This is a genomic window from Flavobacterium sp. U410 (genome assembly GCF_053570605.1).
In genome coordinates, this window is sequence record NZ_JBSEFI010000021.1 from 1 (window position 1) to 57,671 (window position 57,671).

Genomic DNA, 57,671 nt, shown 5'->3' on the forward strand with positions numbered 1-57,671 from the left:
GCTACCGATACGTGTTCGTCTGTGACTTGGTCTAATGATTATTCGGCTTTATCCGATGATTGCGGGGCAAGCGGTTCGGTTTTAGTGACGTTCACTGCAACTGATGATTGTGGTAACAGCTCAACTTCTTCGGCTACTTTCACCATTCAGGATACTACAGCACCAACAATCGATACTTTGGCATCCGATGTAACCGTAGAATGTGACGGTAACGGAAATACTGCCGATTTACAAAATTGGTTGGCTTCTAACGGTGGCGCTTCGTCAACAGATGCTTGTTCATCTGTGACTTGGTCTAATGATTATTCTTCATTATCTGATGATTGCGGGGCAAGTGGTTCGGTTTTGGTAACCTTTACTGCGACTGATGATTGTGGTAATGCAACGATGACTTCGGCTACTTTCACCATTCAGGATACAACTGCTCCGACTATTGACATTTCGGCTTCCGATGTAAACGTGGAATGTGACGGTAACGGAAATACTACCGACTTGCAAAGTTGGTTGGCTTCTAACGGTGGCGCTTCGTCAACAGATGCTTGTTCGTCTGTGACTTGGTCTAATGATTATTCGGCTTTATCCGATGATTGCGGGGCAAGTGGTTCGGTTTTAGTGACCTTTACTGCGACTGATGATTGTGGTAACAGCTCAACTTCTTCGGCTACTTTCACCATTCAGGATACTACAGCGCCGACATTTAGCTCTAGTTTGCCAGCAGACATGTCTGTTGAATGTGATGAAATTCCAATTGCAGCTACTGTTTTAGCAACAGATACTTGTTCGTCTTCTACAACTGTAACTTTAAATGAAGAAATTATTTCTGAAGGAGAAAGCTGTGCTGGTGAATATACATTGATAAGAACTTGGACTGCAACAGATAGTTGTGGTAACGAAACTTCTTATAGTCAAACAATAAGTATATATGACATCACCCCTCCTGTTTTGGTTACACCAATAGATACAGAATTGACTGTTGCATGCTCTGAAATTCCGGAAATACCTCAATTAGAGCTAAGTGACAATTGTTCTAATGTGGCTGATATAGTTTACAATGAAACTACAACAACCATTTCAATTTATGAATATATTATCATAAGAGAATGGACATTTTATGATGATTGTGGAAATAATGATACGATAACTCAAACAATAAATGTAACTGTCAGTCAGCCATTTGATGCAATTCCTTACAATATTTGTACAGAGGAAAAACCTATTGATTTATTTAGTATATTGGGAGAGTCAATACCGACTAATGGTGAATGGATTGAAGTTACTAATTCCGGTGGACTATCCGGTTCTTATTTTGATCCAACAAATGTAACAGTAGGTTATTACACCTTACAATACATTGTTGATCTGGAAGACAATGATTGTCCGATAGTTTATGAAATTTACATGCACGTTCACGATGATTGTGTAATATTGCCGGCATGCTCTGTTAAAGTATATAATGCGGTTTCTCCTAACAATGATGGGTATAATGATGTATTCTTCATTGATGGATTGACTTGTTATCCTGATAATTCCGTTCAAATTTATAACCGTTGGGGAATCTTAGTTTATGATGCTAGTGGTTATGATAATCAAATGATTGCCTTTAAAGGCTATTCTGAAGGAAGAGGAACATTTAATAAAAATGAACTTCTACCGGATGGAACTTATTTCTATATCATAAAATATAGAGATGAGCAAAACCAAACCATTGATTTGTCTGGATATTTATATTTAACTCGTTAATCTGAACATCGCTAATAACAAAAAAGAAATTATCATGAAAACACTATATATCATTATATTATCTGTATTGTTACCTATGATGTGTTTTGGCCAACAAGATTCGCAATATACACAGTACATGTACAATACCTTGAATGTAAATCCCGCTTATGCAGGTTCTAGGGAATCATTAACTATGTTTCTTTTACACCGTACGCAATGGGTTGGATTAGATGGAGCACCTGTAACTAATAATGTATCGGCGCATACTCCATTAGGTGATTCTAATTTTGGTTTGGGATTATCTTTTACTAATGATCGAATTGGTCCTACCGATGACAGTTCTATTTCAGCAAGTTTGGCTTATTTTATCCAAATTTCAAAAAATTATAAACTCTCTGTTGGTTTAAGCGGAACCGCTGATTTTTTTAATCTCGACGTAAATAAACTCGATATTTACCATCAAAGCGATCCTCAGTTTCAAAATTTTGACAATTCGGTTTCACCGAATTTAGGTGCAGGTTTGTACTTATTTTCAGACCAAACTTATGTCGGATTGTCTATTCCTAATTTCTTTGAAACCAATAGGTACAACGATAATGATGTCACTGTAAACAAAGAAAAAATGCACTTTTATGCTATTGCAGGTCATGTTTTTGAGTTTAATCCTAATTTAAAATTTAAGCCTGCTGCTTTAGCAAAAATAGTTGAAGGAGCACCTATTCAAGTGGATGTTACAGCTAACTTCTTATTGTATGAAAAGTTAACACTTGGAGTAGCTTATCGTTGGGATTCTGCCTTAAGTGGACTTGTAGGTTTTCAAATTACCAATTCAATTTTTGCCGGTTACGGATATGATAGAGAGACAACTAAATTGTCTAACTATAATTCTGGTTCACATGAAATTTTTCTACGATTTGAAATCTTTAAAAATAACCGAATCACGTCGCCAAGATTCTTCTAAATTGATTGATTATGAAAACTTTATATATCACTTTATTTATGATTTGTTCTTGTCTGTTGGGACAAGCGCAACTATCTAAATTAACTACAGCCGATAAAAAATATAAAAACTACTCTTATATTGATGCTATTGATATTTATCAAAAGGTAGTAGATAAAGGTTATAAATCGCCTGAGTTATTTAAAAAATTGGGGAATTCTTATTATTTCAATGGAGAATTAGATCAGGCTGCTAAATGGTATGGCGAATTATTTGCTCTGGGAGAAAATGATTTAGAACCCGAATATTATTTTAGATATTCTCAAGCTTTAAAAGCTAACGGCGATTATAAAAAGGCAAATAAATATTTAGAACTTTTCAATGAAAAAACAGATGATTCAAGAGGGAAGCGTTATGCTAAAAACAAAGATTATCTCAATGAAATTGATCACAATTCAGGAAAATATACTATTGATACCACAAGTATAAACTCTGAGTTTTCCGATTATGGTTTAGCTCCCTTTGGCAAACAATTTGTTTTTTCTTCAGCAAGAAAAGAAGGTGCACTCTATCACAAAATTCATGATTGGACCGACCAAAATTTTACTGATCTTTATTCTGTTACCAGAAATAATGACGGTACTTTTACATCTCCTGAAAATTTTTCGAAAGAGATCAATACTAAATTCAACGAATCCACTCCTACCTTTACCAAAGATGGAAAAACAATGTATTTTACACGAAATAATTTCAATAATGGTAAAAAAGGAAAAGATGATGATAAAAGTACCTTAGTTAAAATTTACAAAGCTTCTTTGATTGAAGGTGAATGGAAAAACATTGAAGAATTACCTTTTAATAGCAATAATTATAGCACAGCACATCCGGTTTTAAGTAAAGATGAAAAAACGTTATATTTTGCATCAGATATGCCCGGAGGTTTTGGAAACTCTGATATTTACAAAGTAAGTATTAACGGAAATTCCTTTGGGAAACCCGAAAATTTAGGTAAAACCATCAATACCGAAGGACGTGAAAGTTTCCCTTTTGTAGATGGAGATAATAATCTTTATTTTGCCTCAGATGGACAGTTAGGTCTAGGCGGATTGGATATTTTTAAATCGGAATGGAAAAATGATTCTTACCAAGATCCTGTCAATTTAGCCAAGCCGATAAATAGCTCAATGGATGATTTTGGTTTTATTATAGATGCTGATAAAAAAGGGTATTTTACTTCTAACAGAGAAGGTGGTAAAGGATATGATGATATTTATTCCTTTAAAATTTGCCAACAAACCATTTTTGGAATTATAACAGACATTGATACAGATGAAATTCTTCCCGGTGCTGCAATTACCTTATATGATTCGGAAATGAACAAGTTAGCAACTACCACTTCAAATGACAAAGGTTATTATGAATTTCTTTCTTTAGATTGTCAAACCCAATATAATGTAAGAGTATCAAAAGAAGAATATGAAACAACTGAAAGAGGTGTTACTACAGCTGAAAAAGAGGGAAAAACTGAAGCTAATTTTGCTCTAAAAAGAAATGTTTTCCCTGTTGAAGAAGGAACTGATCTGGCTAAAATTTTTGATATCAGTATAATATATTTTGATTTAGATAAATGGAATATTAGATCTGATGCTGCAAAAGATCTACAAAAAATTGTAGAGGTTATGAAACAATACCCTAATATGGAAGTTTCAATTCGCTCCCACACTGACAGTAGACAAACTCACCGCTACAATGAAATTTTAAGTGACAGAAGAGCGAAATCTACTTTGGAATTCATGGTTAAAAATGGAATTCAGAGAAGTAGACTAACCGCTAAAGGTTATGGAGAAACAGAATTAGTAAATAACTGCTCTGATGGTGTTCCTTGCAGTGAAGCAGAACACCAAAAAAACAGAAGAAGTGAATTTATTGTTACCAAGATGAATTAGTTATTTTTAACCTCTACACTCTAATTCATTGGATAACCCCTATTTGCAGTAGGGGTTATTTTTTGATGAACATATTAGTATAATATCTTCTACCGTTAGTATCTTTAGTAATTGAGATACCAAAATGAGAAAAATTTCCTAATATGTTTTCTTTGTGAGCAGAACTCGCTATCCAAGCATCAACCACAGATTCAGGTGTTGAGTAACCATAAGCTACATTCTCACCTACTCTGTAGGCACCTAATACTTGAACTAAATTATTTTTTCTTTCCTCAAAACCATCATGATTTACTTGGTCGACTTCAACCATATAAACATTGTGTTCATTTGATTTATAGGAAATGTGTTCAATAATACTTAATGGAGTTAGACCTTGCTCAACTCTGTAAGTATTAATTAAGTCTAGTACTTCCAACTCTTCCGTTGAATGACTATAACTTTTTTGAATCTCAGTAGTTGCTGTTACGTTATCCTCTACACTCTCAGCGCTACATGAGGAGGTTAAAATGGTAATTGAAAATAGGAGGGCAAAAAGGTTAATCGCGTTTTTCTTCATTAGCAAATAGCTTTAGTAATTTTATCTTTTAAAAACACATCATTTAATCGACAAACGACTAATTTTCAAGACAAAATTACAAAGCAATCGATAACACGCAAATAAAATCGATGAAATACTTAAATTTTTAACATTTTTTAAACATTTGAGAATCAAGAAGATAATCTATCTATCTGCCAGTAAAAATTTTCTGATAATTTATAACGAATTCTATCATGTAGGCGACTAGGTCTTCCTTGCCAAAATTCCACTTCTACAGGACGAACCAAAAATCCTCCCCAATGTTGCGGACGAGGAATCTCTTTTCCTTCAAATTCTTTTTCTAACTCTTTAAGCTTATTTTCTAAAAACTCTCGATTGGGAATTACTTCACTTTGTGGTGAAACAATAGCTCCCAATTTACTTCCATCAGGTCTGGAAGCAAAATAATTATCAGAATCTATAACTGAAGTTTTTTCAGCAACACCTTTAATAATTACCTGACGCTCCATGTTGTGCCAAAAGAATGACAGGCAAATGTTAGGGTTGTTTTGAATGGCTTTCCCTTTCTCCGAATTATAATTAGTATAGAAAATGAAACCTTCTTCATTAAACTTTTTCAAAAGCACTACTCTACTCTTTGGAAATCCGTCTAAACCAATAGTAGAAACCGTCATTGCATTTACTTCTCCAATTCCGCCAAAATCTTCTACTTCATAAAACCAACGATGAAATAAATTGATTGGATCTTCAGGAATATTAGTTTCCAGTAATTCGCTTTTTTCATACGACTTACGATAATCACTTAAATCAGACATGAGATTGCTATTTTATTCGTTATCCAAATTAATCATTAAACCAAATAAACTGGTATTAGCTGCTAAAGTATAGCGAGAGTAAGAATAATCAAATTTTATTTTTCCAAATCGAATTCCGACACCCATAGAGATACCTGAAAAATTGCGTTGATCTACGATTCGCAACTCTTCTCCTCTTCTGAAATTGTACCCCAAGCGAAGATTAAACCCTTTTTCAGGAAAAAGTTCGGCTCCTAAAATTAAGTGGCGTAATGCATTATTAAAAAAAGAAACTTTTTCTTCCGTTGTTTCTCCATCTAAAGTAGCTTGAGCTCTATTGGGATTTGAAAAGGCAATATTCCATTGTTGCAGATTTTCCATAGTGACATGCCAACGAATAGGAACATGTTCCATTAATTGGGAAATACCGGCATCAATAGCTAATGGTAATTTTTCACGAGTATCAGCATACGGTTTAATTTGAAAACCTAAGTTTCTAACCGCTATTCCATAATTGATGTCATTTTTTTCATCGATGTACAAAAAGCCTAAATCGGTAGCGGCACCCCAAGAATTATAGCTTTCTAAAGTTGAGGAAATCAGTTTTGCATTGGCTCCAATATACATATCTGTCCAAGGAATATTGTAAGCATAACCAAAAGAAAGAGCAGCTTCACTTCCTGTAAAATCCCCCGTTAAATTTCCCATCTCATCACGTCCTTCAAAAGTTCCGTAATTAATATAAGTTGCACTGGCATGAAACGTTTGAACATGTCGATCCCAAGTGTAAGCGTAGGCAGCTGTCCCATAAGAAACCTCTCCATAATAGCTTCCGTAATTCACCGATAAATGATTATGCATATCTGCATTAATAGTTGCCGGATTATAAACCGCTTGGTTTACGTCATAATCTACTACTGTAACCGTTTTACCACCTAAAGCTGCTTGTCTGGGAGATTGCGCCAAATTAAGAAATTGGTATACGTATTTCCCTCCTATTTGACTATATGTAGAAAATGAAATGAATAATAATAAGTAGAATTTTTTATACATCTTGCAAAGCTATAAGGGCATAACGCAAATGCGAAGATAAAATTATATCAAGATATAAAAAACAAAATCCGATTAAAAAGCTAATCGGATTTCATTTTTAGATAATTATTGAATTAAAGTGATTTTGCATTTTTTGCTTTTTGATCGGTTATTGCCAAATCAACCACCTCTTTCATGGTATCTACGTAGTGAAAAGTTAAACCTTTTAAATAATCAGGATTAATTTCGTCGATATCACGTTTATTTTCTTTACAAAGAATAATTTCTTTGATATTCGCTCTTTTAGCTGCTAAGATCTTTTCTTTAATTCCGCCAACCGGTAGCACTTTACCTCTTAAGGTAATTTCTCCGGTCATAGCCAAACTCTTTTTAACGCGTTTTTGTGTAAAACTGGAAACCATTGACGTTAACATCGCAATACCTGCACTTGGTCCGTCTTTAGGTGTAGCGCCTTCGGGAACGTGAATGTGAATATTATATTTCTCTAAAACTTCTGGACTAATTCCTAAATTTTCGGCATTTGACTTGATGTATTCCATAGCAATGGTAACCGATTCTTTCATTACCGTACCTAAATTTCCGGTCATCGTCATGCTTCCTTTTCCTTTAGAAATCGTCGATTCAATGAATAAAATATCACCACCAACCGAAGTCCAAGCTAATCCCGTTACAACACCGGCAGTTTCATTATTTTCATATTTATCGCGCTCTAAACGAGGTGATTTTAATACTTCAATAATATCTTCGTCAGTAACTTTTATGTTGTATGATTCTTCCATGGCAATCGATTTTGCGGCATGGCGAACCATTTTTGCTATTTTCTTTTCTAAACCACGGACTCCTGATTCACGTGTATAACCCACAATGATTTTTTCCAATTGTTTTTTACCTATTTGAAGGTCTTTTTCGGTTAATCCATGTTCTTTTAATTGTTTCGGTAATAAATGCGTTTTAGCTATCTCAACCTTCTCTTCTATCGTATAACCCGACATTTCGATAATCTCCATACGATCGCGAAGCGCAGGTTGAATAGTTGATAAACTATTAGAAGTAGCAATGAACATCACTTTTGATAAATCGTAACCAATTTCTAAGAAATTATCATGGAATTCTGAATTTTGTTCAGGATCCAAAACTTCAAGCAAAGCTGAAGACGGATCACCATTATGACTTGATGATAATTTATCAATTTCGTCTAAAACGAATACCGGATTTGATGTTTTTGCCTTTTTGATGGATTGAATAATTCTTCCCGGCATGGCACCGATATAGGTTTTTCTATGACCGCGAATTTCAGCTTCATCTCTTAAACCACCAAGCGACATTCTAACATATTCTCTTCCCAAAGCTTCAGCAATTGACTTACCAATTGACGTTTTACCAACTCCCGGAGGTCCGTATAAACATAAAATAGGCGATTTCATGTCATTTCGTAGTTTTAAAACTGCTAAATGTTCAATAATACGCTGTTTAACTTCTTCTAAACCATAATGATCGCGATCCAATATTCTTTGAGCGCGTTTTAAATCGAAATTATCCTTAGTAAACTCACTCCAAGGTAACTCCAACATTACTTCCAAGTAATTTCTTTGAATTCCGAAATCAGGCGAATTCGGATTAGTGCGTTGTAATTTGGAAAGTTCTTTTTCAAAATGAGTTGCTGCCTTTTCATCCCATTTTTTTGTTCTTGCCTTTTCGCGCATTTCTTCTATTTCAGCCTCATGAGAAACACCACCCAATTCTTCTTGGATGGTTTTCATTTGCTGTTGCAAGAAATACTCTCGTTGTTGTTGATCTAAATCAAAACGAACTTTAGACTGAATATCGTTCTTCAATTCCAGCTTTTGCAACTCTAAATTCATGAATCGCAACGTTTCTAAAGCTCTGTCTTTTAGATTTTTAACCGATAGTAAATTTTGTTTATCTACTACCGACAAATTCATGTTAGAAGATACAAAATTGATTAGAAACGGACTACTTTCGATATTTTTAATCGCAAAAGTAGCCTCAGTTGGAATATTTGGACTCTCCTTAATAATTTCAATGGCAAGTTCTTTGATAGAATCAACAATAGTTGTAAATTCTTGATCATCTTTTTCCGGACGAACTTCAGGAACTTCTTTAATAGTTGCTTTTAAATACGGTTCTTCTTGCGTGAATTCATCTATTTCGAAACGCTTTTTTCCTTGCAAAATAACAGTGGTATTACCATCTGGCATTTTTAAGACTCTGATAATACGGGCTACTGTACCAATATGGAAAATATCGTTAGGAGAAGGCTCTTCTACCGTTTCGTCTTTTTGAGATACTACCCCAATGACTTTACCGCCAGCATTTGCATCATTAATCAATTTAATAGATTTATCTCTTCCTGCTGTAATTGGAATGACAACTCCCGGAAATAAAACAGTATTGCGTAATGGCAATATAGGCAAGTCATTAGGAAGTAATTCATTATTCATTTCCTCCTCGTCTTCCGGAGTCAATAATGGAATTAATTCAGCATCGGCTTGCATGTCTTGAAGTGACAAATTGTCTAGTGTTACAATTTTTGTATTTGGCATAATAATTATTGAGTCATTTTGTCAGTTAAAAATAGATTCTTTATAATTTATTTTTATTCAAATCATTTGTTTATCAATAATTTAAAAGAATCCATTCTCTTATTTTTTAACTATATGTCAAGATTTATGCCAATAAAAAACCCGAAGTTTCAACTTCGGGTTAAAGTACATTTTTTTAAGTCTTTTACTTAGTTTACTGCATAACTAACCAAAATAGTTTCTGTTCCAGGAGTTCCTGAGAAACCACTTGTAAAAGTTCTAACAGGTCCAATATCTTTAGCAAACCAATATTCAGAAGTAATATTTGTTACCATACCCGATAAATTGATAGCTTGTGTAATTTCAAGTTTAATGATATCTTCAAAAGTCTCTCCATCAACTGTTTCAGTAGCTCCTACAGCTAAAATAGTACCAGTATAGTTAACCGTTTGAGTAATTGGCGGTACACCATTATAGGTCGTTGTTTGAGAATAACTTCCACTCCATGATTCATTAACACTTAAATTATCTTTCAAAACCACAAACTCATAACCTGTTTGAGTTCCGGATAATCCATTAAAATCTATAACAATATCATCAATTTTTATGGTATAAACTCCTTCATTTTTATTCAACCAAAACGTTGCTGTTCCAAAAACAGATGTTCCTGAACCACTTTGAGAATTAAATCTATAATAAGTTGCTCCATTAAACACATCGGTGCCTACTATTTCAGAAGGATCTGCCGTAGTTCCATTTTGGTCAAATTGCCACCAGTTTCCTATTGTAGTTGGCCAATAATCTCCTGTTGAAGTCCCCCCTCCTGTTGAACCACCAGTATTACCTGAGTTACCTGTTCCTCCAGTATTGCCATTATCTCCGTCATTTGTAGGAGATTCATTTCCTGCTTCTTCTTCAATAGATTGTAAAACAGCCGGATCAATAGGTTCTGTATCACAAGAATAGAATAGAGTTAATGTAAAAATTCCAATTAAAAGAGTTAAAAAGTTAATTTTCTTCATTTTTATTTAAGTTATTATTAACATTTCAAATGTAAATTATTTTTTCTATTTTCTTGGTATCCTTGTCAATAAAATTAACCCCAAAATAAAGAACAAGATTAAAAACAAGATAGCATTTTGTGCTTTTCCAGTAATATCTGTTACATAACCATAGATTGACATTCCTATGACAATTCCTATTTTTTCGGCTACATCATAAAAACTAAAGAAAGATGTTGTATCTACTGTGTCTTCCGGAATCAATTTGGAATATGTGGAACGAGAAAGCGATTGAATACCTCCCATAACCAAACCTACTGATGCCGCTGCAATGTAAAATTCTCCTGGTGTAACCACAAAATAAGCATATGCACAAATGAGTATCCAAAGAAAATTAATTCCTATTAAAGCGATAATATTTCCGTAAGCTTTTGACGCTTTAGATGTTAACCAAGCTCCTAATACAGCAATCAATTGAATCAATAAAATACTAACTATTAAACCTTGTGTTCGTTCTCCGTCATCACCCCAAGCTACTTCTTTTTCTCCAAAATACGCAGCAATAATCATTACGGTTTGAACAGCCATACTATATACAAAGAAAGCCCCAAGATAACGCTTCAAAGGAAGAACCGTTTTCAATTGGTGCCAAACTTTTATCAACTCTTTAAAGCCGTTAAAAAAGACATCTTTATGGAGTTTGTTATTGTTTTTTCCGTTAGGTAAAAAACGATATGTATACTGACTAAAACCAATCCACCACAAGCCCACCAAAACAAAGGAATAACGCATCATTTGTGGTTTACTTTCATCGGAGACACTCATCACCATACCTAAATTTATCAGTAACAACACAACGCTTCCTATATATCCCATTCCAAAGCCTTTGGCACTAATTCTATCTTGTTGGTCAGGATAAGCAATATCAGGCAAATATGAATTGTAAAAGACTAAACTTCCCCAAAAACCTATTAAAGCTAACATATAAATAAACAACCCTAAAACTATGTTTTCCAGTGAGAAAAAATAAAGCAGCATACAAGAAATAGAGCCAATATAACAGAAAAGTTTCAAAAAGAACTTTTTGTTTCCGAGATAATCAGCCACCCCAGAAAGCAGAGGCGAAATGATTGCAATGATAATAAATCCGATAGCAGTTGTATAGCTAATTAAAGATTCACTTCTAACCATTTTGCCAAAAACGGAGATTTCTTCAATTCCTTTAATGCGAAATAAGGCTCCATAATACAACGGAAAAATTGAAGATGAAATAACAAGTGCATAAACTGAATTGGCCCAATCGTAAAAAGCCCATGCATTAAGTAGCTTTTGGCTTCCTTTTTCAAGTGTTTTCATAATAGTGTATAAAAAATCCCGACTAATATCGGGATTTAATTCAATTTATGAAATTATTATTTAAAAGTCACTCCAAAAGCTTCTGCTTCTTTTTTGGCTTGTGGAATTAAACTTTTAATATTATCAATACGCGTTTGATTACTTGGGTGAGTACTCATGAATTCAGGTGTTGAAGATCCTCCTGATTGAGCTGCCATTCTTTCCCAAAAAGTAACCGCAGTATCCGGATTATATCCTGCAATAGCCATTAAAGTCAAACCTATCATATCGGCTTCACTTTCATGCGAACGACTAAATGGCAACATCGCTCCATATTGACTTCCTGCTCCATAAGCAGTCATCCATAATTGTTGCTCTTCAGCGCTCTTCCCTCCTGTTGCAATAGCTACTCCGGCAGCGCCGGCTTGCTGCAAAACTCCTGCGCTCATTCTTTGCTGCCCATGATTCGCCAAAGCATGCGCTACTTCATGCCCTAAAACAGTTGCTAACCCTGCGTCGTCTTTACAAACCGGTAAAATACCGTTATATACCACAATTTTTCCTCCTGGCATACACCAAGCATTTACTTCTTTACTATCCACTAATTTATAATCCCACTCATACCCTTCTAAATAATTAGTATAACCATGAGCATTTAACCATCTTTCTGCTGCCGTTTTAATTTTTCTTCCTACATTCTCAACCCGTTTAGCATCTGTTGTTCCTGCAATTACCTTATTTTCAGATAAAAAAGTATTATACTGTTGAAATGACATAGGCAAAATTTGACTATTAGGTACTAATGCTAATGAACTTTTCCCTGTGAAAGGATTCTTAGAGCAAGCAATTATTAATCCCAATAATGCCATTAAAATTAATTTTGTTTTCAGATTCATAGAATTTATTTTTAGCGTGTTTTTTATTAATCTTTTTACGATACAAATTTACATAAGCTTTTATAATCCTACAATGGCAGTTCTTAAAAAAAGCTTAACTTCATCTTAAGAAATTAATTTAATTGTACTTTTGTCATACTCAATTATCCAAAATGAAAAAGAACAAAAAAAACGCCAGTACATCAATTCCTAAAATTATTTTATTAACCGCTAGTGTTTTACAAAAGCTTTCTTCTGAATTAACGGTAAAATTTGCTCAAAAATTGTTTTCAACTCCTATTAAACATAAACTACCCAAAAGAGAGTTTGATATGGAAGAAAACACCAAACAAAAATTATTAGATGTACCTTCTATTCAAAATAAAGTCATGGTTTATGAATATGGAACTGGCGACAAAAAAGTTCTTTTAGTTCATGGCTGGTCAGGCAGAGGCACACAATTGGTAAAAATTGCAGATGAATTAGTTAATTTGGGATATCAAACTATTAGTTTTGATGCTCCGGCACATGGAAAGTCAACAGGAAAAATGGCTTTAATGACCGATTTTATTGCTTCTGTCATGGAAATTGAAAAACATTACGGTCCGTTTGAATTTGCCATTGGTCACTCTTTAGGAGGAATGACCGTTTTGAATGCTATTAAACAAGGATTACAAGTCAAAAAAGCAGTAATCATTGGTAGCGGTGATAGCGTCACTGATATTGTTAATGATTTTGTTCGTAAACTGAAATTAAAAAGTATATACGGAGAAAAAATGAAAGCAGCTTTTGAAAAACAATTAAAAGGCGATATGGAATCATATTCTGCTTATATAGCTGCAGAAAGTGTTGATATACCGGTTTTAGCCATACACGATAAAGATGATGATGATGTTCCTTATACTGCTTCTGAAAACATTGTAAAGCGCCTAAAAAGAGGAAATCTTTATATGACAGAAAGCTTAGGGCATCGTAAAATTTTAGGCGATAAAAGAGTTATTGAAACAATAATTCAATTTTTAACCAATTGATGCTCTAAGTCCTAATTCAATAACTTCTAATTTTTCAATTTTTTTACCGTTAATTTCAAAACGCAACATAGTTCTTACATGGTGAAAACCATGTTTTCCGGCTGCTCCGGGATTCATGTGCAAGAGATTTAATTTGTGATCGTATTGTACTTTTAAAATATGCGAATGTCCACAAATAAACACATTGGGTGGATTCTTTCTGATCTCTTCGCGAATAGCTACATTGTATTTATCCGGATAACCGCCAATATGCGTGATCCAAACATCTACTTCTTCGCACATAAATCGGTTGTTGAGCGGAAATTCTAAACGTGCTTGTGTATCATCTATATTACCGTAAACCGCACGTAAAGGTTTTATTTTTTGGATGGTATCAGTGACTGCTAAGTCTCCGATGTCTCCGGCATGCCAAACTTCATCTGCTTGGTTCACATATTTCAAAATAGCATCATCAATATAACTGTGAGTATCGGATAACAATAATATCTTTTTCATGCCTCAAAGGTACAATTTGTTTGGATTTATATGTTTTTTGAAAAATGAAATCCTTAATTTTTACTTTTATTAAACAAAACTAAAAAAAGATATTCAAACCATATTTTCTTTTTAAATTTGCTTTTTATAAATTTTTGAAAACTAATTACCGGAGACTGACTACTATATTTTGAGATACTTCATCAAATTTGCTTATAACGGAAAAAATTATTTTGGCTACCAAATACAACCCAATGCAGTTTCAGTACAAGAAACACTAGAAAAAGCGTTGAGTCTAATCTTGAAGCAGCCTATTGAAATTGTGGGTGCCGGTCGCACCGATAGCGGAGTTCATGCTAAAGAAATGTATGCTCATTTTGATTATGAAAGCGAACTAGATGTTCCTGTTTTAATTAAAAAATTGAATTCATTTTTACCGCAAGATATTGTTATATATAACTTTATTCCGGTTCATGATGAAGCTCATGCTCGATTTGATGCTACCCAAAGAACCTATAAATATTACCTTCATACGTTTAAAGATGCATTCATAAATGAAGGAAGCTGGTATTTTTTTCGTCAGTTAGACATAGACAAAATGAATGCTGCTTGTCAAATTTTATTTGAATACATTGATTTTGAATGTTTTTCAAAAGTAAATACCGATGTACATACTTTTAATTGTAAAATTTATAAAGCGCATTGGCAACAAAAAGGTAATCAAATGATTTTTACCATTTCAGCGGATCGTTTTCTAAGAAACATGGTTCGTGCTATTGTAGGAACCATGGTTGATGTAGGCTTAGGCAAGATTTCTTTAGATGATTTCAGGAATATTATAGAAAGTAAAAACCGTAGCAAAGCTGGGTTTTCTGTTCCTGCTCACGGTTTATATTTAGTTAAAGTGGAATACCCTTATATTTGATAATGAATAAAATAAAGATTATAATAATCCTTTTCTCAAGCTTACTTTTTAGTTGTCAAAATGCAACGAAAGAAGTTCCTTCTGAAAAAACCTACGCTGATGTTAAAGTTGTTAGTGCAATGAAAAATGTCATGTGGAAAGGAGAACTAGAAAGCAAAATAAATTTAGATACTATAACTAACAAAAAAGGTCTTTACGGTATTGGACCCGAAAGCTTTTTGAAAGGCGAATTATTAATTAACAATGGTGTAAGTTATATTTCAAAAGTAACTTCTGATTCTACTATGGTTGTTGAAAAGAAATTTGATGTTTCAGCTCCGTTTTTTGTTTATGGAAATGTTAATCAATGGAATGAAATAGCATTACCTGAAACAGTAAAGAACATTAATGATTTAGAAAAATTTATAGATCAAAGAACGATCAAAAATAAACGTCCTTTTGCTTTCAAGTTAATTGGTTCTGTTTCAAAAGCGATAATTCACATTCAAAATTTACCTGAAGGGACTAAAGTCTCTTCTCCGGATGATGTACACAAAGGGCGAGTAAAGTATAATCTAGCCAATGTAGATTGTGAAATAATTGGCTTTTTCTCTACTGAACATAAAGGTATTTTTACACATCATGACTCTTTTTTACACATGCATTTAATAACCAAAGATGAAAGTAAAATGGGGCATTTAGACGAAGTAGAAATTGATCAAATGGCATTATATTTACCAAAGAACTAAAACAAAACGAAATTAAAATCCAGAAACAGCAATTACATGAATCCTATTCGTTCCAAATCTTTAAAAAAAGTAATGCAATATGCCAAACCTTATCAAAAAAGGTTTAATTGGGTTATTGTTTGGGCTATTTTGCTTTCGATTTTTGCTGCAGCAAGACCCTATTTACTCAAACAAACCGTAGATAAATATTTGAATACTCATGATCGATCAGGGTTATTGATTTATGTAATTATCATGGCTGTTGTGCTTCTTTTTGAAGTGAGTTCTCAATTTTATTTTACTTATTGGGCCAACTGGTTGGGACAAGATATTATCAAAGACATTCGCGATAAACTATTCAAACACATCACTTCTTTCCGATTGCAGTATTTTGACAAAGAACCTGTTGGAAAATTAGTTACCCGAACTGTTTCCGATATCGAATCTATTGCCAGCATCTTTAGTCAAGGGTTGTTTATGATCGTAAGTGATGTTTTGAAAATGATCGTCATCATCGGAATCATGTTTTATATGAATTGGCAGCTGACTTTGATTGTACTTTTGGCTATGCCCATTTTGGTTTATGCTACTCATATTTTCCAACAAAAAATGAAGGTTGCTTTTAACGAAGTTCGTAATCAAATCGCCAATTTGAATACGTTTGTTCAAGAGCGTTTAACCGGAATGAAAATTGTTCAGTTGTTTAATCGTGAGCAAATTGAGTACGAAAAATTCAAAGTCATCAATGCCAAACACAACAAAGCTTGGTTAAAAAATATTCTGTATAATTCCATCTTCTTCCCCATTGCCGATATCGTTTCATCTTTTACTTTAGCAGTTATCATTTGGTATGGAGGAAAAGAAATTTTACAAGGAGATGCCACCACTTCTTTCGGTGATCTATTTGCCTACACCATGCTAATTACAATGTTGTTTAACCCTTTGCGCCAAATTGCAGATAAATTCAACGTCATGCAAATGGGGATCATTGCTGCCGAAAGAGTTTTTGAAATATTAGAAACCGAAAGCCACATTCAAAATATCGGAACGGTTGAAGCCAGTCATCTTAAAGGTGATATTCGTTTTCAAAATGTTCGTTTCAGTTACATTCCGGGTGAAGAAATATTAAAAGGTGTGAATCTGGAAGTAAAACCCGGCGAAACCATTGCCATTGTAGGAAGTACCGGAGCCGGAAAATCAACCATTATTAATTTATTAAATCGTTTTTATGAAATTGATTCGGGCGAAATCAGTATTGACTCTACTCCTATTCAAGACTACACCATTGCCAGCTTAAGAAAACAAATTAGCGTAGTTTTACAGGATGTATTCTTATTTGCCGATACTATTTTGAACAACATTACGCTGTATAGCCATTCTATCACTAAAGAAGATGTTATTACTGCAGCACAAAAAATAGGTGTTCATGATTTTATTATGAGTTTACCAAACAATTATGATTATAACGTAAAAGAACGCGGCGTGATGCTTTCTTCCGGTCAACGCCAATTGATTGCTTTTTTAAGAGCTTATGTTTCTAATCCAAGTATTTTAATTTTAGACGAAGCTACTTCTTCTATTGACACCTATTCGGAAGAATTAATACAGCAAGCCACAGAAAAAATCACGAAAGACAGAACGTCAATTGTTATTGCCCACCGTTTAGCTACTATTATTAATGCCGACAGAATTATTGTAATGGATAAAGGTCAGATTGTAGAACAAGGTAAACATCAGGAATTACTACAAATCACCAATGGAATGTACAAAGGATTGTATGAAGCCCAATTTGCTTTAAATCAATAAATAGCATTAAAATGAATTTGTAATAACTTGGAATCGATTACGAATTAAAAATAATTGCTTAAATTCGCAAACAATAATAAACAAACCAAAAATGTTTTGAAGAGAAAGTACATTACAAGTTTCTCTTTCAAAATTTAAAAAACAAATAACTGAATTACAATGAAATACGACATCATCGTTTTAGGAAGTGGTCCGGGTGGTTATGTTACTGCCATTAGAGCCTCACAATTAGGTTTTAAAGTAGCCGTTATAGAAAAAGAAAATTTGGGAGGAATTTGCTTGAATTGGGGATGTATCCCAACCAAAGCTTTATTAAAATCAGCTCAGGTTTTTGATTATTTAAAACACGCTGGAGATTACGGTCTAAAGGTTGAAAATTTCGATAAAGACTTTAATGCTGTAGTAGCACGTTCTCGTTCAGTTGCTGACGGAATGAGCAAAGGTGTTCAGTTCTTGATGAAAAAGAATAAAATTGACGTTATCGATGGTTTTGGTAAAATTAAACCGGGCAAAAAAGTTGACGTTACTGCTGCTGACGGAAAAGTAACAGAATATAGTGCTGATCATATTATTATTGCTACAGGAGCTCGTTCTCGTGAATTACCAAACTTACCACAAGATGGTAAAAAAGTAATTGGTTATCGACAAGCAATGACATTACCGGAACAACCAAAGAAAATGATTGTTGTAGGTTCGGGAGCTATTGGTGTTGAGTTTGCTCATTTTTACAATTCCATGGGAACTGAAGTGACTATTGTTGAGTTTATGCCAAATATTGTTCCGGTGGAAGATGAAGACGTATCAAAACAATTTGAGCGTTCGTTGAAAAAAGCAGGGATCAACATTATGACTAATTCTTCTGTAGAAAGAATTGATACTTCCGGAAACGGTGTAAAAGCTTTCGTTAAAACCGCTAAAGGAGAAGAAGTTTTAGAAGCCGATATTTTATTATCAGCTGTTGGTATCAAATCTAACATTGAAAACATCGGATTAGAAGAAGTAGGAATTGCTACGGATAGAGATAAAATTTTAGTAAATGCTTATTACCAAACTAATGTTCCGGGATATTATGCTATTGGTGACGTAGTTCCAGGACAAGCTTTAGCACACGTGGCTTCTGCTGAAGGTATTTTATGTGTCGAAAAAATCAAAGGAATGCACGTTGAACCATTAGATTACGGAAATATTCCGGGTTGTACGTATGCTACTCCTGAAATTGCATCTGTTGGTTTAACAGAGAAAAAAGCAAAAGAAGCAGGTTACGATATTAAAGTGGGTAAATTCCCATTCTCTGCTTCAGGAAAAGCAAAAGCTGCTGGAACACCTGACGGATTTGTAAAAGTAATTTTTGATGCTAAATACGGTGAATGGTTAGGTTGTCACATGATTGGTGCTGGTGTTACTGATATGATTGCTGAAGCTGTTGTCGCTCGTAAATTAGAAACTACTGGTCATGAAATCTTAAAAGCGGTTCACCCTCACCCTACTATGAGTGAAGCGGTTATGGAAGCTGTAGCTGATGCTTACGGAGAAGTGATTCATTTGTAATTTTTTCTCTCTAAAAGAAAGAGAAGAGATTATAGAAAATAGAGAAAAAATCCGCTTTAATAAGCGGATTTTTTTTATTCCATCCAAAATAAATAGTACTTTAGGGCGTTAATCAGGAATCGTGAAGTTACAGTTGCACTACATACTTTTATTTTTGTTCTTTTTCATTGGGTGTTCCCAATTGAAAGCACAGGTTACAGTTCAAGATCGAGATTCCACTACTATCTATCATGATATTTACAACTATTCTAAAAGAGGGAAGTTTTCAAAATTTATGTATCGTTTGTTTTTCAGACCGTCTCATCTTACAACAACAACAATTATAAACAAAGAAAAGGAAGAGGAAAGTCAAAAAAAACAGGAAAAATTGCATCAAGCCCATAGTATCTCCAGTGGCAAAGTGATTCGAAATATCTATATCAAAACATTAGATCCTTTTGGCTATTCTATTACAGATACGACACAGGTTCCTAATAGCAGCTTTGAACATTTTGGAAATGCAGTTCATGCCAAAACCAAAGAATTTACCGTTAAAAATTTATTACTCTTTAAAAAGAATGATCCCTGCGATACTTTAAAACTACAAGAATCGGAGCGTTTGATTCGTAGCCAAAGATATGTCCGCAGAGTAACTATTCTCCCCCAACCTACAGAAAGTCAAGATTCTGTAGACGTTTATGTTACCTTATTGGATTCTTGGAGTTTAATTCCAACAGGAAATTTAACGTCGAGTGATTGGGAAGCAAAATTAACAGAACGAAATATTCTAGGCTATGGCCATAGAATTAGCGGAAGCTATAAGAAAGAATTCTCTTCACCCAGAGATGCGCATTATGCACAATATACGATCAATAATATCAAGAACAGCTACATTTCTTTTGATTTAACCTATCAAAAAGATTATGATAGCAACAGTTCTAGGACTATTGGATTAACCCGAAATTTTTTCTCGCCATTAACTAAAAATGCCGGTGGAATTTATTTTGAAAATCGGGAAGCTACAGAAAATTTTGTTTATCCTGACAGTACTTATAGACAAACTGTAAAATCAGAGTATCAAGAATATTGGTACGGAAGAGCTTTTAAAATCTTAAATCCTAATACATATTTAGGAAAAACAACCAATTTGATCACTTCCATTACCTTTAATAAAAAAATATATACTGTAGTTCCTGATCCCACATTTGACCCTACTTCATTTTTTGCTTCTGAAAATAATATTATTGGTCAACTGGCTTTTACTGCACAAAAATATTATAAAGACAGCTATTTATTTAACTATGGTATTACCGAAGACGTTCCTTATGGAAGTATTTATGCGCTCATCTTTGGTAAACAAACCAAAAACGGAGATAATCGCTCCTATTTTGGCGCTAAATTTTCTAAAGGGAAACGCTATCCTTTTGGTTACCTAACCGCTTCAACGGAATGGGGAAGCTTTATTAATGATGGTAAAACGGAACAACTGGCTTTTTCTGTTGGTTTTCAATACATCAGTCCGCTTTGGAATATAGGGTCATGGCGCTTTCGGCAATTTATAAAACCAAGTTATACTTGGGGAAACAATCGAAATCCTTCTGTTAAAGACCAACTTACCTTAAACGGAACCAATGGCTTACAGAATTTCACAGATGGTTTAGTAGGAACGCAACGTTGGCTTTTAGCTTTACAGATGCAAACGTATGTTCCTAAAAATTGGTATGGATTTCACTTTAGTCCTTATGCTAATTTTACCTTTGGAGCCTTGGCAGATAATTCTAAAAATTTATTTCAAAGCCGAATTTTTCCTAAATTCAGCTTAGGTGTTCTTATTAACAATGATTATTTGGTTTTCAATAGCTTCCAGATTTCTTTTTCTTTCTATCCAAGTATTCCTTATGAAGGTGAAAATGTTTTAAAAACCAATTCATTAGAAAATAACGATCTTAAACTTTCCGATTACCAAGTGGGAAAACCAAGTTATATTTCGTACCAATAATTTCTATCTAAAAACTCTTTTTTCTTACTTTTTATTGTTATATTTGACTTATTATAAGCCTTTTAAAATGAATATTCGCCTAAAAAAAGTAATGTACTATGATGTGCCTAAGATTGGTATTTTCTTTGATTATGATTTTGCTACAAAGGAAAAATTAAAATCTTTTGGTGCCCAATTCAATTTTGTTGAACGGTATTGGTATTTAGAATACACAAATAAGAATTACCAATTGCTTTTACAGAATTTTGAGGCGATAACTGTTGAAACTTCTGATGGTAGCACTTTTCAACCGGTGGCCGATATTTTTAAAAATCGTGACCTTCCACCCATAGCTCAACAGAGCGAACGTCAGTTAGTTCCCCAAAAAGTGGAAAAACCTGAACATAAATTGGATATTCCATTTGCTGAAAAATTGCGTTTTACCTTATTAGAAGATGTGGGTAAATATTGGGTTTTTAAATTACACTTTCATAATGTGATTACCAAAGAATTACTGAAAATTAAAGGCATTTTTTGGCACAAATCGCAACGTGTTTTCATGGCTACAAGGCATCCATTTGTAAAAAAAGCAATTGAGGATTTATTAGGAAAAGAAGTTGTACCTACTAATTATTTCGACAAAACAAAAGAAGTATTAGAAGGAATTCTCACTTTTTTACCGCATACTGAAGATACGAAATGGATGCGCGTTTTTGTATCAAACAATATTCTTTTACACGAAAAAATTAGACGTTTTTCTATGGTTCGTTACAGTAAAATACACGATTGTTATTTGCTTCCGGCGGCGCCATCGGTTGTGGAAGCTTTGCAATTGCATTTTAAACCTTATGGCATTCAGTTTTTAGGAAATTTACCCAAAGGTTATTTGTCTGAAAAGAATTTTAGAAACCGAAAACAGCTTTTATTAAGTAAAACCAAAGGTAGAATTTTAGAACAACTACCCGAATATTGTCACGATTTTACTAATCTGTTCCTCAATACCTTACTCGCTTTTAATTATAGTAACAATACCATTAGAACGTATGGCAATGCTTTTGTACAATTTTTAAAAGATCATAACTACCAGAATCCTAAAAACTTAAGCAAAGAAATACTAGTTGCCTATTTAGGAAGTCTTATGGAGAGCGGACTTTCAGCTTCCTCCGGTCATTCTTTGGTTAACGCGTTACACTTTTATTACCATCAAGTTTTAGGTGATCTAACAATGGAATTTAAACTCCCACGTCCTAAAAAAGAAAAGAAACTTCCCGTTGTTTTCTCAATGGAAGAATGTTTACAAATTTTCAAATCGGTTGAAAATCCAAAACACAAGCTTCTTTTATTGATGGGATATGGTGCAGGATTACGTGTGAGCGAAATAGTTTCATTAAAATGGAATGACATTTCTTTTACGGATTACAAGATTCACTTAAAAAACGCCAAAGGAAATAAAGATCGAATAGTGATGTTACCCTACTCTATTGCTAAGTTTTTAGAAAGTTACAAAACCGTTTACAAAGGAAAAAACTATGTTTTTGAGGGGCAATTTGCGGGTGAACCTTATAGTACTACGAGTGTTCAGACCGTATTGCGCAAAGCTTTAGAAAAAAGCGGGTTGACCAAAAAAGGTTCGGTACACACTTTACGTCACAGTTTTGCCACTCATTTATTAGAAAACGGCACCGATATACGATACATTCAGCAATTATTAGGACATAACAATATTAGAACTACGATGATTTATACCCACATTAGCAACGAAGCCAATAATAAAATTGTAAGTCCACTAGACCGAATGCTTGAAAAAAGACTCAAAAAGAGATTATAAGACGATACAAACTAACCAAAAAGTTATATATATTTGTTGATATTTACTAGTTAGCGGCAACTTTGAAAAAAATCCTGCTTCTGAGAGAAAAATTAATTTTTTTTCTACTTTTGCATTGATGATTACAGCAAATAACATATTCTTCTTTTCATTTTTCTTTTTTGGCTCGCCAGAGCCAGTATAAATTAATTTTGTCCGTTACGTACGGACTTCCAAATCAAAACTTCTTATTTTTTAAATTATCAATACTGCAAAACGCAGCCTAAATTTTATTTGCGATGAATAATATTAGTAAAACAATAAATGAAAAGAGAAACTTAAAATTGCATAATAAAGCAAATCATCCTATATGCCAATTAAAAGAAAAAATTCAGTTGTATTTCAAAGATTTCAAAATATTTGACAACTTAAATGAAGTTGTTACTGTAAAAGACAATTTTGATGATTTGCTTATTGCTGAAGACCACCCTGCCCGTTCAATGAATGATACTTATTATGTTGATGAAGACCATGTTTTACGAACTCACACTTCTGCTCATCAGAATCAATTATTAAAACAAGGTCATACAAAGTTTATTGCTACAGGAGATGTATACAGAAAAGATACAATAGATAAAACTCACTATCCTGTTTTTCATCAGATGGAAGGAGTTAAAATCGTTCCCAATGGAATAGACCCTCTTGTCGATTTAAAAAATACTTTGGAAGGATTAATAAAATATTTATATCCCGGTAAGGAATACCGATTTTTAGATGATTACTTTCCTTTTACAAATCCTTCAATACAGATAGAGGTAAGACAAGATTCAGAGTGGATGGAAGTGCTGGGGGCAGGTGTTATCCAACCTCAGATTCTAAAGAATTGTAATATTAATGGAACTGGTTGGGCTTTTGGATTAGGAATTGACCGTTTGTTATTATCTTATTGCAATATACCTGACATCAGATATTTATGGACTAATGATGCTCGCTTTATTAATCAATTTAAAAATGGATTGACCGATTTTAAAGAGTATTCAAAGTTTCCGCCTGTTCTAAAGGATGTATCATTTTGGGTTAACAATTATGCAGAAACAAGCGAAAATTTCTGGAATCAACATAATAATTTTTGTGAAATAATAAGAGAAGTTGGCCAGGACCTGATTGAAAATGTCAGTTTAATTGATAAATTTAAAAAATTGGAAAAAACGTCTCTGGCTTACAGAATCACATACCGTTCGAATGACAGAACGCTCCTGAATAGCGAAATAAATGAGATTCAGGAAAATATTAGAAAGGAGATTAGTGAAAAATTCGATATAGAATTAAGATGAAACAGATGTTGAAATATTAAAAAGCAGCCGCTAACATCGCATTGGCAAAATGGCGAGGTAAGTGCGAAATTGAAACTTTCTGCATATTAATCCGCCGAATGTGTTCCACATTCGCTTTTTTATTTGTAAGTTAGCGATGTGGAAACACATCGGCTCGCAGTCGTGCTAAATTGAACTTTTCGTCCAATTTATCCGCCACTTCGCCAATGCGTTTCCCGTTAGCGGTAATTTTACCAAACAGAATGTTGAACATAAAAAAAATATAATCCGATGAAGCTATAAGTAACTGTTCAAAATAAAAAAAGTGAAACTTTTTTATTGCTTTCAAAAAGCAGTGAGAATTTCTATTATCAACTTTTAAAAATTAGAAGAAATGACGCAGTTACAAATGATTAACAAAACAAAATCTATAGCTCAACAAGACGAAAATGTTTCCGCTGTTTTTATGTATGGTTCATTTACTAAAAGCGAAGGAGATAAATATTCTGATATCGAATTTTACATCTTTTTAAAAAATAAAGAAAATTTCTCGTCGGAAAAATGGGTAAATCAAATTCATCCTGTGGCATTATATTTTACAAATGAATATGGAAGCGAAGTTGCTATTTTTGAGAATATGGTCAGAGGCGAATTTCATTTTTTAAAAACGGAGGAAATTGAAATTATCAAATCTTGGGACGGAATTGTTGCATTTAGCGATTTTGACCAAATGAACCTAATCGACAAAGACGGACATTTAACGAAAACACTAAATCAAATCAAAACGAAATCGCCCGAAAGAATAACAAATGAAAACATCTTGTGGTTAAGTCAATCATTACTGAATGTTATACTGACAACAAGCAACTTAATTAAGCGAGAAGAATTTGCTCATGCTCATCATAGTTTATCAAATGTTCATAAATATTTGCTTTGGCTTATTAGAGCAAGAACAAACAAAACCCAACATTGGGAAAGTCCAACTAAAAGTCTTGAAAAGGATATTGATACGACTTGGTATTTTGCGTATAAAACAGTAACATCAGATTTAAATCCTAAAAATATAATTTTAGCTTTTGAAAACTCATTAAATTTATCGGAAAAACTATTTGACGAACTAAATATTGAACCAAAAATGAAAGAAATCCTACATGAAATAAGAAAAAACTACCGCTAACATCGGTTTGGCGAAATGGCGGGTTATGGGAAATATAGAAAGTTCGTACATTTTTTGTCGCAACAGCTTTTTATATTTCATTTTTTGTTAATTTAGTAAATAATAAAAAGCTGTTGCTCAAGTTAGTGAAAGATTGAAAGTTTTGGCTTTCTAATCCGCCACTATCGCCAAGCCGCGGCCCGTTGGCAGCAACCTTGACTCAACAGAACGTTTAAAAAACTTTAGTTTTGTGCTATTGAAAATATTGGGAACCTATTTTATGAAACTAAAAACTCTATATTTAATTCTATCATTCTTTATTGCAGTAAATTCAATTCAAGCACAAAGCAACTCGCTTCAACTTGATAATACTGAAACTCAAATCGGAATAGACTACAAAAATGAAGAATATTTAGTTTTCAATAATTTTACAAACTATTTCAAAAAAAAGTTCAATTCCACTGTTTGGGAAAAAGTTAGTTTCAAAAACAATCAAATGCTTGCTTTAGACAAATTTGATTATGACTTCTTTCATATAAGAGGAAAAAATTACTTGGTTTATAATGGTTGCGGAGAAGTTTATGAACTAATAAATGATTCTATCATTCGAATTGATAAATCCTTTCAACACAAAAACCAATTTAACTCCAATCATTTTGTATATAATAATGAAATATACTTTTGGGGTGGTTATGGCTTATTTACTCACAAAAACATACTTACAAAGTTTGATTTCAAAACAAAAGAATGGGAACTTGTTAAATACAACGATTACTCAAAAATTCCTGAGCCACGACAAGGCTCAATGTCATTTCTAAAAAATGATTTCCTGTATATCGTTTCAGGCTATAGTGATGATAATGAAACAAAACAAACAACAGGAAACTCAAAGCAGTTAAATGATATTTGGAAACTCAATTTAAAAACCAGAGAATGGGATTTTATCGGTACTATAAACAATCAAAAAGAACTATTATACAACTTCAACGGATTGGCTACTTTTCAAACTGAAAACCAATTATTTTACGATAACAACAGACTGTTTGAATTCGATTTTGAGAGTAATTCATTAAAATTTACAGAGCCAAAAGACAAATATTATTTTTCTAAAAAAGAAAAATACAATTCCAAAACAAAGGAAATAATCTATCTTTTAACCAGTTCGCAGAATCCATCTGTAATTGTTACAATTGAACCTTTTTCTTCCTATACAAGTTCATTTATTGAAGAAACTTCCCTAGTAGCAAATAAATGGATTTATTATACAATTGGGGTTTCAGTTTTAATCTTAATCGGTTCATTCCTTTTTTACATTACTAAACGTAAAAAAGCGTCAAAAGAAGAACTAAATGCAATCATTTGTAAAAACAATGCTTTTTACCACAAACAAAAAGTCGTAAACAACTTAACAAATGAAGAAAAAGATTTACTCTTATTTTTCTTCGAAAACTACAACAATCCTTTGCAAATGAATGAAGTTGTAGACTTCTTCTCTAAAAACGACGGGACAAACTACAACACACTTACCAAGAAAAAAGACTCAGTTCTTAATAATCTAAAACAAAAGCTAGCTTTTGTTTTAGATATTAATGAGAATGATTTATTTATCTATCAAAAAAATAATGAGGACAAGCGCATTAAAGAAATACAACTTAATCCTCAGTATTTTGTCGAAAATTAATATCCCTATTCAACTTTTACTTTACATACTCCACTTGCATAAGAAAATATTTTTACACCGGAATTGTATTGAATTAATTCTTCTTCTGTCAGCCATATCATTCCAGCATTTTCACAGTCTTTAATTCCGCAAATCGAAGATGTTTTGTCATAATTCAAAGGCTTAACATCTTTAACATACACTTTTTTTCTCCCTTTGGGATTAGAGTGTTTTTCTTTACATCTACATAGTGCCATAATAATTCTTTTAAAAAGATGTCCAATTTTTACCTTCTTTATTATACGGGCTTTCAACATTATTTTTCCCGTCATTAAAACCTGCTCTAACACATGCATTATCTGAATCATAAGGAGGGTTAACGCCTATACCATCTGAATAAGCCTGAATAGATTCAGATAATGATAAATTATTACTCATTATAGAAAATGTTGCCATCTCTTGTCCAAATTCATAAGCCCTAACATTACCAATACAATCTTCTGATGATGCGCTATTTTTACTAATATTTCCCAAAACTAACAACCCAAAAAAAACAGAAACTAAAACCTTAGTAGTTTTAGACCATAAGTCATATTTCCACATCAAGTAAAGTCCAACAGGAAAAAAGAAAATTAAAAATAAAATAACGATTACTGGTTTTTGATACCATTTTTGAGTAGTTTGATTTTCCATAAAAAAATTAGTTAGGATAATTTCTTAATTGTTGTATTTCCGCATCAGTTAATGCTCTATTCCAAACCCCTACATTATCAATTTTTCCATCGGTATGATACCAATATCCGTTGGCTTGGTTTGATTCCCCAATTGAGATTCCAGAATTTCCTGAAGTATTCATAGCACCAGAGTAATTTTGTGTAGCCTTAAGAACTCCGTTAACATATAGTTTGATTTGACTGCCATTATAAGACATCACTATATGATGCCACTGATTAAGTGACAAGGCATTATTTGATACTGCGCTAGAACCTCCAGTTCCATCACTACCAACAATAAAACCTGTCACAGATGTTTCGTCAAATGTAATTCCCCATGCTTGTCCGTTTGGAGTAGAATAGCCGTTTTGAAAACGATTAATAATTGTTGAAGTTGCATCACTTGGATTACCATTCCAAAAATATGAACGTGGATTAAGCCAAACAGAAACTGTTATGTTACTAACATTCATTAAAGAAGAATAAGGAACAAAAACTTCATCATTTTGTAAACCAAAACTAGCGGTGGCGACATCAAAATCGTAAGCTCTACCAACTCCACTATTTCTATCAGTAGTAAGTGTTGCACCAACAACATTTGCATTAAGATTATTTCCACTTAAATCGTTTGCATTACCATTAAAAGGATACCATGCAACCAATCCATTTGTTGGTATAGATGGTTCGCTTGGAGTTGAATTAGAATCATCATCAGAGTTGCAACTAGTTGCCACTACAAAAGTTGAAACAGCCAAAACAAGATTCTTAAAAATGTTACTTTTCTTCATTATCATTTTATTTAAAGTTAGATAGCTCAAACTTAGTAATCAGTCATTTTTTATAAGAAAAATATATAAGAAACAATACTTTCACATATTTTTCAACCATATTTAAAACACTTTAAACTATACTAACTAATTAATTTAAAAGCTCTTATATTTAATTCAAATAATTTCAAAGAATGCAGTAAAATTCATTGTATAAAAAGTTCCTATTGTTGTTTTTACACCAATAATTAACAAACTAAATACTGTGTGTATAATTTTACTTACTGCGGAAAAATAAAAGGCAGCTGCCAACATCGGCTATAAATCATGGCTAGGTTTGCGCATATTTTCCAAATTTTCTCCGAAAATCTGAAATTAAATTCTATATTTGGAATCGCTCGGTGTGCGGTTTTCCGCCACAATTTTATAGCCGAGGACCGTTATATGCCATTTTAGAGCAACGTTACGTCAATGAAATACAGAGAAATAGCACCGAAGGGATTTTTGACGAACTTCATTCAAAGTTTTTGGGAATATGAAACTTTTGAAACTGATTTTGAGCATACCATTATTCCAGACGGATATTTTGACTTGATTGCCCAATTTGAAAACAACAAATTGACCCTTGTAAAACTCACAGGGGTTTGGACTAATCCTATTAACGTAAATATTCCAAAATCAACAAAAATATTTGCTGTTCGTTTCAAGCTTTTGGCAACTGAATATTTATTTCAGCAGGAAATAAAATCTATTCTGAACAAAACCAAAAATTTACCACAAACATTTTGGAATCTAAACATCTATACAACTGATGAATTTGAAAAATTTGTTTTTGATATTTTTAATCGGTTAGAAAATTCAATCAAACATTTAAAAGAAATCGACAACAGAAAACTCAAACTTTTTGAACTGATTTACAGCAAACAAAACTTATCCGTTGAGCAGCTTTCGGAGAATGTATTTTGGAGCAGTCGCCAAATAAACCGTTATTTCAACCAACAATTTGGATTTTCTTTGAAGTCGTTTTTAAATATTGTTCGTTGCAATTCTTCCTACAAGGATATTTCTAAAGGCAATCTTTTCCCAAGCGAAAATTATTTTGACCAAGCACATTTCATCAAAGAAATCAAAAGATATACAGGAACAACGCCAAGCAAATTATTCAAAAACGAAAACGTCCGATTTTTACAATTAGCAACCAAAGAGTAAGAGTAATTTTGCATCATAAACCAAAAAGATTTATAATGAAGATTACGAAACTCACCCCAAATTTTGAAGTAACAGATGTGAAAAAATCAGTCGCTTATTATACAGAAAACTTCGGTTTTAAATTGATAATGACTGTTCCAGCGACACAAGACGCAATAGAACAAGGCTTTGCTGAAAATAAAGAGTATGTCTATGCAATGATGCAAAAAGACAATGTGGAGATTTTTTTTCAACGCACCGACACATTCAAGGAAGATGTTGTTTTTGCACAAGGTTTGCCAATCGGAGCATCCGTTTCATTTTATATGGACATTGAAGGAATTAAGGAATTTCATCAAGAAATGAAATCGAAAAATCTGAAAGTAACCGAGCTGAAAACAACTTGGTACGGAATGCAGGAATTTTATTTAAAAGACCTTAATGGATATATTCTTGGATTTGCCGAAAAAGCCGAATAAAAATGAACATCGAAGAATTAAGAGCATTTTGTTTGTCGTTGAAAGGTGCGGAAGAATCCTTGCCTTTTGACGACAAAACACTTGTGTTTTCCGTGAAAGGGAAAATGTTTTGTGCAACCGACATCACAACTTTTAAACTTGTAAACGTAAAATGTGACCCAGAAAAAGCGGTTGAATTACGAGAACAATTTGAGGAAGTAAATCCCGGTTATTATATGAACAAAAAACATTGGAACAGCATAAGCACAAACGGAAAAATCACAACAGAACAGTTTAAAAAGTGGATTATCGATTCTTATAATTTAATTGTTGCTGGATTACCAAAAAAAGTCCAAAAAGAGTTGAACGAAGAATAAAAACGGCATATAACATCGGTTTTGCGTAATGGCGGGTTAAGTACAAACATCAACTTTTGTACTTCTATCCCGCCAATGCTTTTTGCATTGGCTTTTTTGGTAATTTAGCCAACACTAAAAAAGCATTGGCTACGGTAGTGCTAAACTGAACATTTGTGCTTCTATTTCCGCCACTACGCAAAGCCGCAAAACGTTGTGCATCATTTTATGAAAAACTTAGAGTCAATGGAAAAAAACTTTGAAGGAAGATTAAAAACACTTAATGATAAAATCGACAATTCTTTAGGTGTTATTACAGGAAATTATACAAATTTCACAGAAAAATTTACAGCGAAAAATTATTTAAGATTAAAATCAACTCTAAGTGATATCAACAATGTTTTGACATTAAAACTAACTTTTGCCTTTATTGATTTTTTAGGAGAAAAGTTTAATTTCTCACAGGAAACCGTAAAAGATTTAAAATATAAAGTTGATAAAGTTGGACCGAATACAAAAGGTTTTGATATAGAATTTAACGAACCAATTAAAATTCTTGCCGAAATAAAATGTATTGATTCAGAAATTGGAAAATTTAGTGCAATTCAGAAAAAAAATCTTTTTATTGATGCTTATAAACTAAAATATAAAGAAAGTCTAATTGATAAAAGTGATTTTTATAAATTTCTAGTTGTTTTAGATTGTGGAAATGGAACTGATAAATCAATAGAAAGTTTTTTAAATTACAAATCGGTGAAATTAAATGATGAAAGAAATCGTAGAATGAAAGTTTTAAGTGATATTGTTTTCTTAAATAACAAATTTGATTTTAAAGATTTAAACAAGGATAAAATTTATATTATTAAACAGAAATTATAAAAACGAATGCACAACATTGGTTAGCTGTTATTGTGGCTTCTCGCCTACTTCCGAATTTTCTCCGAAAATCCGAAAGTATTCGTATATTTGGTTTGGCTAGTAACAAAACACCACAACATCAGCTAGCCAAGAACCGTTAGCGGTCATTGTAGAAAAACGCACCCCTAAAAATGACTGAATAAAAAAGATAAGTAAATTCTAAACCTAAAAATGTAAAAAATGAACGACATACTTAATACATACAAACCTGACAACTTTCATACAGTTACTCCATATCTTTTTGTTGACAAACCACAACTCTTAATTGACTTTCTGAAAAATGCCTTTTTTGCGAAAGAAATTAACCGTTCTGTAAACCCAACCAATGGAGATATAGCAAACTGTATTCTGCAAATAGGCGACACTTGCTTTATGATTAGTCAAGCCAGAGAACAATTTGAAGGAATGAGAACAGCACTTTATCTTTTCGTTGACGATGTAGAAGCTGTTCATCAAAGAGCCGTTGACAATGGAGCGAAAATTGAATTTGAACCAGCAGATATGCCATACGAAGACAGACAATCGGGTATAATTGACCCTTGTGGAAATTATTGGTGGATTTCAAAACGACAAGTAAAAAAGGGTTATCACGAATAAAAAAATACACGAAAACAACAACGAACCGCTAACATGGTATTTATAAAAGGCGGGCTGAACGTCATAATTTCAGCGACATTAATTCTATTAAGCGGTAGTGCAAAGCTTAACTTTTGTACATCTAATCCCGCCCTTCATAAATACCAAAACCGTTAGCAGAAATTTTATATAAACAATTCGCTAAAAGGAAGATACAATCGCAAAATATAATACTCTCCTAAAAAAACACAGTAAATTAAAGATTTAATAATATAAGCTAAGAGTAATAATGTATAACTTCGTAACCTTAATTCATCACTAATGAAAGTAACTTTACATTTCTTTTTCATTCTGCTTTTTAGTGCAAACATTGTTGCACAAACTACCCCTGTCATTCAATGGCAAAAAACCTTTGGAGGAACAAGTATAGATATTGCCAAATCTATTCAAAAAACCACAGATGATGGATATATCATAGCAGGATATACAAATTCAAATGATGGGAATGTATCCGGAAACCATGGAAATTATGATTTCTGGATATTAAAACTTGATGCTTCCAGTAGCTTCCAATGGCAGAAAACTCTTGGTGGAACTGCAGATGACAGAGCAGAATCCATTCAACAAACTTCGGATGGCGGCTATATTGTGGTTGGATATACCTATTCAAATGATGGTGATGTATCAGGACATCATTTGGACAGAGATTTCTGGGTGGTAAAACTTGACGAATCCGGTAACATCCAGTGGCAAAAAGCCCTTGGCGGAACTGGTTATGAGCATGCCTATTCCGTCCAACAAACTTCTGATAGTGGATATATTGTGGCAGGGATGACCTATTCAAATGACGGGGACGTATCTGGAAATCATGGTGAAGTTGATTTTTGGGTAGTTAAACTCAACACTTCCGGAAGCATCCAATGGCAAAAGACACTCGGAGGAACCGGATCTGAGACTGCTTTTTCCATTCAACAAACGGCAGACGGAGGGTATATTATCGGGGGAAACAGTACATTTAATGACGGAGAGGTATCCGGAAATTACGGATTTATTGATATATGGGTGGTAAAGCTTGATGCTTCCGGAAACATTCAATGGCAAAAGAACCTTGGCGGAACTGATTATGAAGAAGGTTTATCCATACAACAAACGACAGAAGGAGGATATATTGTTGCAGGATACACTAATTCTAATAACGGAGATGTATCCGGAAACCATGGTAGCAATGATGCTTGGATAGTGAAACTTGATACTTTTGGAAATATCCAATGGCAAAAAACTCTGGGTGGAGTTTATTCTGATACTATTTATTCTATTGAACAAACTTTAGATGGTGGGTATATTATGGCGGGAACTACTACATCTAATGATGGAGATGTATCCGGAAACCATGGTGCCAATGATATTTGGGTTGTTAAACTTGATACTTTCGGCACACTCCAATGGCAAAAAACTTTGGGAGGGACAAATTCCGAAGAAGCTTATTCCATCAAACAAACTGCAGACAACGAATATATTGTAGCAGGATATACCTATTCCAATAACGGAGACGTAACCGGAAACCATGGACTTCAAGATTACTGGGTGATAAAGCTTACTCCTGAAAATCTATCTGTTGGAGAATTCGGAGGAAATAAATTAAGCATATATCCCAATCCAGTAAAGAATATATTACATTTTTCTGAAGAATTGAGAAACATAGAAATCTATACAGCAGACGGCAAAAATTCATTAAAAGTAACTAATGCGAAAAGTATAAATACAGAAAAATTATCGGTGGGTATGTACTTTATTCGTGCGGAAACAATGTTAGGAAAAAAAGTAAGTGTAAAATTTGTGAAAGAATAAAATACGATACGTATAGTTGAAAAAAAACTTCTGCTAACATCGCATTGGCAAAATGGCGGGTTAAGTGCTAAATTGAACTTTTGTACATTTTTTCCCGCCGAATGTGTTCCACATTCGCTTTTTTGTTGTAAGTTAGCGATGTGGAAACACATCGGCTACGTTCTCGCTAAATTGAACTTTTCGTCCAATTTATCCGCCACTTCGCCAATGCGTTTCCCGTTATAAACAATTATCCAAACTCAATTACACCATCAGGATATTTATTAAAAAACTCCTTTAATTTTTCTTCGGTGTATTCAAAAATTTGACAATTGTTTTCTTTTATATAAATCATCGTTTCTTCAAATGACCTAAGTATTTTATTTTCATCATAAGACGTTCTAAATAAATCGTGAAATTCGCAGTCTAATTGTTTTTTTAAATATTCTTCATTTCTATAAAACCAAGTGTGACATCCCATAATATAACTGTTTATAACAGTGGTTTTGCTCAATGGCTGTTTTGGCAAAATTTATACACTGTTTTGTGTTTGTAAAATTTGTTTTTAATTCAATAATTTAGGCTTGCTTTTCAGCCACTAAGCAAAGCCACGGGACGTTGTACGCAATCTCGCTTAAAAATCGTGAAAAATGAAATATGAGAAATTATTACAAACCAAACCAAAGAATGAAATTACATATTCAGATTTATTAGAATTAGAAGAATGGAAAATAAAAAGAGATGAAATTCTGAAAAAAGACTTTTGATTTCAAAAGTCTTTTTTATTGTCTTAATGCCAGGCAAATTATTTTTACTCAATATAAATAACCTCTCGTATATGCTTTTTTCATCCTAAGCCTAATCAGGAAAAGAAGAAATATTGCTAATTTAGAGTTTCTATAAAATTTTGTAATGAAAGTAGCACTCTTTATCCCCTGTTATATAGATCTGATTTACCCCAAAGTCGGTATTGCCACACTTGAGCTTTTGGAGCGATTGGGCGTAGAGGTCACAGTACCTTTGCAGCAGACTTGTTGTGGACAGCCTATGGCCAATGAGGGCGATCAGAAACATTCTATAAGGACAGAAACTCAGTTTTGTGAAAATTTTAAGGATTTGAATTTTGATTATATCGTTGGGCCGGCAGGGAGTTGTGTCAAGCACGTCAAGCTCCATATGGATGCAATTCCTCAAACCGAAACTGTTACAGAAATCCGTCACAAAACCATAGAATTAGTAGAGTTTTTACACGATGTTCTCAAGATAGAAGAATTCCCTTGGGCAGATTTCCAGCATACGGTGGCTATCCATAATTCCTGCAGTTCTATCCGCGGCTTACACATTGCATCCCGTTTTGAGTGGCAGGAACCTTACTTTAATAAAACCGAAGATCTGTTAAAGAAGGTGTCAGGAGTTAAAGTAGAAACGATTGACAGGCCACAAGAATGCTGTGGCTTTGGTGGGACGTTTTGTGTAACCGATGAAGCGGTGAGTGCCAAGATGGGGCAGGACAAAGTTGCTGATTACACAAGGCATAAAGTAGAATATGTAGTTTCGCCGGATATGTCTTGCCTGATGCATCAGGAAGGCATTGCCAAAAGAGAAAAATCAGACCTCAAATTTGTACATATTGCTCAGGTTTTGAATAACGGACCATTCTAAAAATCACAAACAATGGGAAAAGTAAACGTAGAAGATAATGCGAGAAAATTCATCAAACAGGATGATATTCACGAGGCGCAACACGATAAAAATCTTTATAATACTATCATTAAACGTAGTAAAGTATCCTCTGAGATTCCGGAATGGGAAGAGCTTAGAAATCTGGCTTCGCAAATCAAAGAACATACACTGACGCATTTGGATCACTACATTGACCAGTTTGCAACAAAAGCCGAGGAAAACGGTATTACAGTTCATTTTGCAAAAGATGCCGATGAACATAATGCTATTGTTTTTAATATTTTGAATTCTCACGGCGCAAAGCGCATCATCAAAAGCAAATCGATGCTGCAGGAAGAATGCGGGATGACACCTTTCCTTGAAGAAAGAGGAATTGATGTCCTGGAGACCGATCTGGGTGAGCGAATCCAGCAACTATCAGACGAGCGCCCAAGTCATATTGTAATGCCTGCTATCCAAAAAACGACGGAAGATATTGCCAAACTATTTGCAGATAAAATTGGTACGGATCCTAACGATGATGATCCGCATTCTCTCGCAGAAGCGATGAGGAACAACGCCCGACCCAAATTTTTGTTGGCAGATGCAGGGATGACAGGCGCCAATTTTGCCGTTGCCGAAACCGGTACTTTTGTAGTTTGTACTAATGAAGGTAATGCCGATCTTACCGCAAGCATTCCGCCGCTTCATATTGCCAGTATTGGTATAGAAAAGATCCTGCCGAAGGTAGAAGATCTGGGTGTTTTTATCAGACTACTTTCCCGCAGTGCTTTAGGGACGCCGGCGACACAATATACGTCTCATTTTTCAGGCCCAAGAGAAGGATCTGAGATGCACATCGTACTCACAGATAATGGCAGGAGCAAACGATTGTCTATGGACAAGTTCTGGCATTCTCTCAAATGTATCCGTTGTGGTGCCTGTATGAATACCTGCCCGGTGTACAGAAGGAGTGGCGGATTGTCTTATGGTGCTACTTATTCCGGCCCAATTGGGATTATTCTGGATCCTACTTTTGATGAAGATACTTATTCAGAATTACCTTTCCATTCATCGCTTTGCGGCTCGTGTACAGAGATCTGCCCCGTTCATATTAATATTTCGGACCAGATTATCGAGTGGAGAAAAGTGATGATGGAGAAAAAGAAAACACCTTTTGGCAGAAGGCTGGCATTTGCTGCTGCCGACAGATTACTGGGCAGTGCAACTGCTTTTAAAATGATGGAAAAGACCACTTACAATATGCTGAATATTCTCCCAAAATCTTTATTGGAAAACAGCACTTTGGATCCTTGGGTAGAAGATCGTGAATTGCCTGACGTGAAAAAAGAAACCTTCAGAGACTGGTACAAAAAAAACCGAAAAAACAATGACTAAAGAAGAATTACTGAGTTCGGTAAGAAGCAATCTTGCTAACCGCGAAAAAGTGGATTATCCAATCATTCCGGATTATAAAAAACCAGGGACAGATCTTAAAGCGCTTTTTGAGATTAACGCCAAAATTGCCGCTGTCGATTTTTATGATGTCGCATCGGTAGAAGAAGCGCAGGAGATTATGCGAAAAAAGCTTCCTGATATTAAGGTCACCTGCTCTGCAACGCCAGAGTGGTCAGGGAATAAAGATATACACGTGCAAAAGCCTGCGGATCTTAATGATGTGGATTTGGGTGTTTTCCGTGCAGAGTTTGGTGTGGCAGAGATGGGAATGGTCTGGGTCACCGAAAAATCTTTGGTTACCAATTCATTAGGCTATTTATCTCAACACCTCGCTGTTTTGCTGGATCCGGAAGATTTGACCGAAAATATGCATACCGCCTACAAAAGAGTAGATTTTCCACTTTCGCATTATGGCTGTTTTGTGATGGGGCCATCTGCAACTGCAGACATCAGCGCCGTTTTGGTACACGGTGCACAGGGCGCACGGACATTGACTTTGTTCTTTCTGAAAAAACCTGTGTCCTAAAATGACAATTAACGGAAAGCTTTACAGCAACATCCTTTTGGTTTTTGCCTTGGAGTCAGAAGCCGGAAAAGAATTTGAGAGTTTTAATAAATTGTTTGTTGGTGTAGGAAAAATTAAAGCGACTTATCATCTTATAAAAGCCATTCAAAAATCTAAGCCGGATCTTATAATCAATTTGGGGACTGCAGGAAGTACAGTTTTTGATAGAGGAAGTATTGTTAACTGTAACCATTTTATCCAGCGGGATATGGATGTAAGAGCATTGGGGTTTAAGAAATTTGAAACGCCGATTTCCGACAACGAAGTTACTTTTGAAAATGCGTGGGGTATCTGTGATGAAGATATTTATAACCAGTCTCTAAAATTTGCCGACAATGCGGCAGATAAGAAGTCGCCTTTCTTTCAGTTTGTGATGACAACATCCAACCACAAGCCATATACTTTCCCGGATGGCAAAATAGACATGAAACAAGGAAGCCGGGAAAGTGCAGTGAAATATACAGATTATGCTCTGGGCAAATTTCTTAAAGAGGCACGAAAAAGATCATGGTTTAAAAACTCAGTATTTGTTATTGTTGCGGATCATTGTGCCAGCAGTGCCGGAAAATGGGAAATTAATATTTCCAAACATCATATTCCTGCGATTATTTACAATATGAACCAGAGAGACAAAATAGACCGACTGACCTCTCAGATTGATGTGATGCCTACACTGTTCGGGTATTTTGGGTGGCAGTATCGGACAGCATTGTACGGAAAAGATATTAATAAGACAAAACCTGGGGATGAAAGAGCCTTTATTGGGAATTACAGGACACTGGGCATTCTGAAACAGAATATTTTTACACAGCTGAACGATCACAAGCAGGTTCATCAGTTTATTTGGCAAAAGGAGAATGATAATATGAAAGAAACAAAACCGGGTAAATATCCGGATCTCGTGAATGAAACAATTTCATACTATCAGTCTGCCAGCGAAAGATTCAAAAGCGGAAAAATGAAAGAACTAAATAATCAATAAAAAAAATGAAAACAAAACTTTTTAAAAAAATAACATCTGGATTGCTGATTTTGTTTATTGGCATTCAATTTTTTACGGTGAAGCTTAATACCTCAACAATATTGCCTGAAAGTTCTATTGAAAAACATTACCGCATTCCCGGCAACGTGCAGCAGATTTTAAAAACCAGTTGCTATGACTGCCATTCCAACAATACCGTTTATCCTTGGTACAGCAAGATCCAGCCGGTAAAATGGTGGTTGGCAAATCATATCAATGACGGGAAAAGACATTTGAATTTTGATGAATTTAGTACTTATCCGAAAGATAAAAAACTGCACAAATTAGATGAAGTTGCAAAAACTGTTAACACAGGTGAAATGCCATTGAGTAGTTATACTTTCATTCACACCAACGCGAAATTGTCCGCAGAGCAAAAGTCTATCATCCAAGTCTGGGTCAAATCGATGAAAGGTCAGATTAATAAAGAAATTTCGGCACGATGAAAAGAATCATTTTACTGACAATGCTTTGCTTTTTCCAATGGAGTGAAGCACAAAAATCTGTTTTTCAGGAGGATAAGAAGCCGGTTGCAGATTCTTTATCTGTCTATCAATTTGGATATAAAAAACTCATTATTCCTTCGGTTCTTATCGGTTACGGAATTCTAAGCTTAACTTCTGATGATTTGAAGCAATTAAATAAATCGACACAATATGAGATCAGTGAGCATAAACCCGACCATATAAAACTAGACAATTATACCCAGTTTGTGCCGGCTGTTTTAGTTTACGGGCTTAATTTTTCCGGAATCAAGGGGAAGCATAACCTGAAAGACCGGAGCATCATTCTGGGAACCTCGCTTCTGATCTCCAGTACGGTTGTACTCCCCATCAAACATCTGGTAAAAGAAGAACGTCCCAATGGTTCTAACAATCTTTCCTTTCCTTCCGGGCATACCGCTTTTGCTTTTGCAACTGCACAGTTTATGTTTCGGGAATATCAGGAAGATCATTTTTGGTTGAGCTTAGCAGGTTATCCTTTTGCATTGTTTACCGGCATTTACAGAACCTTGAATGACAAACACTGGGTAGGTGACGTGGTGGTAGGTGCCGGCATCGGTATTCTCTCTACCGAAGCCGCTTATTGGTTGTTTCCGAAGGTAAGCAAAATATTTTCAAAAAATGAATCTGGAAATACCGTTCTTGTTTATCCTTATTATCAAAGTAAAACACTGGGTGTAGGTCTTTCTTTAAACTTTTAAAAAAAAATCAATGAAAAGCATTAATAAATTTATTATCGTTCTCAGTATCGCATTGGTGGCTCTTTTTCTCGAATTTATCCTGAAAGAGCCTTATTATGCTAAAATTTTAATAACTGTTACCGGAATTATAATGTCAGTCATTCTTTTGAAAGGGATGATCGATGTTCTTCGCTCCGGGAATTTCGGAGTGGATATTTTGGCTATTTCTGCTATTGCCGCAACATTGGCTGTCGGAAATTACTGGGCAGCACTTATCATTCTCATTATGATTACCGGCGGTGATTCTCTGGAAGATTATGCCCAGAAAAAAGCCCGGAAAGATTTAAAATCACTGCTTGATAACACGCCGAGGATTGCCCATAAAAAAATAGGTAATGACCTTAACGACGTTCCTGTTGATGACATAAAAATCGGAGACATCATCATCGTAAAACCAAAAGAAACTGTTCCTGTTGATGGAATTCTTTTGAGTGATGAGGTGCTGCTGGACGAATCTTCACTCACGGGCGAATCCAAACCGGTCAACAAAACAAAAGGAAACAGCTTATGGTCAGGTTCGGTGAATGGTTCGGGAGCCATTACAATTCAGGTTTCCAAACTTGCCAAAGACAGCCAGTACCAACAACTCGTACAGTTGGTACATAATTCTGAAAAAGAGCCCGCACATTTTGTGAGAATGGCAGACCGCTATGCCCTTCCATTTACCATTGTAGCGTTTCTTATAGCCGGAATTTCCTATATGATTACCAAGGATCCCAATCGTATAGCCGAAGTTTTAGTGGTGGCTTCGCCCTGTCCGCTCATTCTCGCTGCACCTATCGCACTGATTTCAGGAATGAGCAGGTCCAGCAGGAATGGTGTTGTGATCAAGTCCGGAACAGTCATCGAAAAGTTGGACAAGATGAGAGCCATTGCGTTTGATAAAACAGGTACTTTAACCAAAGGAGATCTCGCCGTTGATGAAATAATACCTGAAAATCTTTATTCCAAAGAAGAACTGATAGATTTGGTAGCCAGCGTGGAACAGCAATCCTCTCACGTTCTGGCAGTGTCTGTAATGAAACATATTGGCTCCAAAAATATTCCTCTGGCAACAGATTTAAAAGAAGTTGAAGGAAAAGGCATTGAGGGAAAGGTAAACGACCAATGGGTAAAAGTAGGGAAACTGGATTTTGTTACAGATCAGCAGATTCAGCTAAAATCAGAACAGACCTCTTTGTTTGTTTCGGTTGAAGGCAGATATGCCGGAGAAATAACGTTTTCCGATGAAGTCCGTCCGGAAGCCCGGCAGACCATTGCTCAATTAATGAAAATGGGTATTCGTAAAATCATGATGATTACCGGTGATAAACAAAATATTTCTGAAACAATAGCTAAAGAAATAGGCATTCCGGAAGTGCATTTCGGATGTTTGCCGGAAGATAAACTGAAAATCCTAAAAAATGTAAGTGATGAATTTCGCCCGATTGTAATGGTAGGAGATGGCGTTAATGATGCGCCATCTTTAACTGTTGCTGATGTGGGAATTGCAATGGGAGCCAAAGGATCCAGCGCTGCCAGTGATTCTGCGGATGTGGTGATTTTGAAAGACAATCTGGAAAAAGTAAGTGACACTGTCATCATATCTAGGGAAACAATGAAGATTGCCCGCCAGTCCGTGTTTATTGGTATTGCAGTTTGCACCGTATTGATGCTTATTGCCGCTTTTGGCTTATTACCCGCTTTGCTAGGTGCAGGACTCCAGGAAGTGGTAGATGTGATTTCTATTACCTCAGCGTTGCGTGCTTTGAAGGACAGGACTTAGTTTTTGATAAATAGTCGTTCCTTAACAAAACCCACTATTTAATTTATATTTAAAAACAGGATTTGAAAACAGCATAATTTGTATCTTATAAAATAAGAAAATAATTTTCTGTTTCAGTAGTTCCATCATTTTCTTCATGTTCCAAGCGGTTGCAACTAGTAATGCATTGATTTGTGGTCCCGTTTCTCCCAGGAAGTAATTTTTTGCCAGCCTAAAATCGGTTTTTAAATGTCCGATGATAGGTTCTATTGCCGCTCTGGTTCTAAATTTTTTTCGCTTTGTCTGCTTTTGATAAGCAGTGTCTTTTTTTTCTTGGAGTGCTTGGGATGGAGATTTTCACGCCTTTTATTTCTGATTTTCCTCTGCCATCTCTATCGTAAAGGAGTTCTTTTGGGAGCTTTTGACCACCGGTTTCCATCTGTTCCAAAAGTGGTTCTATAGTGTGACCATCGTAAGGAGTTTGCAAAAATGCTTTAATCCCGAGAATGATTTTCTTGCCTTTGTTGGCGGTGGTTATCAAACCTACCTTATTCCCAAATTCATACTGGCTATGCGCTTTTCCTTTGGCAATACATCGGGTAAAAGGCTTGTGAATGCTGTAAATTTTATCGGCATCGTTTCTTTTTTGTGTGACAACCTTGGTGTACAATGTCATTAAATCTTTATAAAATTCTTGCTGTTCTGCATTAAAATTCCGTTGCAATTCACGAATCAGTCTCATGGCGATGGTTTTGAGCTGTCTTTGAGATTTCCTTGCCGCTTTTGCCCGCTTGGGATGTTTTCCGTTGTAGGTCGCACCATTTGTTTGCTGACTTTTGTGTAGCGTTGTCTTTGTTTTATGCCTTCATTTCCGGCTATTTTGTTGCAATAATCAATCACTTTTTTGCACAATTTTGCATCGGTAGGAAAAGAGGTATTATTCTCCTGAACGGTAGTATCGGACAAAACAAAATTTGAGGTGTTCGTCTTGGCATCGTGCATTCTTACGCTATAGGCAAAGATTTTTTCGATACCTTTTTCGCCAATTCTTTTTCGGAAATGAACAAAATTACTCGGGTCACAAGGAAATTCGTGTTCAAAGAAAACCCTGCCACAAAAATGCTGCATATCAGGATTCATGATCCAGGCTTTTTCCAACGTCTCATCGCCCAAATTATACAAATGTTTCAGTAGCAAACAACCCACCATAAACCGAATCGGATGGCTCGGATTGCCCACTTTGGAATACAAGGACGAAAATTCTTTCTCAAAATAATTCCAATCTATTTTTTGAAAGTAGAACAAGTTCATGCTCCTGGTCAATAAAATCCACCAACATTGGGCGGAATAATTCTGGCTTCTTTTCTGGATTTTTCCCCAACATATTTGCAAGGTTTTAAAGCTCTAAGATACAAATTCTTGCAATAAAAAACGAGCTATTTAAAACCCAAAATACTAATAATCAGTAAATTATAGGTAGTTTAAGGAGAGACTATATAAGGAACTTGTTGCCATGGGAATATGATGACGCGTTAACAACATTATGTACAGATTGTCATATTAAAGTTCATGAAACAGAAGGGGTTCCAATTTATTTTGACAAATGATTATTAGAGAAAATATTAACTGAAACTTGTGAAAGATGTGGCGGAACAGGGTTTCTTCCTGAATATAATTACTATCAAGGAGGTATTTGTTTTGCTTGTCAAGGTACTGGAATGAGGATACCTTGGAGTGATTAAAGAGACTGCGTACAACAAGGGTTTTATGCAAGTGGGGTTTTAGGATTTATCGGTAAAGGTCAGTGCTTGCACTTTCTTCTTCGAAGTGAGGTTTTTCCTTTCAATCTTTTCGGTATATTTGTAAACATCAGTAATAAAAATCCCCACCTGCATAAAGCCCTGGGACGTTAGCGGTCATTGTAAAGCGACACCCTACAAACTTTGAACAGACAAAATGCAAGAAACAAAAGGACTTTTAGACGACATAAAGCAGCACGACAAACTAACGCTTAGAGTCAGTTCAAATGCTGATGCCAACTTACCACAAGAAATAGTTGAAAAGTTACTCAAAACTCACAGAACGGGATTTTATTTTTTCCTCTTTATTGACAAAGGTTCTTCAACGCACAAGATTGACCTGCACGAACAAACTGTTTCAGATGGACAATTGCTTTTTGTTCTACCGAATCAAATACATACGCTTCCAAAAAGAAAAGACGGACTTGAATATTATAAATTGAGTTTCGACGAAAACTGTTTGTCATTACTTCCTCAGCAATTTTCATTTTTAATCAATCCGTTAAACATACAAATCATTTCTTTTGACAATGCTTCAAAGCAAAGAGTTAAATCACTTTTTGAAAACTTAAATCAATTATTGCATTCAAACAATGACCAAAAAAATGCAGCCGTAATTTTAGCACATCTCAATTCTGTTTTGACAGAATTTGACATTGCATATTTCAAAAGTGTAACAAAAGAAAATGCACAGTCCAAAAAAATTCAAAAATACATTGAGTTTAAAGTTGCTGTTGAAACGCATTTGACAGAGCAATATTCTGTAAACACCATTGCAGACAATCTTTCTGTTACTACAAATAATCTTTACAAAATTGTAAAAGAGTTTTCAGGAGTTTCACCAAAAGAATTTATTACCAACCGACTGATGTTGGAAGCACAACGCAAACTTCACTATTCCACTCTTTCAGTAAAGGAATTGGCTTACGAATTGGGCTTTAACGACCCCGATTATTTTTCACGGCTTTTCAAAAAGGCAACAGGTAAGAGTGTGAGTAATTATTTATCAGACATTCAAGATTTGTCAAGTATTTAGAGTGATTAGTCCTGCCAATCCAAAAATAGCATACCGACTTTTGCATTTCATAAAATAAAAGAAGATGAAGATAGCATTAGTAACAGGAGCAAACAAAAGCATAGGCTTTGAAGTAGCTAAACAGCTTTTACAAAACAATGTGTTTGTGTATTTGGGAAGCCGAAATTTAGAAAGCGGTCAGAAAGCCGTTTCAGCACTTAAAGAAGCAGGTTTCAACAACGTTGAAGCAATTGCATTAGATGTAACCAATGAAGAATCTGTAAAAGAGGCAAGAAAACAAATTGGCGATAAAACGAATGTCTTAGACATACTTGTAAACAATGCAGGCATCAGTGGTGGGCAACCTCAAACAGCACTTTCGGCAACTATGGAGCAATTTAGAAATGCTTACGAAACCAACGTTTTTGGAGTTGTAAGAGTAACACAAGCATTTATAGATTTAATGAAAAATTCTACCGAACCACGAATCGTAAATGTAAGTTCCAGTCAAGGCTCAATTACATTGTCAACTGACCCAAATTACAAATATTACAATTTTAAAGGTGCTGTTTATCATTCATCGAAAGCAGCCGTAAATATGTACACCGTTGTATTAGCTTATGAACTAAAAGACACTTTTTTTAAAGTAAATGCGGTTAGTCCAGGTTTTACAAAGACAGACTTTAATGGTAATCGAGGTACAGGAACAGTAGAGGACGCAGGGAAAAGAATTGTCAAATATGCCTTAATTGGACAAGACGGACCAACAGGAAAATTCTTTTGCGAAGAAACCAATCCAACAACAGGCGAAATTCCTTGGTAAGACAAACCAACCACAAAGAAGAACAACGAACCGCTAACAAGGTATTATTAAAAGCCTTATTATAACACATTGATTTTAAGCACGATTACTTACTTCAAAATCAACCAAGTACAACATAAGTACAACTTTTGAACAGGTAATTCAACACATAGAAAAGCAAGGATTTTGATATAAAAAATCCTTGCTTTTTTGTTTTGTTACGACTGTCATTTTTCCCCCTGTTCTACTCTTCCGATTGCTGTTCTGACCTTTACTTTTTATGGTTTTCGGTGCGTTAGCACTTTATCGCACTGTATTACAACACGTTGTGTATTGCATGTAAAATGAGATAGATAGAACTTTGTAAATGCTGCAGCACAGTATTTATTAACTCTTAAAATTTCAAAAAATGGCAAGACAAAAAGGACTTATGAAGTATATAGGCACCATCGGCGATGTGCGACACTTCAAAATAAAAGGTCAGGAAGGATTTTTCGCCGGAATGGTTGGCGGACCAACCGCAGAACAGGTAAACACCGCACCGGAATTTGAACGTACCCGTGAAAATATGAACGAGTTCGGTGGATGTGCAAGAGCGGGTAAATCGGTTCGTACCGCTTTATCCGCTTTGATGTCTAAAATGGCAGATAGTCAGGTTACAGGTCGTTTGACTTCCGTAATGAAGAAAATCAACTTGGAAGACGGAACGGAAGCCAGAGGCTACCGAAAAGTGGAAATTTCCACACAAAGAAATTATTTGTTAGGCTTTGAGTTTGACAAAAAACTCTCACTTAGCGGTGTTTTCAATGCTCCTTATGACGTAACACATACCCCAGGTAGGGAAAGTGCAGATTTTACGATTGCTGCTTTTAATCCAACCGATTTAATTACGGCACCTTCTGGATCTACGCATTTCCGATTGATTAACGCTTTGGCGGTGGTTGCGGATTTTGTGTACAATGCGACAACAGGAACTTACGAACCTGACGATATGGTAAACAACGAATTAAGCATTGTAGAATATTCACCTTACATTCCTTTGAATGTGGCTTATGTCGGCTCTACTCTAACGGCTGAACTTCCTGGAACACCAACTTTAGGAACGAATGTTACCGTTATTCAGTGTATCGGAATTGAGTTTTTCCAAGAGGTCAATAGTAATTATTATGCGTTCAACTCAGGTAACTGTTTGCGAATTGAAGATGCTTTTTAAGCTAACAAAATCAAAAGCCTTCTTCAAAAAAGAGGGCTTTTTTATTTCATCTTTAAAATTTAAAATCAATGAAAACAAAAATTATAAGAGTTGCAGAGGGCAAACAAAGTACACTCAGCCAATTATATATCAATGATATTTTCCAATGCTATTTGTTGGAGGATAAAATCAGAACGGTAAAAATCCAAAATCAAACCGCTATTCCTGCAGGTATTTATAGTTTAAGGCTCAACACCTGGGGCGGTAAAAATGCCGAATATCGGCAGAAGTTCCCCAAAATCCATAAAGGAATGATTGAAATAAACGGATTACCCAATTTCAGTTTTGTGTACATCCACATTGGCAACACTTACAGACAAACTGCAGGTTGTCCGCTTTGCGGTTTCGGATTTGATGTAGCGGATGGAGATTATCAGATTGTACATAGCAAAGAAGCTTATGAAATGATTTATCCAAAGCTTTTGGCTATTGCTGAAAGCAATGATAAAAGCATCAGCATCGAAAACAATTTCCAATTTTAAAAAGCCTCATACGACTTTCAGCCACCTTCCCCAAATGGGGAAGAAAATAGGAACAAAAATTTTATTTATGGAAAATACATTCACTTTAAACGTTGTTTTTGGTTCTGTGATGAGTATGCTGTTGACCATTGTTGCTTATTTTATAAAGCAACTTCATTCCGATTTCAAGAAGATGGAAAAGGATTTAACCGAGGTCAAAACAATGGCTTTACTCATCAAAACAGAGTTCAAGAACAGTTATGCTCTACTCAATCAAAAAGTTGATTATCTGGAGCATCGTGTCAATATTATCGAACAAAACAATTTAAAACATTCAAACAATGAAAAATAACAGTTTAAATTTAATCGAAAGAGTTTCGGCTCCTACTCCGAAATGGTTTAAAATCATTCGGACCATTGGTATTACATTGACCGCTGTTGGAGGTGCCATCTTAGCCGCTCCGGTGGCTATTCCCGCCACTATTGTAACCGTAGCCGGTTACGTGATGTTGGGTGGAACGATTGCAACAGCCATCGCACAAACTGCGATGCAGACCGATGACGATAAAGAAAAGGAAGTTAAAGAAACTAACTCCGTTTCTGAAAACCCATAATTTGTAATTGGTTTAACCTCATCAGTATTACTACATCCTGTCCATTGGGCAGGATTTTTAATTTTTACACCTCATTGCATCAAATTTATAGAACGGTGCATTTATATGGGCTTTATATGGCTGAAAAAGTGCCAATATCGGTTAATTAGTGGAATTGGTTTCGGCAAAAGAAGGTAGCTGAAACAGCTACCTTTTCAAATGCCTTGCAATATAGATGCGTTTGAGTTCTGAAATCAAAAGTAGTTGTTCGTACATTGCTCTCTCCTTTTGTTCTAAAGCTTTAAAATGCTGAACATCTTTCTTAAATTCTTTTTCTTTGGTTTTCAAATGTTCGATTTGTTCAAAAACAAAGCTTTTAAAATCTCTGATGCGGATAAACGGAATGACCGAACCGACTAAAAATGATTGAAAGGCTTTTGCTTTCCACAAACCAAACAATAAACTGCGATAATGGTCTAATTCTGCTGTATTACGGCAGGAAATAACGAAACAATTCGGGCAAGGCGTGTCTAAAGGTTTTCCGCTGTTCAAACCTTTGGAAAGAGCATAAAATTCAAAATCAGATTTTTGATTTTTCGAACTGTAGGTGTAAATTTTTGGTAAGTGCATAATCCCGGTTTTAAAATTTTGCTCCGCCGAGATATTTTTAAAAGAAGAAAGAAAAAAAGGGAAAAAAAAGAAAAAAGAAAGCCGTTTGAAAGGCGGCGTGGCTAAAAAAGCAAAAGGAAACGGAATAAGTCCCGAAGGGTGAAAAAGGAAAAATTATTTTAATTTCTAATTAATTTTTCCTTTTTCATTATGCCGTAGTCTTTTGTCTTTTTTTCGAGCGTGGGCATCAGCAAGCCGCCTACCTTTGCTGTCTTTTTTTTATTTATTGACCGGGTACGGATAACCTATTCTTCTTTTATTAATAAGAAATCGTTCAACTATTCATCACTTCAATTTCAATAAAAAATCAAGTCAGAATAGTTCAATGGGAAACGAAAATTTGCTTTTGAGTGTGGGTAATGGGGCAAACAATCCGCAGGGATAAAAAGGCATACCAAAATAAGAAGCGGAGGCGAAAAGCAAGGGTATGCGGAACGCAATACGCTTGCTGTGCGGTGCTGAGGCGGGTGCAAATCAAGCGAAGTGCAATGTAATGGAACAACGCTGTTTGCACCTGCCACAAGCACATTGGCAGACCACTCCTGATGCCTTTTTTATCCCTGCTCCGCTGAAATGGGTGGTGGGGAGCGTGGCAAGAAGCGTGGGCAGGGCGTTGGAAAGAAAAAATACGGCTTCCGCTTCCCGAAAAATATCAGTGTTGGCATTGAGCGTTGGGATATTTTTTCGGGGAGCGGACTATGGCATTGGCTATTTTACATAATGTTATTATAGGACATTTTTGCGTTGGCATAGCCGTCTATAAGCGTGGAGAAAATGTACTATAATGCCACATTATGTAAACATAGCTTCCACCGATTTGCATACTGGCATAAACGGAACGGTGGTGGTGGTTGGAGTGAAGTGTCTTTTTGCTTTGTTTTTTTCGCATTGGTACAGCTCTTTGCAACCGCAGGAACGAGGATTGCAATGTGGTGTTGAGCGTTGGCAAAAAACAACGCAAAAAGTATGACAGTTGCAAACGGTGGCAATGCCATAGAAGACAGACGAAGCGTTGGCTTTGTGTGGTTGGGGTCTGGCTAAAGCCGCATTTTTTCTGTGCGGTGGCTGGGTGGGTTAAATTAATCTTTCTTCCAATAACCCTTTCCAAATGGTGAACCCTTTATTGTCATCAGAATAATCGTGGACAATTCTTGAAAAATTTTGCGGATTTGTTTCTAAATAGGCTTGTCTTCCTTTTTCTCGGATGATATTTAGTTCCTTATCAATTTGTTTAACAGTTTCCATCAAAACCGATTTGCTTTTGTCGGTATGCCAAATGTAGGTTGCTTCTTCGGTGTCTAAAGTTTCTAAAATGATGTGGTAATTTTGTTCTCCTTCCAACAGAAAGACGAATGAAAACGGCTGTAAAACAAACCGTAATTTCATTACATTTCGTTCGTGTCTTTCAGCCAAAAATTGAATATGTTGTGAATGTTTATATTGTTTCCCTTTCAATAAATCTTCTAAAATATTTTCAGCATTGGTGTAAATATTCTGATTTTTCGGCAATTCATTCGTTGTCAGCATATTTTGTTTTGAAGTCGGAATTTGACCTATAAAACTCTTGTTCAGAAACGGAAACTTTACGCTTTCAACGATTTCTTTATTGATGTTTTCAATGTTGGATGATGTTGCTAATTGCGACAAAATCACTCCGTTTTCTATTTCGAAATAAATATCAATCGTAACCGTTTTGGATTTTAAAACCTTGACGAAATATGGTTTCAATACTTCAAATTCAAGTCTGAGTTCTTCGTTTTCGATTTCAAAATCAAAGCGTTGGTTACTTTCTTTATCAATGTATTCAAAGCCAACATTGCCGTATCTGAAATCCAAATCGTCTATGGCAATTTTGATTTGTTTTTCGATAACCGAACTTTGTCTTTCGGTAGTGAATTCTGTTGGTTCATCAAATAAACTTGCTTGTTTGGCTATTTGACGATAATAGGTGTTTCGTTTTAAAAACAGTTTGTTCAGATAATCAATTTTGATGTCCCGATAATCATAGATTGTCGGATTGATTTCCGAACGTTGTACTCGACCAATGTATTGAATTAGTTTACCCTTAAAAGAAAACGGATATACCAAAAACAGAGAGCTAATATTTGACAAATCCGAGCCTTCGCCAAAGTATTGCCCTGTGGTAATCAGTATCTGAAAATTACCTTGCTGTAAAGTTTGCCATTTGGATTTCCTGTTGCTTTCAGTATCATCTCCGCTTAACGTAATGACTTCGTAAGATTGTTTCAGAAAAAGGTAAAGTGTATCAATATGTTCTTTTCTTTCTGTAATAATGGTAATTCTTTTTCCTTTGGAAAGCTCACTTCCGATGTCATTCAGGATGAGCTTGTTTCGCTCTGAATCGTGAACCAAAATCTTTGAAAGCGTTTCAAAATTATCCGTTTTAGAACTGAAAGGAACATCCAAATCTGTATTCCTTACAATGATTTGGGCGTGTTTGAAGTTTTCAATTTCATTACTGGATATTTCTGAAATGATTTCTCCAAGAAAAGCAAACATCAGTTCGTCGTCATTGTATTTTCGGAACGGAGTTGCCGTCAATCCGTACAGATAAAATGTGTCTACTTTTGCAATCGTATTACGAAAAGTTTCAGCAGGAATATGATGACATTCATCCACCAAGATAATTCCGAATTGATTGTTGATTTGTTCTATTTGCTTCGGCAAACTTTGAATGGTTGCAATTGTAATCTGCTCTCCAATCTTCACTTTTCCCTGTCCGATGATGCCGATTTCGTGTTTTGAAATTCCAAGAAATGCCTGAACACGTTCCTGCCATTGTTCTAATAATTGCTTGCGATGCACAACGATTAAGGCTGGTTGTTTTTTCTCTGCAATAATCTTCAATCCCATTATCGTTTTACCCGAACCGGGCGGAGCAACGATAACTCCAAAATCTTTTTTTGAAATCGCTTCAATAATTTTTTCCTGATGACTTCGTAGATTGGCATTGAACGAATATGAGATTTCTTCTTTAAGTTTTCGGTTATCTTGAAAATCAAATTCCGGATTTTGTTCTTTGCAAAATCGCAAAAGTTTACCGATAAACCCTCTCGGAATAATGATTTCATTTTCTGTTTCTTCCACGAGTTTAAAATACCGTTCTGTCCCAAAAGTATTTTTACCCGATTTCTTCTTGATGAAAAATTCCGAATTAGCAAAGTTTAATTCTTCTTTCAGGAAATTGATGAGCAGTGTTGTTAATCCATCTCGTTGAATACGGATATTCTGTTGGAGTGTGATGGATAGTTTACCGTTATGATTTTTAGGAATTGGCAGATTTTGCGTTGTTAAAACTTCCTGATGCAAATTGTCTAATACACCAATCGAAACCCTTTCAATTTCATTCAAGAATTGCCATTGGTCGGGATAAAGCTCAAAAGTTTCAGAGTTAATAAAGCAACTGTTTCCATTCTCCATTGCAGGTTTGAAAAATGGCAAAGCAATCAGGTTGCCTAACCCTTTTCCCGAAAGAAAATCCTGATTGGGAAACAACCTATCAAAGCTCGAACTTTTATCAAACATCGAAAAAACTCCCGATTGTTCTAAAATAGAAATGAAAATTTTTCTGCTTCGGATTGCAGGATAAGGTTTGTCGAAGAATATCCAAACGTGTCCGCCATTTCCCGAACGGGAACGCTCCAAATAGGCTGGAATATTATTCCCTTTACAAGCATTCAAAACAGTTACAGCTTCTTCTTTCCAGTTTTGCTTGTCAAAATCCGCGACCAAAAACCAAGAAGTATTGTCTTGTAATAATGGATAAACACCAATTTGCTGAATCCCGTTTAAATGTTTTTGAATTTCATTATCGGTAAATGGCAGATGTGTTTTATGAGGATAATTTGCAAAAGTTCCGCCATTCATTTTATGAACCCGATAATGATATGGGTCGTATTGATAGGCAGGCATATATCCCGACTTGCCTGATTTCTCCCAACGAACGGCAAACACGTCTTCTCTGCCTTTGAATAAGGAGCGGAATGTGTTTATATGTTCGTTAGAAATATCATTCATTAAGCGATTATTTTACCCCTCTTTATCATCATATTCATTCCAATAGAACATCGCCCCTTCTTCATCAACCGTTTTGTAATATTCTAAAAGCTGGATAAACAAATCATCTCCAACTCCGTGAGTGGTAAGAGAAAGAAGTGTGTCTAAACAATGTTCTATCTCCGTAGAATCTTTGGTTTTGCTTTCAATCAAACTGCTCACTTCATTATTCAATGCAGGTAAATGCTGTGCCAACGATTGGTTGAATACTTCAATTATTTGCTTTAGGTCGTTAACTAATTGCTTATCCATTTTACACTTTTAAATTGATTCGGGAACTAACTCTTCATTTAATTGCACATCATAATAATCTTCCAAGAAAGCATCAATTATATTCTGATTAGGTTCATTAATTAGAAAATCAATATCATCTTCAGTAAAATCCGGAATACCGAAGTTTTTAATGTATGTTCCATTTAAGGAATAATAAGCTGATGAATAAGGTTTGCTTGTTGTTTTGATGTAATACCAAAATAATCGTGATTCTAAAATCTTTTTTACCAATAACATTTCTTCCTCAGAATGTCCAATAATTGCCTGTCCGTTATAAAATAACAAATCATCATCATTGCTGATTAGATAACTTGGAATTCTATCTGAAAACTTAGGAAAGAACAATTTATTGGCAACTTTTTCTAATGATTGTGTTCTTCCGAAAGCAAACCATTTTTCATATTTACCATTACCTTTATCTCGCTTGGCTAATTCTTCTTTTTTCTTCTTCAGATATTTATAGGCATAAGGATATTGCTCTTTTAATAACTCTTCTTCAAGAGCTTTAGGCTTAATTTCATCATCATACGGAAACAAAACTTTCTCTTTTACCTCATCGAAATTTATATCTCTGCTCAGTTTGTTGGAATTCAAAATGTCCTTGCAAATCCCTTTTTCAATTGGATGAACAATACCATTTTGGAGGTAATAAAAATTTTCATCCTCAGCAATTGGTTTAAAAATATAAAGGTCGTTTCTTAAAGTAGCTATACCGTGTCGAGTTTTATATTTTTCACCAAAAGGTTTTCCTATAGATTCAAGTTTGGAAATAATTTCATTGTTATTTAAATTCCAACCATTTTTCGCATCAAGATTTCGATAATTAATTCTGCTGTATTGATTTCTATTTGTTGGTAATTCTTTGTTTTCCGATTTATAATACTCGATATAATTTCGTTCTGAATTTTCAAGAAAACAAATACAAGTATAGGTGCTTTTCGATTTAAAAATTTGGTTGGTACCAAAATCTACAATTCTTATTCCCGTATTACGTTCTTCAAAATATTTCCTTAATGCTCTACCATTCAAACTTTTGAAAAAAGTATTCATTGTAATAAAGCCAAGAATACCATTTTCTGCAAGACTCTCATAACCAATTTGAAAAAAGGGAATATACAAATCCGGGTTTCCTGTTGTACAGACTTCCCAAAGTTTTACATTTTCTTTAGCGTCATCATCAAGGTTACGGGCAGAAACATAAGGAGGGTTTCCGACTATGATTTGAAAGCCATCAAAGTTTTGAATATGGTTTTCCCAATTGAAAAGTAAAGCATCACCCTGATGAATATTGAATTGAAATTCTTCTACATCTTCTCCTTCAGATAAAGCCAACAATGATAGTAATAATTTACTACGAGTAACCGAATATGCTTGAATGTCTAATCCGAAAATCTGGTTTTCGAAAATGTCTTGGTAACTATAGCCTGTTCTTCTTTTTAGTTCTTTGGCAGCGGTGTACAAAAATCCCGAGCAACCGCAGGCAATATCCGCAATTTTGGCTTCGTTAAGATTATTTCTTTGATTTCGGAAAGTTTGCTCAACAATGTATTCTCTAATTTTTGAAGGTGTGTATATTGCACCATTTACAATTCTGTCTGAAGGTGAGATAACGAACTCGAAGAGTTCAATTAAATCTTCAATAGTTAAATTATCTCCTATATCATTTATTACTTCTATAAATCCTATTAAGTTTTTGAAGTCTTCGTCATTTTCCTGAATACAATAACTTAACAACAACTTATTATTAGTTACTTGTATTTTGGTTATGTATAGAAATGCAGAAATAATAAGCCTATCCACAAACCAAGGATTTGTAGAACATTTTTGACTTAAATATTTTGTTGCGTTTTTCATTTTAAGTTTCGCTAAGTTTTAATGTGTATTCAACATATTTTTCATAAAGACCTAAAAGCCGTTCTTTAATTACTGGACTATCAATTGTTTTTAAAACTTCCTTACATTCATTTATTAAATTATATGTTTCTTCTATCTGCCATATTATTTCGTGTTGTGGTTTGTGAAGCTTTAGCTTATAATACATCCACTTACCTAATTGTGTCTGATGAATAATTCTGCCATTATCAAATCTTTCGAACTGTTTTTCATACTCATCATCACAAGGGTCAATAAATCCCTCATCATTTTTATTATGAACTAATTCATCTTCTGTTGGCCAATTAGCTCTTTTAGAATTATTGCAAGACCTACAAGCATAAACAAGATTTGAATAGTCGGTATCCTTAATTGTTTTCAAATATTTCTGTGGCACAAAGTGGTCAACTTCAAACCAAACAGTACGCCAAATATCAACATCATTACAATAGCCACAACGACATTTGTAATCCTTCTTTAATTCATCTCTATGGTCGGAATACTTAGCGACCACAGTTTTTATATCTCTTCTCCTTGGAGTTTCTTTTCTAAACGGAATCATATTACTTCTTCTGATTTAGTTTTTTAAGTTCCTCCAAAATCTCTTTTGTTTCACTTACAAACTCATTTAGTTTTGAAATAGAATCTCTGTGAATTAGGTTTGCAGGTAAGTCTTTCCCGTCAGGATTAAGTTCGTCAAACAAAATATACAATTTCGTAAGTTCCTCTTCCTCAGAAATATTCAATCCCTGATTATTTCTCTTTTCTATCAGTTGCTCAATTCTTGTGTTTGTATCCTCTATTTTTCTATAATAATTTGAAATATTAGACTGTATTTTTGTTTTGAAAATATCAAGTTCCTCTTGGTCTTTATCATTTTCTACGGTCAAAATATCTTTACTATAAATGATATGTACATCATCTGTATGCCCTATAGCCTGTGTTGGATATGAGGTAAGCATTACAATAGGAAAATGCGGTCTTATTCTTTTTATTTCTTCAACTATTTTATTTCCATTGAACGGCACTTCTGCATTTTCTTCCAATAAATAATCGGTTACGATTGCATCAAGGTTGCTTTCTTGCAACTTAACAAAAATAGACTCAACAGAAGACTCTGAATTAACTTCAATCCTCGTTACATCAAAATCATTCTTAAAAGTATGGTAAAAGGTATTTATCCAACCTTTATCTTCATCTATATATGCAATCCTGTATTTCATTTTCTTATTTTGAAAGTTATTTTAAAGGTCAATCCGTTTTCAATTTTAATAATAGAGATTGACGAATTATTATACTCTTCTATTATTGACTTCACAATATAAAGACCTAATCCTGTTCCGATTTGATTCCCTTTATTGTCTGTTTTTGAGGATTCATTTAAATTAAAAATTTCCTCTGGATTATCTTTATACTTTTTATCCAATCCTTTTCCATTATCAGAAAATATAATCTCAATATCATTCTCTTTTTTCTGCCAACTGATTTCTATTTTCTTCTGCTCCTTGTTATATCCATAGTGGGCATTAATTGAATTAGACAACAGGTTATTGAATATGGAATCCATATTTACCTCAAATGCTCTAATGATATGCTCATTGTCATCTATTTTATTTAATTCAAGAGTGATGTTTCTTTGCTCTAAAGCCTTACTCCAATTAGCTTTGAAATTTTCAAAATATTGAGAGAAGTCCAGATTTTTCCTTTCTCGTTTGTCGATTTTTAATGTACTCAACGAGTAATCTAACCAATGTTTCAGTTTAACATCTTCGTCACGCATTAAATCAATCATATAGAATGGGTTATCATCTTTATCAAGGCTTTTTGCTAAATCTTCTTCATTTAAGTGATTTTTCAGTTCATCTACTAAATATTTTGTGCGTGGAATCAATCTTGCTCTCAAACTTCTGACTTCGTGTGCAAAAGAAGAAATGATAAGGCCGACACTTGCAAGGCTTCTCAATAATCTTAATTCTTCATCTTTCTTTTCACTTTCTTTTTCTAAAATCAATATAGCATCAGCCATATTCTCCTCTGTTTCAGAATATTCTTTATTTCCCTCTGAAGAATTTTCTCCATTCTGAGTTTTAGAATCTGCTTTTTTCTCTTCTCTTTCTTCTTTCTGTTTCCTAATTCTTTCCGCTTCTTCTTTTGCTCTTCTTAGCTTCTCAGCTTCCTCATTATTTTTCTTGTGTAATTCGGAAAGATTGTACATTATAACATTTCTGTCCCTTTCAAATAAGGAGATGATTTCCTTTATTATATTTTTGAACAAATCAAATTCGTCATTTTCAATTAAACCTTCTCGACCTGATTTATCTTGAAAACTTGTATTATAAAGTCTGGAAATTTTAATCGTTCCTGCTATTTGATTGGGTCTAATTCTATATCCTCCAAGTCTTTGACCAGCACCTCCCGGACTTTGGGCTTGTCTTTCTCCTAATCTTAGCCAATCATCTCCATTTTCGCCATAAGGCCTAATTCTAAAATCATCTCTGAATATTTTGATTCCTCCAAACTTTTTCAGCCAAGATTTTCTATTAGCACTATTGATGCTTTTGTATGGGTATTTCTTTACATCTCCATCTTCTTTATCATCCGAAATAGTATTTTTCAAGAAATAAAATGTAAAGTCAAATTTGCCAACTCTTTCCAATAAGTCTTCATCAACTTTCTCGGATATTAATTTTTCGATTGGAATATCGAATTCAATTTTCTCTTTCTTAAAATCTTCGAGCTTGTACGGTGTGTTTTTCATCATATCAAACTCAAAAACCTCGGAATACCTATTCTCTAAGGCATCTATATCAAGTTCATTTCTCGAAATTTGCACCTTGAGTACTTTATCGCCATCCTGACCATATGTCGCTTTTAACTTATAATCATAGTCGTCATAATAGGCTCTCTTTACAGTTCCAAATTCTTCTAAATCATTTAGTAAAAAGAAATCTATACCAAAATCATTCTGTTCTTCAGGTGGAAGCAACATTTCCAGATTACCGAATAACTTCCGTAATTTTTCTTCATTCCATTCATCATTAAGTTCGGTAATTTCAATTACGGTACCCGATTTAAAATCAATTTTTTCCAATATTTCCTTAATCTTCGGATATGTAGAAAATCTATTCAGAAATTCTTGCTTAAGATTTAAATTTACCTTTTCTGACAAAACAGCCTCAACATCAGATACAGTAGCTCCTTGTTTGTCAAAATCCTTCCAATCAACAGTCC

55 protein-coding genes and 1 pseudogene (1 of these 56 running past the window's edge) are annotated in these 57,671 nt (G+C 34.5%); 33 read left to right on the top strand and 23 right to left on the bottom strand.

Annotated elements, in window-relative coordinates:
- The 3 genes from ACUSJC_RS13350 to ACUSJC_RS13360 form a co-directional block, all read left to right on the top strand.
- The coding region (locus ACUSJC_RS13350; RefSeq protein ID WP_449270064.1) for a gliding motility-associated C-terminal domain-containing protein at positions 1–1,740 on the top strand (1,740 nt) is incomplete at its 5' end.
- A gap of 34 nt (positions 1,741–1,774) precedes the next feature.
- Positions 1,775–2,683 (top strand): PorP/SprF family type IX secretion system membrane protein, encoded by a 909-nt coding sequence (locus ACUSJC_RS13355; protein ID WP_449270065.1) that lies wholly within the window; start codon positions 1,775–1,777, stop codon positions 2,681–2,683.
- A gap of 11 nt (positions 2,684–2,694) precedes the next feature.
- Positions 2,695–4,608 (top strand): OmpA family protein, encoded by a 1,914-nt coding sequence (locus ACUSJC_RS13360; protein WP_449270066.1) that lies wholly within the window; start codon positions 2,695–2,697, stop codon positions 4,606–4,608.
- 55 nt (positions 4,609–4,663) lie between these two features.
- Here ACUSJC_RS13360 and ACUSJC_RS13365 read toward each other — a convergent pair whose 3' ends face one another.
- The 7 genes from ACUSJC_RS13365 to ACUSJC_RS13395 all read right to left on the bottom strand — a co-directional run bounded on the left by ACUSJC_RS13365 (position 4,664) and on the right by ACUSJC_RS13395 (position 12,768).
- The gene (locus tag ACUSJC_RS13365) at positions 4,664–5,164 is read right to left on the bottom strand and encodes a CAP domain-containing protein (protein ID WP_449270067.1); all 501 of its coding nucleotides are present in this window, start codon (positions 5,162–5,164) and stop codon (positions 4,664–4,666) included.
- 152 nt (positions 5,165–5,316) lie between these two features.
- Positions 5,317–5,961: a pyridoxamine 5'-phosphate oxidase gene (gene pdxH, locus ACUSJC_RS13370; RefSeq protein WP_449270068.1), complete on the bottom strand. Its 645-nt coding sequence runs from the start codon at positions 5,959–5,961 to the stop codon at positions 5,317–5,319.
- A 12-nt stretch (positions 5,962–5,973) separates the two neighbouring features.
- Positions 5,974–6,993 carry a type IX secretion system protein PorQ gene (porQ, locus tag ACUSJC_RS13375; RefSeq protein ID WP_449270069.1) on the bottom strand — a complete coding sequence of 340 codons (1,020 nt, stop codon included), beginning with the start codon at positions 6,991–6,993 and terminating at the stop codon, positions 5,974–5,976.
- Between the two features lie 113 nt (positions 6,994–7,106).
- On the bottom strand, positions 7,107–9,557 hold the full coding sequence (lon, locus tag ACUSJC_RS13380) for an endopeptidase La (RefSeq protein WP_449270070.1): 2,451 nt from the start codon (positions 9,555–9,557) through the stop codon (positions 7,107–7,109).
- A gap of 188 nt (positions 9,558–9,745) precedes the next feature.
- Positions 9,746–10,558, bottom strand: a complete 813-nt coding sequence (locus ACUSJC_RS13385) for a hypothetical protein (RefSeq protein ID WP_449270071.1) — start codon at positions 10,556–10,558, stop codon at positions 9,746–9,748.
- A 45-nt stretch (positions 10,559–10,603) separates the two neighbouring features.
- Positions 10,604–11,893: an MFS transporter gene (locus ACUSJC_RS13390; protein WP_449270072.1), complete on the bottom strand. Its 1,290-nt coding sequence runs from the start codon at positions 11,891–11,893 to the stop codon at positions 10,604–10,606.
- 56 nt (positions 11,894–11,949) lie between these two features.
- Positions 11,950–12,768 carry a M48 family metallopeptidase gene (locus ACUSJC_RS13395; RefSeq protein WP_449270073.1) on the bottom strand — a complete coding sequence of 273 codons (819 nt, stop codon included), beginning with the start codon at positions 12,766–12,768 and terminating at the stop codon, positions 11,950–11,952.
- A 152-nt stretch (positions 12,769–12,920) separates the two neighbouring features.
- On the opposite strand from ACUSJC_RS13395, the gene ACUSJC_RS13400 reads away from it, so the two are divergent.
- Positions 12,921–13,778 carry an alpha/beta fold hydrolase gene (locus ACUSJC_RS13400; RefSeq protein WP_449270074.1) on the top strand — a complete coding sequence of 286 codons (858 nt, stop codon included), beginning with the start codon at positions 12,921–12,923 and terminating at the stop codon, positions 13,776–13,778.
- Here ACUSJC_RS13400 and ACUSJC_RS13405 read toward each other — a convergent pair.
- A complete protein-coding gene (locus ACUSJC_RS13405; protein WP_449270075.1) occupies positions 13,767–14,273 on the bottom strand; it encodes a metallophosphoesterase family protein in 507 nt (168 codons plus the stop codon). The two genes, ACUSJC_RS13400 and ACUSJC_RS13405, sit on opposite strands and share 12 nt — an antisense overlap.
- Before the next feature lie 169 nt (positions 14,274–14,442).
- On the opposite strand from ACUSJC_RS13405, the gene truA reads away from it, so the two are divergent.
- The 7 genes from truA (at position 14,443) to srmL (ending at position 24,336) form a co-directional block, all read left to right on the top strand.
- On the top strand, positions 14,443–15,177 hold the full coding sequence (truA, locus tag ACUSJC_RS13410; protein WP_449270076.1) for a tRNA pseudouridine(38-40) synthase TruA: 735 nt from the start codon (positions 14,443–14,445) through the stop codon (positions 15,175–15,177).
- A gap of 2 nt (positions 15,178–15,179) precedes the next feature.
- Positions 15,180–15,905: an acetolactate decarboxylase gene (locus tag ACUSJC_RS13415; RefSeq protein ID WP_449270077.1), complete on the top strand. Its 726-nt coding sequence runs from the start codon at positions 15,180–15,182 to the stop codon at positions 15,903–15,905.
- 36 nt (positions 15,906–15,941) lie between these two features.
- The gene (locus tag ACUSJC_RS13420) at positions 15,942–17,690 is read left to right on the top strand and encodes an ABC transporter ATP-binding protein (RefSeq protein WP_449270078.1); all 1,749 of its coding nucleotides are present in this window, start codon (positions 15,942–15,944) and stop codon (positions 17,688–17,690) included.
- Positions 17,691–17,849: 159 nt separating this feature from the next.
- Complete coding sequence (gene lpdA, locus ACUSJC_RS13425) at positions 17,850–19,238, top strand: dihydrolipoyl dehydrogenase (protein WP_449270079.1); 1,389 nt, start codon at positions 17,850–17,852, stop codon at positions 19,236–19,238.
- A 181-nt stretch (positions 19,239–19,419) separates the two neighbouring features.
- A complete protein-coding gene (locus ACUSJC_RS13430) occupies positions 19,420–21,216 on the top strand; it encodes a hypothetical protein (protein WP_449270080.1) in 1,797 nt (598 codons plus the stop codon).
- A 67-nt stretch (positions 21,217–21,283) separates the two neighbouring features.
- The gene (locus ACUSJC_RS13435; RefSeq protein WP_449270081.1) at positions 21,284–23,023 is read left to right on the top strand and encodes a tyrosine-type recombinase/integrase; all 1,740 of its coding nucleotides are present in this window, start codon (positions 21,284–21,286) and stop codon (positions 23,021–23,023) included.
- 278 nt (positions 23,024–23,301) lie between these two features.
- Positions 23,302–24,336, top strand: coding sequence for a PheS-related mystery ligase SrmL (gene srmL / locus ACUSJC_RS13440; RefSeq protein ID WP_449270082.1), 1,035 nt, complete (start codon positions 23,302–23,304; stop codon positions 24,334–24,336).
- 130 nt (positions 24,337–24,466) lie between these two features.
- Here srmL and ACUSJC_RS13445 read toward each other — a convergent pair whose 3' ends face one another.
- Entirely contained in the window at positions 24,467–24,589 is a 123-nt protein-coding gene (locus ACUSJC_RS13445; RefSeq protein ID WP_449270083.1) for a hypothetical protein, read from the bottom strand.
- 120 nt (positions 24,590–24,709) lie between these two features.
- Here ACUSJC_RS13445 and lnu(H) point away from each other — a divergent pair, with 120 nt between their 5' ends.
- Both lnu(H) and ACUSJC_RS13455 read left to right on the top strand, forming a co-directional pair.
- On the top strand, positions 24,710–25,492 hold the full coding sequence (gene lnu(H) / locus ACUSJC_RS13450; protein ID WP_449270084.1) for a lincosamide nucleotidyltransferase Lnu(H): 783 nt from the start codon (positions 24,710–24,712) through the stop codon (positions 25,490–25,492).
- Positions 25,493–25,751: 259 nt separating this feature from the next.
- Positions 25,752–27,152: a kelch repeat-containing protein gene (locus tag ACUSJC_RS13455; protein ID WP_449270085.1), complete on the top strand. Its 1,401-nt coding sequence runs from the start codon at positions 25,752–25,754 to the stop codon at positions 27,150–27,152.
- A gap of 5 nt (positions 27,153–27,157) precedes the next feature.
- Here ACUSJC_RS13455 and ACUSJC_RS13460 read toward each other — a convergent pair whose 3' ends face one another.
- From ACUSJC_RS13460 to ACUSJC_RS13470, 3 genes are read right to left on the bottom strand one after another with little or no spacing between them, the layout of a single operon-like run.
- Positions 27,158–27,388: a hypothetical protein gene (locus ACUSJC_RS13460; protein WP_449270086.1), complete on the bottom strand. Its 231-nt coding sequence runs from the start codon at positions 27,386–27,388 to the stop codon at positions 27,158–27,160.
- Positions 27,389–27,398: 10 nt separating this feature from the next.
- Positions 27,399–27,824 (bottom strand): hypothetical protein, encoded by a 426-nt coding sequence (locus ACUSJC_RS13465; protein ID WP_449270087.1) that lies wholly within the window; start codon positions 27,822–27,824, stop codon positions 27,399–27,401.
- A 7-nt stretch (positions 27,825–27,831) separates the two neighbouring features.
- A complete protein-coding gene (locus ACUSJC_RS13470; protein ID WP_449270088.1) occupies positions 27,832–28,632 on the bottom strand; it encodes a LamG domain-containing protein in 801 nt (266 codons plus the stop codon).
- A gap of 450 nt (positions 28,633–29,082) precedes the next feature.
- Here ACUSJC_RS13470 and ACUSJC_RS13475 point away from each other — a divergent pair, with 450 nt between their 5' ends.
- From ACUSJC_RS13475 to ACUSJC_RS13500, 6 genes are all read left to right on the top strand, one after another.
- Positions 29,083–29,820, top strand: a complete 738-nt coding sequence (locus ACUSJC_RS13475; RefSeq protein WP_449270089.1) for a DUF6597 domain-containing transcriptional factor — start codon at positions 29,083–29,085, stop codon at positions 29,818–29,820.
- Between the two features lie 35 nt (positions 29,821–29,855).
- Entirely contained in the window at positions 29,856–30,278 is a 423-nt protein-coding gene (locus ACUSJC_RS13480; protein ID WP_213188546.1) for a VOC family protein, read from the top strand.
- A 2-nt stretch (positions 30,279–30,280) separates the two neighbouring features.
- Positions 30,281–30,634: an MmcQ/YjbR family DNA-binding protein gene (locus tag ACUSJC_RS13485; protein ID WP_165135984.1), complete on the top strand. Its 354-nt coding sequence runs from the start codon at positions 30,281–30,283 to the stop codon at positions 30,632–30,634.
- Between the two features lie 225 nt (positions 30,635–30,859).
- The gene (locus ACUSJC_RS13490; protein WP_449270090.1) at positions 30,860–31,492 is read left to right on the top strand and encodes a hypothetical protein; all 633 of its coding nucleotides are present in this window, start codon (positions 30,860–30,862) and stop codon (positions 31,490–31,492) included.
- A gap of 219 nt (positions 31,493–31,711) precedes the next feature.
- A complete protein-coding gene (locus ACUSJC_RS13495; RefSeq protein ID WP_273074671.1) occupies positions 31,712–32,128 on the top strand; it encodes a VOC family protein in 417 nt (138 codons plus the stop codon).
- 300 nt (positions 32,129–32,428) lie between these two features.
- Positions 32,429–33,955 carry a T9SS type A sorting domain-containing protein gene (locus tag ACUSJC_RS13500; RefSeq protein ID WP_449270091.1) on the top strand — a complete coding sequence of 509 codons (1,527 nt, stop codon included), beginning with the start codon at positions 32,429–32,431 and terminating at the stop codon, positions 33,953–33,955.
- A 229-nt stretch (positions 33,956–34,184) separates the two neighbouring features.
- Here the strand turns inward: ACUSJC_RS13500 and ACUSJC_RS13505 are convergent, their stop codons facing one another.
- Positions 34,185–34,415 carry a hypothetical protein gene (locus tag ACUSJC_RS13505; protein ID WP_449270092.1) on the bottom strand — a complete coding sequence of 77 codons (231 nt, stop codon included), beginning with the start codon at positions 34,413–34,415 and terminating at the stop codon, positions 34,185–34,187.
- A gap of 431 nt (positions 34,416–34,846) precedes the next feature.
- On the opposite strand from ACUSJC_RS13505, the gene ACUSJC_RS13510 reads away from it, so the two are divergent.
- From ACUSJC_RS13510 to ACUSJC_RS13540, 7 genes are read left to right on the top strand one after another with little or no spacing between them, the layout of a single operon-like run.
- Positions 34,847–35,596 (top strand): (Fe-S)-binding protein, encoded by a 750-nt coding sequence (locus ACUSJC_RS13510; RefSeq protein ID WP_076782926.1) that lies wholly within the window; start codon positions 34,847–34,849, stop codon positions 35,594–35,596.
- Positions 35,597–35,608: 12 nt separating this feature from the next.
- Positions 35,609–36,994: a lactate utilization protein B gene (locus ACUSJC_RS13515; RefSeq protein WP_449270093.1), complete on the top strand. Its 1,386-nt coding sequence runs from the start codon at positions 35,609–35,611 to the stop codon at positions 36,992–36,994.
- Positions 36,987–37,580: a LutC/YkgG family protein gene (locus ACUSJC_RS13520; protein WP_449270094.1), complete on the top strand. Its 594-nt coding sequence runs from the start codon at positions 36,987–36,989 to the stop codon at positions 37,578–37,580. The genes ACUSJC_RS13515 and ACUSJC_RS13520 overlap by 8 nt, the downstream gene beginning before the upstream one ends.
- Before the next feature lies 1 nt (position 37,581).
- Entirely contained in the window at positions 37,582–38,601 is a 1,020-nt protein-coding gene (locus ACUSJC_RS13525) for a sulfatase-like hydrolase/transferase (RefSeq protein WP_449270095.1), read from the top strand.
- A gap of 5 nt (positions 38,602–38,606) precedes the next feature.
- Positions 38,607–39,086, top strand: a complete 480-nt coding sequence (locus tag ACUSJC_RS13530; RefSeq protein WP_449270096.1) for a heme-binding domain-containing protein — start codon at positions 38,607–38,609, stop codon at positions 39,084–39,086.
- Between the two features lie 20 nt (positions 39,087–39,106).
- Positions 39,107–39,844 carry a phosphatase PAP2 family protein gene (locus ACUSJC_RS13535; protein ID WP_449270097.1) on the top strand — a complete coding sequence of 246 codons (738 nt, stop codon included), beginning with the start codon at positions 39,107–39,109 and terminating at the stop codon, positions 39,842–39,844.
- Between the two features lie 10 nt (positions 39,845–39,854).
- Complete coding sequence (locus tag ACUSJC_RS13540) at positions 39,855–41,648, top strand: heavy metal translocating P-type ATPase (RefSeq protein ID WP_449270098.1); 1,794 nt, start codon at positions 39,855–39,857, stop codon at positions 41,646–41,648.
- A 21-nt stretch (positions 41,649–41,669) separates the two neighbouring features.
- On the opposite strand, the pseudogene ACUSJC_RS13545 reads toward ACUSJC_RS13540, so the two are convergent.
- The 3 genes and pseudogenes from ACUSJC_RS13545 to ACUSJC_RS13555 form a co-directional block, all read right to left on the bottom strand.
- A pseudogene (locus ACUSJC_RS13545) lies at positions 41,670–41,909 on the bottom strand (hypothetical protein); the annotation flags it as partial.
- Between the two features lies 1 nt (position 41,910).
- Positions 41,911–42,369 carry a hypothetical protein gene (locus ACUSJC_RS13550; RefSeq protein WP_449270099.1) on the bottom strand — a complete coding sequence of 153 codons (459 nt, stop codon included), beginning with the start codon at positions 42,367–42,369 and terminating at the stop codon, positions 41,911–41,913.
- Positions 42,366–42,938 (bottom strand): transposase, encoded by a 573-nt coding sequence (locus ACUSJC_RS13555; RefSeq protein ID WP_449270100.1) that lies wholly within the window; start codon positions 42,936–42,938, stop codon positions 42,366–42,368. Before ACUSJC_RS13555 ends, ACUSJC_RS13550 begins: the two co-directional genes overlap by 4 nt.
- 645 nt (positions 42,939–43,583) lie before the next feature.
- On the opposite strand from ACUSJC_RS13555, the gene ACUSJC_RS13560 reads away from it, so the two are divergent.
- From ACUSJC_RS13560 to ACUSJC_RS13585, 6 genes are all read left to right on the top strand, one after another.
- Entirely contained in the window at positions 43,584–44,462 is an 879-nt protein-coding gene (locus tag ACUSJC_RS13560) for an AraC family transcriptional regulator (RefSeq protein ID WP_449270101.1), read from the top strand.
- 64 nt (positions 44,463–44,526) lie between these two features.
- Positions 44,527–45,264: an SDR family oxidoreductase gene (locus tag ACUSJC_RS13565; RefSeq protein WP_449270102.1), complete on the top strand. Its 738-nt coding sequence runs from the start codon at positions 44,527–44,529 to the stop codon at positions 45,262–45,264.
- Positions 45,265–45,652: 388 nt separating this feature from the next.
- A complete protein-coding gene (locus ACUSJC_RS13570; RefSeq protein ID WP_449270103.1) occupies positions 45,653–46,456 on the top strand; it encodes a hypothetical protein in 804 nt (267 codons plus the stop codon).
- Positions 46,457–46,524: 68 nt separating this feature from the next.
- Positions 46,525–46,977 carry a DUF5675 family protein gene (locus ACUSJC_RS13575; RefSeq protein WP_079665709.1) on the top strand — a complete coding sequence of 151 codons (453 nt, stop codon included), beginning with the start codon at positions 46,525–46,527 and terminating at the stop codon, positions 46,975–46,977.
- A 67-nt stretch (positions 46,978–47,044) separates the two neighbouring features.
- Positions 47,045–47,308 (top strand): hypothetical protein, encoded by a 264-nt coding sequence (locus tag ACUSJC_RS13580; protein WP_079665945.1) that lies wholly within the window; start codon positions 47,045–47,047, stop codon positions 47,306–47,308.
- Positions 47,298–47,570: a hypothetical protein gene (locus ACUSJC_RS13585; RefSeq protein WP_079665710.1), complete on the top strand. Its 273-nt coding sequence runs from the start codon at positions 47,298–47,300 to the stop codon at positions 47,568–47,570. Before ACUSJC_RS13580 ends, ACUSJC_RS13585 begins: the two co-directional genes overlap by 11 nt.
- Before the next feature lie 186 nt (positions 47,571–47,756).
- On the opposite strand, the gene ACUSJC_RS13590 is transcribed toward ACUSJC_RS13585, so the two are convergent.
- On the bottom strand, positions 47,757–48,179 hold the full coding sequence (locus ACUSJC_RS13590) for a DUF6943 family protein (protein WP_079665711.1): 423 nt from the start codon (positions 48,177–48,179) through the stop codon (positions 47,757–47,759).
- A gap of 823 nt (positions 48,180–49,002) precedes the next feature.
- Here ACUSJC_RS13590 and ACUSJC_RS13595 point away from each other — a divergent pair.
- Positions 49,003–49,188 (top strand): hypothetical protein, encoded by a 186-nt coding sequence (locus ACUSJC_RS13595; protein WP_449270104.1) that lies wholly within the window; start codon positions 49,003–49,005, stop codon positions 49,186–49,188.
- Positions 49,189–49,292: 104 nt separating this feature from the next.
- Here ACUSJC_RS13595 and ACUSJC_RS13600 read toward each other — a convergent pair whose 3' ends face one another.
- The 6 genes in view from ACUSJC_RS13600 to ACUSJC_RS13625 are tightly spaced (at most 12 nt apart) and all read right to left on the bottom strand, a layout consistent with a single transcriptional unit that may run on beyond the window.
- Positions 49,293–52,256, bottom strand: coding sequence for a TOTE conflict system archaeo-eukaryotic primase domain-containing protein (locus ACUSJC_RS13600; protein ID WP_449270105.1), 2,964 nt, complete (start codon positions 52,254–52,256; stop codon positions 49,293–49,295).
- A 12-nt stretch (positions 52,257–52,268) separates the two neighbouring features.
- Positions 52,269–52,547, bottom strand: coding sequence for a hypothetical protein (locus ACUSJC_RS13605; protein ID WP_449270106.1), 279 nt, complete (start codon positions 52,545–52,547; stop codon positions 52,269–52,271).
- Between the two features lie 9 nt (positions 52,548–52,556).
- Complete coding sequence (locus ACUSJC_RS13610) at positions 52,557–54,422, bottom strand: HsdM family class I SAM-dependent methyltransferase (RefSeq protein ID WP_449270107.1); 1,866 nt, start codon at positions 54,420–54,422, stop codon at positions 52,557–52,559.
- Between the two features lies 1 nt (position 54,423).
- Positions 54,424–55,002 (bottom strand): HNH endonuclease, encoded by a 579-nt coding sequence (locus ACUSJC_RS13615; protein WP_449270108.1) that lies wholly within the window; start codon positions 55,000–55,002, stop codon positions 54,424–54,426.
- 1 nt (position 55,003) lies between these two features.
- Entirely contained in the window at positions 55,004–55,663 is a 660-nt protein-coding gene (locus ACUSJC_RS13620) for a hypothetical protein (protein ID WP_449270109.1), read from the bottom strand.
- On the bottom strand, positions 55,660–57,671 hold the 3' portion of the coding sequence (locus ACUSJC_RS13625; protein ID WP_449270110.1) for a sensor histidine kinase. 520 nt of this gene lie beyond the right edge of the window; 2,012 of the gene's 2,532 nt are visible here — the last part of the coding sequence; its start codon lies beyond the right edge, outside the window; its stop codon occupies positions 55,660–55,662. The genes ACUSJC_RS13620 and ACUSJC_RS13625 overlap by 4 nt, the downstream gene beginning before the upstream one ends.

Coding starts and splice junctions, on each gene's coding strand:
- ACUSJC_RS13355 (WP_449270065.1), top strand. CDS start 1,775: ATGAAAACACTATATATCATTATATTATCTGTATTGTTACCTATGATG.
- ACUSJC_RS13360 (WP_449270066.1), top strand. CDS start 2,695: ATGAAAACTTTATATATCACTTTATTTATGATTTGTTCTTGTCTGTTG.
- ACUSJC_RS13365 (WP_449270067.1), bottom strand. CDS start 5,164: ATGAAGAAAAACGCGATTAACCTTTTTGCCCTCCTATTTTCAATTACC.
- pdxH (WP_449270068.1), bottom strand. CDS start 5,961: ATGTCTGATTTAAGTGATTATCGTAAGTCGTATGAAAAAAGCGAATTA.
- porQ (WP_449270069.1), bottom strand. CDS start 6,993: ATGTATAAAAAATTCTACTTATTATTATTCATTTCATTTTCTACATAT.
- lon (WP_449270070.1), bottom strand. CDS start 9,557: ATGCCAAATACAAAAATTGTAACACTAGACAATTTGTCACTTCAAGAC.
- ACUSJC_RS13385 (WP_449270071.1), bottom strand. CDS start 10,558: ATGAAGAAAATTAACTTTTTAACTCTTTTAATTGGAATTTTTACATTA.
- ACUSJC_RS13390 (WP_449270072.1), bottom strand. CDS start 11,893: ATGAAAACACTTGAAAAAGGAAGCCAAAAGCTACTTAATGCATGGGCT.
- ACUSJC_RS13395 (WP_449270073.1), bottom strand. CDS start 12,768: ATGAATCTGAAAACAAAATTAATTTTAATGGCATTATTGGGATTAATA.
- ACUSJC_RS13400 (WP_449270074.1), top strand. CDS start 12,921: ATGAAAAAGAACAAAAAAAACGCCAGTACATCAATTCCTAAAATTATT.
- ACUSJC_RS13405 (WP_449270075.1), bottom strand. CDS start 14,273: ATGAAAAAGATATTATTGTTATCCGATACTCACAGTTATATTGATGAT.
- ACUSJC_RS13415 (WP_449270077.1), top strand. CDS start 15,180: ATGAATAAAATAAAGATTATAATAATCCTTTTCTCAAGCTTACTTTTT.
- ACUSJC_RS13420 (WP_449270078.1), top strand. CDS start 15,942: ATGAATCCTATTCGTTCCAAATCTTTAAAAAAAGTAATGCAATATGCC.
- lpdA (WP_449270079.1), top strand. CDS start 17,850: ATGAAATACGACATCATCGTTTTAGGAAGTGGTCCGGGTGGTTATGTT.
- ACUSJC_RS13435 (WP_449270081.1), top strand. CDS start 21,284: ATGAATATTCGCCTAAAAAAAGTAATGTACTATGATGTGCCTAAGATT.
- srmL (WP_449270082.1), top strand. CDS start 23,302: ATGAATAATATTAGTAAAACAATAAATGAAAAGAGAAACTTAAAATTG.
- ACUSJC_RS13445 (WP_449270083.1), bottom strand. CDS start 24,589: ATGTTCAACATTCTGTTTGGTAAAATTACCGCTAACGGGAAACGCATT.
- ACUSJC_RS13455 (WP_449270085.1), top strand. CDS start 25,752: ATGAAACTAAAAACTCTATATTTAATTCTATCATTCTTTATTGCAGTA.
- ACUSJC_RS13460 (WP_449270086.1), bottom strand. CDS start 27,388: ATGGCACTATGTAGATGTAAAGAAAAACACTCTAATCCCAAAGGGAGA.
- ACUSJC_RS13465 (WP_449270087.1), bottom strand. CDS start 27,824: ATGGAAAATCAAACTACTCAAAAATGGTATCAAAAACCAGTAATCGTT.
- ACUSJC_RS13470 (WP_449270088.1), bottom strand. CDS start 28,632: ATGAAGAAAAGTAACATTTTTAAGAATCTTGTTTTGGCTGTTTCAACT.
- ACUSJC_RS13475 (WP_449270089.1), top strand. CDS start 29,083: ATGAAATACAGAGAAATAGCACCGAAGGGATTTTTGACGAACTTCATT.
- ACUSJC_RS13480 (WP_213188546.1), top strand. CDS start 29,856: ATGAAGATTACGAAACTCACCCCAAATTTTGAAGTAACAGATGTGAAA.
- ACUSJC_RS13485 (WP_165135984.1), top strand. CDS start 30,281: ATGAACATCGAAGAATTAAGAGCATTTTGTTTGTCGTTGAAAGGTGCG.
- ACUSJC_RS13490 (WP_449270090.1), top strand. CDS start 30,860: ATGGAAAAAAACTTTGAAGGAAGATTAAAAACACTTAATGATAAAATC.
- ACUSJC_RS13495 (WP_273074671.1), top strand. CDS start 31,712: ATGAACGACATACTTAATACATACAAACCTGACAACTTTCATACAGTT.
- ACUSJC_RS13500 (WP_449270091.1), top strand. CDS start 32,429: ATGAAAGTAACTTTACATTTCTTTTTCATTCTGCTTTTTAGTGCAAAC.
- ACUSJC_RS13505 (WP_449270092.1), bottom strand. CDS start 34,415: ATGGGATGTCACACTTGGTTTTATAGAAATGAAGAATATTTAAAAAAA.
- ACUSJC_RS13510 (WP_076782926.1), top strand. CDS start 34,847: ATGAAAGTAGCACTCTTTATCCCCTGTTATATAGATCTGATTTACCCC.
- ACUSJC_RS13515 (WP_449270093.1), top strand. CDS start 35,609: ATGGGAAAAGTAAACGTAGAAGATAATGCGAGAAAATTCATCAAACAG.
- ACUSJC_RS13520 (WP_449270094.1), top strand. CDS start 36,987: ATGACTAAAGAAGAATTACTGAGTTCGGTAAGAAGCAATCTTGCTAAC.
- ACUSJC_RS13525 (WP_449270095.1), top strand. CDS start 37,582: ATGACAATTAACGGAAAGCTTTACAGCAACATCCTTTTGGTTTTTGCC.
- ACUSJC_RS13530 (WP_449270096.1), top strand. CDS start 38,607: ATGAAAACAAAACTTTTTAAAAAAATAACATCTGGATTGCTGATTTTG.
- ACUSJC_RS13535 (WP_449270097.1), top strand. CDS start 39,107: ATGCTTTGCTTTTTCCAATGGAGTGAAGCACAAAAATCTGTTTTTCAG.
- ACUSJC_RS13540 (WP_449270098.1), top strand. CDS start 39,855: ATGAAAAGCATTAATAAATTTATTATCGTTCTCAGTATCGCATTGGTG.
- ACUSJC_RS13550 (WP_449270099.1), bottom strand. CDS start 42,369: ATGAGACTGATTCGTGAATTGCAACGGAATTTTAATGCAGAACAGCAA.
- ACUSJC_RS13555 (WP_449270100.1), bottom strand. CDS start 42,938: ATGAACTTGTTCTACTTTCAAAAAATAGATTGGAATTATTTTGAGAAA.
- ACUSJC_RS13560 (WP_449270101.1), top strand. CDS start 43,584: ATGCAAGAAACAAAAGGACTTTTAGACGACATAAAGCAGCACGACAAA.
- ACUSJC_RS13565 (WP_449270102.1), top strand. CDS start 44,527: ATGAAGATAGCATTAGTAACAGGAGCAAACAAAAGCATAGGCTTTGAA.
- ACUSJC_RS13570 (WP_449270103.1), top strand. CDS start 45,653: ATGGCAAGACAAAAAGGACTTATGAAGTATATAGGCACCATCGGCGAT.
- ACUSJC_RS13575 (WP_079665709.1), top strand. CDS start 46,525: ATGAAAACAAAAATTATAAGAGTTGCAGAGGGCAAACAAAGTACACTC.
- ACUSJC_RS13580 (WP_079665945.1), top strand. CDS start 47,045: ATGGAAAATACATTCACTTTAAACGTTGTTTTTGGTTCTGTGATGAGT.
- ACUSJC_RS13585 (WP_079665710.1), top strand. CDS start 47,298: ATGAAAAATAACAGTTTAAATTTAATCGAAAGAGTTTCGGCTCCTACT.
- ACUSJC_RS13590 (WP_079665711.1), bottom strand. CDS start 48,179: ATGCACTTACCAAAAATTTACACCTACAGTTCGAAAAATCAAAAATCT.
- ACUSJC_RS13595 (WP_449270104.1), top strand. CDS start 49,003: ATGCCACATTATGTAAACATAGCTTCCACCGATTTGCATACTGGCATA.
- ACUSJC_RS13600 (WP_449270105.1), bottom strand. CDS start 52,256: ATGAATGATATTTCTAACGAACATATAAACACATTCCGCTCCTTATTC.
- ACUSJC_RS13605 (WP_449270106.1), bottom strand. CDS start 52,547: ATGGATAAGCAATTAGTTAACGACCTAAAGCAAATAATTGAAGTATTC.
- ACUSJC_RS13610 (WP_449270107.1), bottom strand. CDS start 54,422: ATGAAAAACGCAACAAAATATTTAAGTCAAAAATGTTCTACAAATCCT.
- ACUSJC_RS13615 (WP_449270108.1), bottom strand. CDS start 55,002: ATGATTCCGTTTAGAAAAGAAACTCCAAGGAGAAGAGATATAAAAACT.
- ACUSJC_RS13620 (WP_449270109.1), bottom strand. CDS start 55,663: ATGAAATACAGGATTGCATATATAGATGAAGATAAAGGTTGGATAAAT.